General features: G+C 60.5%; 47 protein-coding genes, 1 tRNA gene and 2 rRNA genes (2 of these 50 cut by a window edge). 21 read left to right on the forward strand and 29 right to left on the reverse strand.

What is annotated here, in order from left to right; genetic code table 11:
- On the forward strand, positions 1 to 328 hold the 3' portion of the coding sequence (locus ACTG2G_RS10230) for a gamma carbonic anhydrase family protein (protein ID WP_227272562.1). The gene continues 212 nt to the left of window position 1, outside the view; the window shows 328 of its 540 coding nt (coding positions 213-540); its start codon lies beyond the left edge, outside the window; the stop codon is at positions 326 to 328.
- Between the two features lie 88 nt (positions 329 to 416).
- On the opposite strand, the gene polA is transcribed toward ACTG2G_RS10230, so the two are convergent.
- Complete coding sequence (gene polA, locus ACTG2G_RS10235; RefSeq protein WP_421387939.1) at positions 417 to 3,182, reverse strand: DNA polymerase I; 2,766 nt, start codon at positions 3,180 to 3,182, stop codon at positions 417 to 419.
- A 400-nt stretch (positions 3,183 to 3,582) separates the two neighbouring features.
- Between polA and elbB the strand changes: the two genes are divergently transcribed.
- A complete protein-coding gene (gene elbB / locus ACTG2G_RS10240; RefSeq protein WP_005356063.1) occupies positions 3,583 to 4,233 on the forward strand; it encodes an isoprenoid biosynthesis glyoxalase ElbB in 651 nt (216 codons plus the stop codon).
- Between the two features lie 72 nt (positions 4,234 to 4,305).
- Here the strand turns inward: elbB and ACTG2G_RS10245 are convergent, their stop codons facing one another.
- The 4 genes from ACTG2G_RS10245 to fieF all read right to left on the reverse strand — a co-directional run bounded on the left by ACTG2G_RS10245 (position 4,306) and on the right by fieF (position 7,762).
- Positions 4,306 to 4,515: a cell division protein ZapB gene (locus ACTG2G_RS10245; RefSeq protein WP_005339554.1), complete on the reverse strand. Its 210-nt coding sequence runs from the start codon at positions 4,513 to 4,515 to the stop codon at positions 4,306 to 4,308.
- Between the two features lie 246 nt (positions 4,516 to 4,761).
- On the reverse strand, positions 4,762 to 6,042 hold the full coding sequence (locus tag ACTG2G_RS10250) for a hypothetical protein (protein WP_439985398.1): 1,281 nt from the start codon (positions 6,040 to 6,042) through the stop codon (positions 4,762 to 4,764).
- Positions 6,043 to 6,062: 20 nt separating this feature from the next.
- A complete protein-coding gene (cysE, locus tag ACTG2G_RS10255) occupies positions 6,063 to 6,842 on the reverse strand; it encodes a serine O-acetyltransferase (RefSeq protein WP_005339552.1) in 780 nt (259 codons plus the stop codon).
- Between the two features lie 8 nt (positions 6,843 to 6,850).
- Positions 6,851 to 7,762 carry a cation efflux pump FieF gene (gene fieF, locus ACTG2G_RS10260; RefSeq protein WP_100647123.1) on the reverse strand — a complete coding sequence of 304 codons (912 nt, stop codon included), beginning with the start codon at positions 7,760 to 7,762 and terminating at the stop codon, positions 6,851 to 6,853.
- An 85-nt stretch (positions 7,763 to 7,847) separates the two neighbouring features.
- Between fieF and ACTG2G_RS10265 the strand changes: the two genes are divergently transcribed.
- The 3 genes from ACTG2G_RS10265 to trmL all read left to right on the forward strand — a co-directional run bounded on the left by ACTG2G_RS10265 (position 7,848) and on the right by trmL (position 10,434).
- Positions 7,848 to 8,543: a response regulator gene (locus ACTG2G_RS10265; RefSeq protein ID WP_005339549.1), complete on the forward strand. Its 696-nt coding sequence runs from the start codon at positions 7,848 to 7,850 to the stop codon at positions 8,541 to 8,543.
- A complete protein-coding gene (locus tag ACTG2G_RS10270; protein WP_005356054.1) occupies positions 8,525 to 9,895 on the forward strand; it encodes an ATP-binding protein in 1,371 nt (456 codons plus the stop codon). Before ACTG2G_RS10265 ends, ACTG2G_RS10270 begins: the two co-directional genes overlap by 19 nt.
- Before the next feature lie 74 nt (positions 9,896 to 9,969).
- Positions 9,970 to 10,434 (forward strand): tRNA (uridine(34)/cytosine(34)/5-carboxymethylaminomethyluridine(34)-2'-O)-methyltransferase TrmL, encoded by a 465-nt coding sequence (gene trmL / locus ACTG2G_RS10275; RefSeq protein WP_005339545.1) that lies wholly within the window; start codon positions 9,970 to 9,972, stop codon positions 10,432 to 10,434.
- Between the two features lie 13 nt (positions 10,435 to 10,447).
- Here the strand turns inward: trmL and dinF are convergent, their stop codons facing one another.
- From dinF to lexA, 4 genes are all read right to left on the reverse strand, one after another.
- Positions 10,448 to 11,809 (reverse strand): MATE family efflux transporter DinF, encoded by a 1,362-nt coding sequence (gene dinF / locus ACTG2G_RS10280; protein ID WP_204382340.1) that lies wholly within the window; start codon positions 11,807 to 11,809, stop codon positions 10,448 to 10,450.
- Between the two features lie 2 nt (positions 11,810 to 11,811).
- Positions 11,812 to 12,438, reverse strand: coding sequence for an SCO family protein (locus ACTG2G_RS10285; protein WP_064335099.1), 627 nt, complete (start codon positions 12,436 to 12,438; stop codon positions 11,812 to 11,814).
- 209 nt (positions 12,439 to 12,647) lie between these two features.
- Entirely contained in the window at positions 12,648 to 12,947 is a 300-nt protein-coding gene (locus tag ACTG2G_RS10290) for a hypothetical protein (RefSeq protein ID WP_106844583.1), read from the reverse strand.
- 399 nt (positions 12,948 to 13,346) lie between these two features.
- Positions 13,347 to 13,970 (reverse strand): transcriptional repressor LexA, encoded by a 624-nt coding sequence (gene lexA / locus ACTG2G_RS10295; protein WP_005339540.1) that lies wholly within the window; start codon positions 13,968 to 13,970, stop codon positions 13,347 to 13,349.
- Positions 13,971 to 14,174: 204 nt separating this feature from the next.
- On the opposite strand from lexA, the gene plsB reads away from it, so the two are divergent.
- Positions 14,175 to 16,598 carry a glycerol-3-phosphate 1-O-acyltransferase PlsB gene (gene plsB, locus ACTG2G_RS10300; protein WP_106844582.1) on the forward strand — a complete coding sequence of 808 codons (2,424 nt, stop codon included), beginning with the start codon at positions 14,175 to 14,177 and terminating at the stop codon, positions 16,596 to 16,598.
- A 69-nt stretch (positions 16,599 to 16,667) separates the two neighbouring features.
- Here the strand turns inward: plsB and ubiA are convergent, their stop codons facing one another.
- Complete coding sequence (ubiA, locus tag ACTG2G_RS10305) at positions 16,668 to 17,537, reverse strand: 4-hydroxybenzoate octaprenyltransferase (protein ID WP_421387945.1); 870 nt, start codon at positions 17,535 to 17,537, stop codon at positions 16,668 to 16,670.
- The gene (locus ACTG2G_RS10310) at positions 17,534 to 18,070 is read right to left on the reverse strand and encodes a chorismate--pyruvate lyase family protein (protein WP_005339534.1); all 537 of its coding nucleotides are present in this window, start codon (positions 18,068 to 18,070) and stop codon (positions 17,534 to 17,536) included. The genes ubiA and ACTG2G_RS10310 overlap by 4 nt, the downstream gene beginning before the upstream one ends.
- A gap of 145 nt (positions 18,071 to 18,215) precedes the next feature.
- Here ACTG2G_RS10310 and ACTG2G_RS10315 point away from each other — a divergent pair, with 145 nt between their 5' ends.
- Both ACTG2G_RS10315 and ACTG2G_RS10320 read left to right on the forward strand, forming a co-directional pair.
- Positions 18,216 to 18,650, forward strand: a complete 435-nt coding sequence (locus ACTG2G_RS10315; RefSeq protein ID WP_005339527.1) for a flagellar basal body-associated protein FliL — start codon at positions 18,216 to 18,218, stop codon at positions 18,648 to 18,650.
- Between the two features lie 112 nt (positions 18,651 to 18,762).
- Positions 18,763 to 18,927, forward strand: a complete 165-nt coding sequence (locus ACTG2G_RS10320) for a hypothetical protein (RefSeq protein WP_005339525.1) — start codon at positions 18,763 to 18,765, stop codon at positions 18,925 to 18,927.
- A 20-nt stretch (positions 18,928 to 18,947) separates the two neighbouring features.
- On the opposite strand, the gene ACTG2G_RS10325 is transcribed toward ACTG2G_RS10320, so the two are convergent.
- The 4 genes from ACTG2G_RS10325 to ACTG2G_RS10340 all read right to left on the reverse strand — a co-directional run bounded on the left by ACTG2G_RS10325 (position 18,948) and on the right by ACTG2G_RS10340 (position 21,655).
- The gene (locus ACTG2G_RS10325) at positions 18,948 to 19,280 is read right to left on the reverse strand and encodes a DUF2799 domain-containing protein (protein ID WP_005339523.1); all 333 of its coding nucleotides are present in this window, start codon (positions 19,278 to 19,280) and stop codon (positions 18,948 to 18,950) included.
- A gap of 137 nt (positions 19,281 to 19,417) precedes the next feature.
- Positions 19,418 to 19,543, reverse strand: coding sequence for a hypothetical protein (locus ACTG2G_RS10330; RefSeq protein ID WP_005339521.1), 126 nt, complete (start codon positions 19,541 to 19,543; stop codon positions 19,418 to 19,420).
- Positions 19,544 to 19,617: 74 nt separating this feature from the next.
- Complete coding sequence (gene acuI / locus ACTG2G_RS10335; RefSeq protein ID WP_439985399.1) at positions 19,618 to 20,598, reverse strand: acrylyl-CoA reductase (NADPH); 981 nt, start codon at positions 20,596 to 20,598, stop codon at positions 19,618 to 19,620.
- A 34-nt stretch (positions 20,599 to 20,632) separates the two neighbouring features.
- The gene (locus ACTG2G_RS10340) at positions 20,633 to 21,655 is read right to left on the reverse strand and encodes a LacI family DNA-binding transcriptional regulator (RefSeq protein ID WP_421387949.1); all 1,023 of its coding nucleotides are present in this window, start codon (positions 21,653 to 21,655) and stop codon (positions 20,633 to 20,635) included.
- 251 nt (positions 21,656 to 21,906) lie between these two features.
- Here ACTG2G_RS10340 and ACTG2G_RS10345 point away from each other — a divergent pair, with 251 nt between their 5' ends.
- The 3 genes from ACTG2G_RS10345 to ACTG2G_RS10355 are packed head-to-tail and all read left to right on the forward strand — an operon-like array spanning position 21,907 to position 23,984.
- Positions 21,907 to 22,350, forward strand: a complete 444-nt coding sequence (locus ACTG2G_RS10345) for a PTS sugar transporter subunit IIA (protein ID WP_421387952.1) — start codon at positions 21,907 to 21,909, stop codon at positions 22,348 to 22,350.
- 35 nt (positions 22,351 to 22,385) lie between these two features.
- The gene (locus ACTG2G_RS10350; RefSeq protein ID WP_005356014.1) at positions 22,386 to 22,673 is read left to right on the forward strand and encodes a PTS sugar transporter subunit IIB; all 288 of its coding nucleotides are present in this window, start codon (positions 22,386 to 22,388) and stop codon (positions 22,671 to 22,673) included.
- A gap of 51 nt (positions 22,674 to 22,724) precedes the next feature.
- Positions 22,725 to 23,984, forward strand: a complete 1,260-nt coding sequence (locus ACTG2G_RS10355; RefSeq protein WP_042030406.1) for a PTS ascorbate transporter subunit IIC — start codon at positions 22,725 to 22,727, stop codon at positions 23,982 to 23,984.
- Between the two features lie 78 nt (positions 23,985 to 24,062).
- Here ACTG2G_RS10355 and waaA read toward each other — a convergent pair whose 3' ends face one another.
- Both waaA and waaF read right to left on the reverse strand, forming a co-directional pair.
- Positions 24,063 to 25,328: a lipid IV(A) 3-deoxy-D-manno-octulosonic acid transferase gene (waaA, locus tag ACTG2G_RS10360; protein ID WP_439985400.1), complete on the reverse strand. Its 1,266-nt coding sequence runs from the start codon at positions 25,326 to 25,328 to the stop codon at positions 24,063 to 24,065.
- Position 25,329: 1 nt separating this feature from the next.
- Complete coding sequence (gene waaF, locus ACTG2G_RS10365) at positions 25,330 to 26,364, reverse strand: lipopolysaccharide heptosyltransferase II (RefSeq protein WP_439985893.1); 1,035 nt, start codon at positions 26,362 to 26,364, stop codon at positions 25,330 to 25,332.
- Positions 26,365 to 26,583: 219 nt separating this feature from the next.
- Here waaF and ACTG2G_RS10370 point away from each other — a divergent pair, with 219 nt between their 5' ends.
- Positions 26,584 to 27,360: a glycosyltransferase family 2 protein gene (locus tag ACTG2G_RS10370; RefSeq protein WP_439985401.1), complete on the forward strand. Its 777-nt coding sequence runs from the start codon at positions 26,584 to 26,586 to the stop codon at positions 27,358 to 27,360.
- A gap of 51 nt (positions 27,361 to 27,411) precedes the next feature.
- Here the strand turns inward: ACTG2G_RS10370 and ACTG2G_RS10375 are convergent, their stop codons facing one another.
- Positions 27,412 to 28,449 carry a glycosyltransferase family 9 protein gene (locus tag ACTG2G_RS10375; protein ID WP_064335092.1) on the reverse strand — a complete coding sequence of 346 codons (1,038 nt, stop codon included), beginning with the start codon at positions 28,447 to 28,449 and terminating at the stop codon, positions 27,412 to 27,414.
- A gap of 134 nt (positions 28,450 to 28,583) precedes the next feature.
- Between ACTG2G_RS10375 and coaD the strand changes: the two genes are divergently transcribed.
- Positions 28,584 to 29,066, forward strand: a complete 483-nt coding sequence (coaD, locus tag ACTG2G_RS10380; protein ID WP_184237655.1) for a pantetheine-phosphate adenylyltransferase — start codon at positions 28,584 to 28,586, stop codon at positions 29,064 to 29,066.
- A 105-nt stretch (positions 29,067 to 29,171) separates the two neighbouring features.
- Here the strand turns inward: coaD and ACTG2G_RS10385 are convergent, their stop codons facing one another.
- From ACTG2G_RS10385 to radC, 6 genes are all read right to left on the reverse strand, one after another.
- Positions 29,172 to 30,044: a VirK/YbjX family protein gene (locus tag ACTG2G_RS10385; protein WP_043826402.1), complete on the reverse strand. Its 873-nt coding sequence runs from the start codon at positions 30,042 to 30,044 to the stop codon at positions 29,172 to 29,174.
- Between the two features lie 177 nt (positions 30,045 to 30,221).
- Positions 30,222 to 31,034: a bifunctional DNA-formamidopyrimidine glycosylase/DNA-(apurinic or apyrimidinic site) lyase gene (mutM, locus tag ACTG2G_RS10390; RefSeq protein WP_021231536.1), complete on the reverse strand. Its 813-nt coding sequence runs from the start codon at positions 31,032 to 31,034 to the stop codon at positions 30,222 to 30,224.
- Between the two features lie 24 nt (positions 31,035 to 31,058).
- Complete coding sequence (locus tag ACTG2G_RS10395; protein WP_150997296.1) at positions 31,059 to 31,514, reverse strand: hypothetical protein; 456 nt, start codon at positions 31,512 to 31,514, stop codon at positions 31,059 to 31,061.
- Between the two features lie 93 nt (positions 31,515 to 31,607).
- Positions 31,608 to 31,775, reverse strand: coding sequence for a 50S ribosomal protein L33 (rpmG, locus tag ACTG2G_RS10400; RefSeq protein WP_005307500.1), 168 nt, complete (start codon positions 31,773 to 31,775; stop codon positions 31,608 to 31,610).
- Positions 31,776 to 31,786: 11 nt separating this feature from the next.
- On the reverse strand, positions 31,787 to 32,023 hold the full coding sequence (rpmB, locus tag ACTG2G_RS10405) for a 50S ribosomal protein L28 (RefSeq protein ID WP_005307492.1): 237 nt from the start codon (positions 32,021 to 32,023) through the stop codon (positions 31,787 to 31,789).
- A 136-nt stretch (positions 32,024 to 32,159) separates the two neighbouring features.
- Entirely contained in the window at positions 32,160 to 32,834 is a 675-nt protein-coding gene (gene radC, locus ACTG2G_RS10410; protein ID WP_139477813.1) for a RadC family protein, read from the reverse strand.
- A 147-nt stretch (positions 32,835 to 32,981) separates the two neighbouring features.
- On the opposite strand from radC, the gene coaBC reads away from it, so the two are divergent.
- The 5 genes from coaBC to pgi all read left to right on the forward strand — a co-directional run bounded on the left by coaBC (position 32,982) and on the right by pgi (position 38,388).
- Positions 32,982 to 34,184 (forward strand): bifunctional phosphopantothenoylcysteine decarboxylase/phosphopantothenate--cysteine ligase CoaBC, encoded by a 1,203-nt coding sequence (coaBC, locus tag ACTG2G_RS10415; protein WP_421325998.1) that lies wholly within the window; start codon positions 32,982 to 32,984, stop codon positions 34,182 to 34,184.
- Positions 34,185 to 34,265: 81 nt separating this feature from the next.
- A complete protein-coding gene (gene dut / locus ACTG2G_RS10420) occupies positions 34,266 to 34,724 on the forward strand; it encodes a dUTP diphosphatase (protein WP_005339498.1) in 459 nt (152 codons plus the stop codon).
- 68 nt (positions 34,725 to 34,792) lie between these two features.
- On the forward strand, positions 34,793 to 35,389 hold the full coding sequence (slmA, locus tag ACTG2G_RS10425) for a nucleoid occlusion factor SlmA (protein ID WP_005339495.1): 597 nt from the start codon (positions 34,793 to 34,795) through the stop codon (positions 35,387 to 35,389).
- Positions 35,390 to 35,554: 165 nt separating this feature from the next.
- Positions 35,555 to 36,391 (forward strand): mechanosensitive ion channel domain-containing protein, encoded by an 837-nt coding sequence (locus ACTG2G_RS10430; RefSeq protein WP_019446533.1) that lies wholly within the window; start codon positions 35,555 to 35,557, stop codon positions 36,389 to 36,391.
- 347 nt (positions 36,392 to 36,738) lie between these two features.
- Positions 36,739 to 38,388 (forward strand): glucose-6-phosphate isomerase, encoded by a 1,650-nt coding sequence (pgi, locus tag ACTG2G_RS10435; RefSeq protein WP_421387962.1) that lies wholly within the window; start codon positions 36,739 to 36,741, stop codon positions 38,386 to 38,388.
- Positions 38,389 to 38,544: 156 nt separating this feature from the next.
- On the opposite strand, the gene ilvC is transcribed toward pgi, so the two are convergent.
- On the reverse strand, positions 38,545 to 40,026 hold the full coding sequence (ilvC, locus tag ACTG2G_RS10440) for a ketol-acid reductoisomerase (RefSeq protein WP_005355979.1): 1,482 nt from the start codon (positions 40,024 to 40,026) through the stop codon (positions 38,545 to 38,547).
- Positions 40,027 to 40,247: 221 nt separating this feature from the next.
- Between ilvC and ilvY the strand changes: the two genes are divergently transcribed.
- Positions 40,248 to 41,141: an HTH-type transcriptional activator IlvY gene (gene ilvY, locus ACTG2G_RS10445; RefSeq protein ID WP_421387967.1), complete on the forward strand. Its 894-nt coding sequence runs from the start codon at positions 40,248 to 40,250 to the stop codon at positions 41,139 to 41,141.
- Here ilvY and ACTG2G_RS10450 read toward each other — a convergent pair.
- Positions 41,130 to 41,990 carry a hypothetical protein gene (locus tag ACTG2G_RS10450; RefSeq protein WP_421387968.1) on the reverse strand — a complete coding sequence of 287 codons (861 nt, stop codon included), beginning with the start codon at positions 41,988 to 41,990 and terminating at the stop codon, positions 41,130 to 41,132. The two genes, ilvY and ACTG2G_RS10450, sit on opposite strands and share 12 nt — an antisense overlap.
- A 192-nt stretch (positions 41,991 to 42,182) precedes the next feature.
- Between ACTG2G_RS10450 and ACTG2G_RS10455 the strand changes: the two genes are divergently transcribed.
- Both ACTG2G_RS10455 and ACTG2G_RS10460 read left to right on the forward strand, forming a co-directional pair.
- Complete coding sequence (locus ACTG2G_RS10455) at positions 42,183 to 42,374, forward strand: hypothetical protein (RefSeq protein ID WP_005339486.1); 192 nt, start codon at positions 42,183 to 42,185, stop codon at positions 42,372 to 42,374.
- A gap of 73 nt (positions 42,375 to 42,447) precedes the next feature.
- A complete protein-coding gene (locus tag ACTG2G_RS10460; protein WP_421387970.1) occupies positions 42,448 to 45,024 on the forward strand; it encodes a bifunctional acetate--CoA ligase family protein/GNAT family N-acetyltransferase in 2,577 nt (858 codons plus the stop codon).
- 270 nt (positions 45,025 to 45,294) lie between these two features.
- On the opposite strand, the gene ACTG2G_RS10465 is transcribed toward ACTG2G_RS10460, so the two are convergent.
- The 3 genes from ACTG2G_RS10465 to ACTG2G_RS10475 form a co-directional block, all read right to left on the reverse strand.
- A tRNA-Asp gene (locus ACTG2G_RS10465) sits at positions 45,295 to 45,371 on the reverse strand.
- A gap of 97 nt (positions 45,372 to 45,468) precedes the next feature.
- A 5S ribosomal RNA gene (gene rrf, locus ACTG2G_RS10470) occupies positions 45,469 to 45,583 on the reverse strand.
- 78 nt (positions 45,584 to 45,661) lie between these two features.
- Positions 45,662 to 47,500 (reverse strand): 23S ribosomal RNA (locus ACTG2G_RS10475); it runs 1,051 nt beyond the window's last position.

A 47,500-nucleotide genomic window follows, 5' to 3' on the forward strand; every position in this document is an offset into this window, starting at 1 on the left:
GAGCGCCAGCAATCCAATCGGCTATCCACTGCTGATCGGTGAAGATGTCACGGTCGGTCACAAGGCGATGCTGCACGGCTGCACCATAGGCAACCGGGTGCTGGTCGGCATGGGTGCCATTCTGCTTGATGGCGTCGTGGTTGAAGATGATGTGATGATCGGCGCAGGTTCACTGGTGCCACCGGGCAAGCGACTCGAATCGGGCTTTCTATATATAGGGAATCCCGTCAAACAGGCTCGTCCGCTCAAACCCGCCGAGATCGCCTTCCTCAAGACCTCGGCCGACAACTATGTCCTGCTCAAGGATGAGTATCTGCAAGAGACCTGATAGGGCTGGCAAAAACAGGGAGCCCGGCATAATGCCGGGCTTCGCTTCTTATATAGCTATATAGCCGTGCAGAACGGCTGACCAGAAATCAGTGGGCCTGATCCCAGTTGTCACCGGTACCCGCTTCAACCAGCAGCGGCACATGCAGTTCGGCAGCGGCAGACATCTTCTCCTTGATGATGGCGGTGTACTCCTCCAGCTTCTCTTCGCGGATCTCGAACACCAGTTCATCGTGTACCTGCATCAGCATGCGGATCGACTCATCTTCAATCCCGCGGATCCAGCTGTCCACGTTGATCATGGCGCGCTTGATGATGTCGGCAGCCGTACCCTGCATGGGCGCGTTGATGGCGGCCCGTTCGGCTGCCTTGCGCAGACCAGCGTTGCGGGACTTGATATCCGGCAGATATAAACGACGGCCAAACAGGGTCTCGACATAACCCTGGGCTTCCGCCTGCTGGCGGGTACGCTCCATATACTCCAGCACGCCCGGGTAGCGTTCGAAGTAGAGATCCATGTACTTCTGCGCCTCGGCACGGCCGATACCCAACTGCTTGGCCAGACCAAAGGCACTCATGCCATAGATGAGGCCGAAGTTGATCGCCTTGGCACTGCGGCGCATATCGGTGGTGACCGCATCGAGCGCCACGCCGAACACCTCGGCGGCAGTCGCCTTGTGGATGTCCTTGCCCTCGGCAAAGGCGGTCAGCAGCCCCTTGTCACCGGAAAGGTGCGCCATGATGCGCAGCTCGATCTGGGAGTAGTCCGCCGCCACCAGCTTGTAACCGGCGCTCGGGATGAAGGCCTGACGGATCCGGCGCCCCTGCTCGTTGCGCACTGGGATGTTCTGCAGGTTGGGATCAGATGATGACAAACGGCCCGTAGCCGCTACCGCCTGATGATAGGAGGTGTGTACCCGCCCGGTCTGCGGCTTGATCATCAGCGGCAGCTTGTCGGTGTAGGTGGACTTGAGCTTGGCCAGCCCACGATGCTCCATCAGCAGTTGCGGCAGCTCGTAGGTCTCCGCCAGCTCGGCCAGCACCTCTTCTGCGGTGGACGGTGCCCCCTTCGGAGTCTTTTTGATGATCGGCAGGCCCAGCTTGGTGAAGAGGATCTCCCCCAACTGCTTGGGCGAGGAGAGGTTGAACTCCTGTCCGGCCAGCTCATGGGCCTGCTTCTCCAACGCCCCCAACCGCAGCTCGATCTCCTGACTCTGCTGGTGCAGCAACTTGGGATCGATAGTGGTGCCAAGCAACTCCATCCGCGCCAGCACTGGCAGCAGGGGCAGTTCGATCTCGCTGAATACCTTGGCGAGACCCGGCACGGCCTCCAGCTGACCCCACAGGGTCTGGTGCAGACGCAGGGTGATATCGGCATCTTCCGCCGCATAGGGGGCGGCCTGCTCCAGCTCGATCTGGTTAAAGGTGAGCTGTTTCACCCCTTTGCCCGCGATATCTTCAAAGGAGGTGGTCTCGACTCCGAGATAACGCTTGGCCAGCGAATCCATATCGTGACGACTGGCGGTGGAGTTGAGCACGTAGGATTCCAGCATGGTGTCGTAGGCGATGCCCTGCAGGTCGATGTCGTGGTTGAGCAGCACGTTGCGATCGTACTTGAGATTCTGCCCCACCTTGAGGCGGGTCGGATCTTCCAGCAGCGGTTTGAGCTTGCCCAACACCACGGCCTCGCTCAGCTGTACCGGTGCCCCCAGATAGTCGTGGCCAAACGGCACATAAGCAGCCTTGCCCGGTTCGACGGCGAAGGAGACCCCGACGATCCGCGCCTCCATATAGTCGAGACTGGTGGTTTCGGTATCGAAGGCAAACAGCGGTGCCGCTTTCAACTGTTCCAGCCAACCGTCAAACTCGGCTTCGTCCAGAATGCAGCGGTAGTCGGTTTCGATGGCGGCAACCGGAGCGGCGCTCTCATCGCCAGCGTCGCCCTGTCCGGCGCTCTCGCTGCCCTCTTCACCACCGGATTCCAGCTCCTTGATCAGGTTGCGCAGCTCGTATTCGCGATAGACCGCCAGCAGGGACTCCTTGTCGACCGGCTTGAGCAACAGCTCTTCCAGACTCTGTTCCAGCTCGACATCGGTCTTGATGGTCGCCAGTCGATAGGAGAGACGAACCTGCTCCTCCTGCTCGCGGAACTTGTCGGCGAACGCCTTGGAGCCACGGAAGCCGAGCGCGGCGACCTTGTCGAGGTTGGCGGCAATCTCGTCGATACTGCCAATCCCCTGCAGCAGGGCCAGTGCAGTCTTCTCGCCGACACCGGTCATGCCGGGAATGTTGTCGACCTTGTCACCCATCAGGGCCAGATAGTCGATGATGAGCTCGGGCGGTACGCCGAACTTTTCGATCACCCCTTCCCGATCGGTCTTCACATCTTTCATGGTGTCGATCAGGGTGACATGATCGGAGACCAGCTGCGCCATATCCTTGTCACCGGTGCTGATCAGTACCGGCAGCTGCTTCTCGGTCGCCTGGCGGGCCAGGGTGCCGATCACGTCGTCGGCCTCCACCCCTTCCACCATCAGGAAGGGGAAGCCCATCGCCTTGATCATCTGGTGGATAGGCGCGACCTGGCTGCGCAGATCGTCCGGCATGCTGGCACGGGTCGCCTTGTACTCGGGATAGATGTCGTCGCGGAAGGTCTTGCCCTTGGCATCAAACACCACGGCCACATGACAGTCAGGATATTGCTTGCGCAGGCTGCGCATCATGTTGGCCATGACACGGACGGCGCCGCTCGGCAAACCGGTCGATGTGCGCAGATCAGCCTGCTGGGAGGCGAAGAAGGCGCGGTAAAGATAAGAGGAGCCGTCGACCAGAATAAGGGGGTTGCTAGGGGCCATGAAATCGTCCTGCCAGAGATAAACAGCCGCTAGGATGCCACAGGGCCCCCCTCACACCAAGGGGCGCAACAACAGCACACAGCGCCTGATAAAGGGACTCAGTCTGTGGATAACTCTGTGTTCAAAAATGGGGCGCATCAGGGCGCACAGTGATAAAACTGTGCATAAGAATATAAAAACACATTAAAAACAATGCCTTGAGATCGTAAAAGCCTATCGCAAGACAGTTGGAATGATCTCGATCAATGTGGAAAAAGATTTAAGGGAGTAGGTACGGCAGGATCCAAAACGAAACAATCCTAGCACAGCAAGATGACTTGACCAGCGGAGGGCGAGCGATAACCATACAAAAGTACAACAATCCATCCTGGCTCACATTTTCAACAACGAGGAGTTTGCCATGAAAAAAGTGGCCGTGATTTTGAGTGGCTGCGGTGTCTTTGACGGGGCCGAAATCCACGAGGCCGTCATCAGCCTGCTGGCGTTGGCCCGTCAGGGAGCCGCCGTCCAGTGCTTCGCCCCGAACGTGGCGCAGCTCCATGTCATCAACCACCTGACCGGTGAAGTGAGCGAGGGAGAGAGCCGCAATGTGCTGGTCGAAGCGGCTCGCATCTGCCGTGGCCAGATAAAGGATGTGGCCGAGCTGGATGCGGCCGATTACGACGCGCTGCTGGTGCCCGGCGGCTTTGGCGCGGCCAAAAACCTGTGTAACTTTGCTATCAAAGGAGCCGAATGCCAGATCCAGCCCGATGTGCTGAAAGCGTGCCAGAGCTTTGCCAAAGCCAACAAACCGGCCGCCTATATCTGCATCGCACCCGCCATGATCCCGCTGATCTATGGTGCCGGGACGCTGGCGACCATCGGCCATGACGAGGGTACCGCCAACGCCATCGAGGCGATGGGTGGCAGCCATCTCAACTGCCCGGTCAACGAATTCGTGGTGGATCAGGAGCGCAAGGTGATCTCCACCCCCGCCTACATGCTGGCCAACAACATAGTCGAAGCGGCAGACGGGATCGAGAAGACGGTCAAGCAACTGCTGGCGCTGTAATTCCCATCCCGCCAAAAACAGACGGGCCGCTCATGGAGCGGCCCGTTTTCAATTCTGCCTGAAGGCGATGAATTAGATGGTTTCGCCCATCTGATCCATCTTGCCCAGCAGGGCACGCAGACGCTCCTGCCATGCAGTGTGCTCGTTGCGCAGCTGATGGTTCTCGTCTTGCAGCTTGCTGTTCTGCTCTTTCAGCTCGTCCAGCTCCATCTTCAGCAGGGAGATGTTGTCGACGGCGGATTGTACTTTGGATTCGAGTTGCTCAAGGACTTCTAGTGACATATGCATACCTGTTTGTTCAATTGCGATGCCCCACAGAGGGCGATTCAAGCGCGTGAAGCCAGCATACCCCGAGCGCATCGGCACAAACAAGCCAGTGCGCTGTAAAATGCGCCTTCCATAGATGTATTGTCTAAATATGCGTCTATTTTTCTCGCATCCTGCGCCCGAGCCGCGACAACACACTGAACCGTGCGTAAAAGGCCCCGCCACCCGCGCATCATTTGCCCCCTCCTGACGGCGCCGCCGTTATCCATGCAAGGCGATATAAGCCCCCAGCAACAGACAGGCGACCACATACATCAGCAGGCCGTAGAGCAGGTTCCAGCGCAGGATCAGCCCGGCACTGAGGTTGTAGCGGGAGGCCAGCGCCAGATTGGATCCGGAGAGCGGACTGGTGCCGGTGGCAAGCCCCCATCCCAGCAGGAAACACATGCCGAGCAGGCTGGGATCCGGCGCCAGCGGCCAGAGCAGTGGCGCCAGCCCGGAGATACTGATGAGCGGATGTACCCCGACGATGGCCACCAGCAGGATCAGCAGCAGAGTGAGGGATGCTTCGAGCCAGCCAAAGTGATTGAACAGCGGCAGGCCGTGACCGGAGCCGAAATCGATGACCGACAGCGCACTGTTGATGCCTGCCGCCAGCAAACCGGCCCCCAGAAACAGCACCAGCTGACCGCCGATGGCGGGGAAGCGCTCCACCACCTGCCGCTTGAGGGCCGCCTTGCGCCCGGCCCTCGGCATAAAGAGCAGCGCCAGCAGCGGGGCCACCAGCGCGATCACCGCCAGAATGCCGAGCTGGGGCCAGATCTGCTTGATGAGCAGTACCAGCAGCGCCAGCGTAACCGGCAACCCCAGGGTCTGCAGCCGCAGCGGATAACCGGCAAAGTCGGCCACCCCGATCTGCTCCAGCTGCCAGGCGGTCAGCCCCATCGCCAGCAAGGCGGCGAGGATTCCGAACGGCAGAATATGGGAGAGCTGCAAGCCCGGCGCATAGGTAAGCGCCACCGCCATGGCGACAAAGAAGGGTGACCAGAAGGCAGCGGCACAGAAGATCCGGCTCAGCACCATCACCTGACGCCGCTCCAGGGTGCCATTGCGCTCCAGTCGATCGCCGATGATAAACAACACCGAGAGGTTGATGACCGCCCCCAGCAGATTGAGGCTGGCCATGGTGCTCCACAGGCCTTTACGCCCGGTCCAGGAGGTGGTGCCGGTCAGCAAGCCGGAGGTGGCAAGGTTGAGGGTGCTCACCGCGGCAAACATGGTGAGCATATTGATGTTGGGCAGCAGCCAGTCACCGGCAATGAGGGTCGCGCCCTGCCACCAGGAGAAGATCAACAGCAGCAGGGCGGCACTATACAGGGCCAGCGCCTGCCGCCTGGCGGCCCCTACCAGCCAGGGCCAGGTGAGCAGTGACGCCCCCCAGGCTGCAATGGCCGCGGGCCAGGGGGAGAGACCCAGATAGAGATGAAGCAGGTTGAGCAGCCACATCCCCAAAATCAGATAACCCGACCAGCGTTTGGCCATCGACGCCTCCGGTCAGGAGATCAGAGACACTGATCCATATCCAGTGAAGGCTTGTCGCACTCCGGACGGCCGACGATCTTGGCGGGTACGCCAGCAACCGTGGTATGAGGTGGCACCGGGTTGATCACCACGCTGCCCGCGCCAATTTTGGCACCCACGCCCACTTCGATATTGCCGAGCACCTTGGCGCCCGCCCCTATCATCACCCCTTCGCGGATCTTGGGGTGGCGATCGCCGCTCTCCTTGCCGGTACCACCGAGGGTCACGCTCTGCAGGATGGAGACATCATCTTCAATCACCGCCGTCTCGCCCACCACTATGCCGGTGGCATGGTCAAACATGATCCCCTTGCCGATGCGGGCAGCCGGGTGCACATCCACCCCAAACACCACCGAGATCTGGTTTTGCAGATAAAGGGCCAGCGAGCGGCGCCCCTGACGCCACAGCCAGTTGGCGACCCGATAGCCCTGCAGGGCATGGAACCCCTTGAGGTAAAGCAGCGGGGTGGAGAAGAGATCGACCGCAGGATCGCGCTCCTGCACGGCGCAGATGTCGGCCGCCACTACCGTCAGCAACTCGGGCTCGCTGCGCAGGGCCAGCTCGATCACCTCGCGCAGAGCGATGGCGGGCATGGTGGCGCTGTCGAGTTTGTTGGCCAGCTGGAAGCTGAGGGCCGAACGCAGATTCTTGTGATTTAGAATGGTGGAGTGGAAGAAGCTGGCCAGCATCGGCTCCTGGGCCGCCATGCACTCCGCTTCTTGCTGAATTTTGTGCCAGGTTTTGGCAACCAGTTCATCCATGTTGCAGCCTACTGTTGTTCTGGGTGAGGGCTCTGTTGTTCTTTTGTCAGCACCGAGATGGGGTCCATGTGGATGATGACATCCATCCGCTCGAATGCCTGGCGTACCGCCAGCTCGGCTTCATCGGCGATCTGATGGGCCTTGACCAGGGGGATCTGATCATCCAGTTCAAGATGCAACTGTACGAATCGGGTCGGCCCGGATTGACGGGTGCGCAGGTCATGTACGCCGTGTACACCTTCTACGGCACAGCAGAGCGCCATTATTCTCGCTTGTTCTTCCGCTGGCAACTGACGATCGAGCAGGGCCTGCACCGACTCGTAGCCGATGTGTCCCGCCCCCCACAACAGGAACAGTCCGATCAGGATGGCAAACAGGCCGTCGGCCCAGTACCACCCCTGCCCCGCCAGCACCAGCGCCAGCAAGACACCGGCATTGAGCAGCAGATCGGAACGGTAGTGCAGCATGTCGGCCTTGATGGCCACACTGTTGGTCTTGCGAATGACAAAGCTCTGGAAGCTGACCAGCAGCAGGGTCAGCACGATGGAGCCACCGCTGACCCAGAGACCCGCCTCCAGCCGCAGAATAGGCGCCTGATTGAGCAGGGATGAAATGCCGTGCATCACCAGCAGCAGGGCGGAGCCGGAGATAAAGGCCGACTGGATGAGGCCCGCCAGCGACTCCGCCTTGCCGTGACCGAAGCGGTGCTCGTCATCGGCGGGGGCCAGCGCATAGCGAATGGCCAGCAGGTTGATGATGGAGGCACTCACATCCATGAAGGAGTCGGTGAGCGACGCCAGCAGGGTCGACGAGTCGGTCATCAGCCAGGCGATCAGCTTGCCGATGATGAGCAGGGTAGCGGTGGTGACGGCCGCCATGCTGGCAAAGGTCACCCAACGGGAATATTGTTGATGGCTCAAAACCGGCTTTCCTCTGGCGATGAAAAACTTATTATACCCTGACCCCGGCGTCAGTTTGGCGCGAAAATCTGCGGAATAACACCAGATGAACAGAATACTCCTGGTCGACGACGATCTTGAATTGACCCAACTGCTCACCGAAATTCTGACCCTGGAGGGATTTCAGGTCACGGTCGCCGAGGATGGTGAAGAGGGGCTGCAACGGCTGGCGGAGCAGAGCTTCGATCTGGTGTTGCTGGATGTGATGATGCCCAAGCTCAACGGCTTTGCCATGCTGACCAAGCTGCGCAAGACCCACGACACCCCGGTCCTGATGCTGACCGCCCGCGGTGACAGCCAGGATCGGGTCAACGGTCTGGAAGCGGGTGCCGACGACTATCTGGCCAAGCCATTCGATGACAGGGAGCTGCTGGCCCGGGTACGCGCCATCCTGCGCCGAACCCAGAGCGCCCCGCCCCAGCGCGGCAACTCCTCCGACGAAGTTCACTTCATGGATATAGTGCTGCAACCCGGCCTGCAGCAGGCCCGCTGCGGCGAACAACTGCTGGAGCTGACCGCCACCGAGTTTGGCCTGCTGGAGTGTCTGCTGCGTAATCCCGGCCAGATCGTCAGCAAGAGCCACCTCTCCGAACAGGTGCTGGGCAAGAAGCTGGAACCCTTCGATCGGGCCATCGACATGCACCTGAGCAACCTGCGCAAGAAGCTGCCGGACCGCACCGATGGCCAGCCCCGCTTCAAAACCGTACGGGGGCGCGGTTACCTGTGGCTAGAGCAAGAATAGAGCGCATCAACTCCCTCAACGGGATCTCGACCCACATCTTCCTCTGGTTCTGGTTCATGCTGCTGGTGATGCTGGCCGCCGTGATCAGCCTGCCGACCCTGGATCCCCGCAACCAGATCCCGCTGCCGACCCACGAAGTGGCGCGGATGCAGAACAACGTGCAGGCCCTGCTCAACGCCGCCGAGCCGGATCAGGATTTCGATCTGGCCAAGGCGATGGACAAGATCGCCATGCTGCCGGTGGACAACGTCTACCTGCGCGACGAGAAGGGGCAGATCCAGTCCACCACCCATCCGCGCAAGTTCGTGGTGCGCTTTATGGTGGATGCCGATGACCCGGCCAATCCCATGCTGGGCAACGAGGATCGCAAGGCGATCGCCGGCCCCTTCCTGATGGAGCACCACGGCCATCGCTATCACGTCTATTTCGGCCTCAATGCCGAGAACCCCTACCTGTTCCTGTTCATACAGGTGCTGGATCACCCGATCCGCATTCTGGGCATCTCGATGCTGGTCAGCACCCCGCTCTGCCTGCTGCTCGCCTGGCGGCTGACCCGCCCCATCCTGCAGTTGCAGAAATCGGTCTCCCAACTGGCGGCCGGCAATCTGGAGGTACAGATCCCCAACCTGGGACGGGGCGACGAGATTGGCCAGCTGGCGGATAACGTCAGCCGCATGGTGGAGACGCTCAAGAGCATGATCCAGAAGCAGAAACAGCTGCTTTCCGATATCTCCCACGAGCTGCGCAGCCCCCTCACCCGGATGCAACTGGCGCAGGCGCTGATCCGCCGCAAACAGGGTGACAGCGCCGAGCTGGCGCGGATCGAATCGGAGATCGGACGGCTGGACAAGCTGATCGGCGATCTGCTGGATCTGTCGCGAGTGCAGCAGCATGTGGAGGCGCCGGTGGTACACCCGCTGGCCGACCTGCTGGAACCCATCCTCGAAGATGCCATGTTCGAGGCAAACCAGAGCGGCAAACAGCTCAGACTGCCGCCACTGCCTGCCGAGTCGATCCAGATGTGGCCCGAGCTGTTGGCCCGGGCGGTGGAGAACCCCCTGCGCAACGCCCTCAAATATGCCCGTGAGTTCATCAAGGTGGACTGGTATCGGGAGGGACTGGAGTGGGTGATGACCATTCGGGATGATGGCCCCGGGGTGCCTGACGAGCAGCAAGCTCTGCTGTTCCAGCCCTTCTTCCGGGTCGATGATGCCCGCAACGCCAAGACTGGCGGCACCGGGCTGGGGCTGGCCATCGCCTCGGAGGCGATCCAGCGCCACGGCGGCACCATTGCGGCCAGCAACAATCATCCCACCGGGCTGACCATCACCATCCGCTTGCCCATCGCCTGATCCTTTTCATCCGGACGGGCGCTGGGTATGCTGGCGCCCCTTCTTGGCTTTACATCTCTTTGCAGGAGCTCGTCATGCTCGATATCGTCCTCTACCAGCCGGAAATTCCGCCCAATACCGGCAATATCATCCGGCTTTGCGCCAATACCGGTTACCGGCTCCATCTGATCGAGCCGCTGGGGTTTGAGTGGGATGACAAGCGGGTAAAGCGGGCGGGACTCGACTATCACGAATTTGCCGAGGTGAAGCGCTGGCCGAGCTATGAGGCTTTTCTGGCCGCCGTGGCGCCCAAGCGGGTGTTTGCCTGCACCACCAAGGGCCGCACCGCGCACTCGGCAGCTCAATATGCCCTTGGCGACGCCCTGCTGTTTGGCCCGGAGAGTCGCGGCCTGCCCATCGAGATCATCGAGAGCCTGCCATTCGAGCAGCGGCTGCGCATCCCTATGGTGCCCCAGAGCCGCAGCATGAACCTCTCGAACGCGGTGTCTGTCTTTGTCTACGAGAGCTGGCGCCAGCTCGGCTACGACGGTGCCATGTAAGCGCCACCGATGATCAGTGGCGGGCGTCGAGCAGATGCCCGCTGCGCTCCAGCCGCCAGCAAGTAACCCCCAGCGACAGACCTCGCCCCACCATCAGCGCCGCCATCGCCGCCCATAACGCGGCCACGCCCCAAGACTGACAGAGCCACCAGATCGGGAAGAAGCCGCCAAACGCGGCCAGCAACATGCTGTTGCGCATCTCCCGCGCCCGGGTCGCCCCGATAAATACGCCATCCAGCAGGAAACACCAGACCGCCAGCAAGGGCATGGCGATCAGCCAGGGAAGCTGACGATGTGCCTCCGCCACCACGGCCTGAATGTCGGTGATATAGCCGATAAGGTGGGCACCAAAGAGGGCAAACACCAGGGTAAAACCACTGGCGATGAGGGCGGCCCAGCCCAGATTGAGCACGATGGCCTCCCGCAGTTTCTGCCGATCCCGCTGACCGATGGCTCGTCCTACCATGGCCTCCACCGCATAGGCAAAACCATCGAGCCCATAGGAGATGAGCATCAGGAAGTTGAGCAGCACCGCATTGGCGGCCACCGCCACATCCCCCAGTCGTGCCCCTTGCAGAGTCATGAAGGCGAAGCAGAGCTGCAAACAGAGGGAGCGCAGGAAGATATCGCGGTTGAGGCCGAGCAGCCGCACCATGGGCGCGAGCTGTCGCCAGCGCTGCCAGCCATCCTGCCACACCGTCGGCGCCAGTTGCCCCAGCTGACGGCGTACCAGCCAGATGCCGACGGCCAGCGCGCAGTAGTCCGCCATGACCGAGGCCGCCGCCACACCCCGTACCTGCCAGCCAAGCCCCAGCACAAAAAGGGCATCGAGCGCCATATTGACCAGATTGGTGAGGATCAACATCACCATCGGGCTGCGGGCATCCTGCATCCCCAACAGCCAGCCCATGATCACCAGATTGCAGAGCGCCGCCGGAGCGCTCCAGATCCGCACCGCCACGTATTGGCCCGCATAGAGCTGCACCTCGGGCGAGCCGCCACTCAGGGCGATCAATCTCGGCAACAGGGGGAAGAGCAACAGAAGCAGCATCAACCCCAAGGCGATAGCCAGCCCCAGTGCCCGCAGCAGGGTATCAAGCTGGGCACGACCGTCGGCGGCGCCGTGCGCCTGCGCCGTCAGCCCGGTGGTCGACATCCGCAAAAAGCCGAGCAGCCAGAAGATGAGGTTGATCAGGGTTGCACCGACCGAAACGCCCCCCAGAAACCAGGCCTGACCGAGATGACCGATCACCCAGGTGTCCACCAGCCCCAGCAAGGGGGTGGTGATATTGGAAAAAACCATGGGCAGAGCGAGCGCAAAGACGGCGCGGTGGCGAGAGGGATCTCGCCACCAGGGGGCAACAGCTGGGGTCACGCTCAGTTGCCTGTCAGCTTCAGGATACGGGAAAAGTCAGAGAGCATGGTGGCCATCTGCACCCGTGGTACCTGACCCGGCGCCACCTGCGGGCGGAATACCGCCTGCAGCTTGCCCTTGGGATTGATGAGCACGATGGAGGCGGAGTGATCGATCAGATAATCCTTCTCCCCCTGATTGGCGATGGAGTAGATCAGCCCCAGATTGCGCACAAACGGGAACAGCTTGTCGTGGGGGGCAGTGGCCGCCTTGAACTCGGGATTGAAGAAGGCGGTATAGGTCTTGAGGCGTGGAATATCGTCACGCTGGGGATCCGCCGAGATAAACACTACCTGACTGTCGGGCGCCATCTTCTTCAGCTGGTCATAGACGGAGCGCATATCTGCCAGGGTGGTGGGGCAGATATCGGGGCAGAAGGTGTAGCCGACGAACAGGAAAGTCCAGTGCCCCTTCAGGTTGGCAGGAGTGAACGGCTGGTTGTCCGCATCGGTAAAGGCAAAATCGTTGATGTCCCGCCCCGCCGGATAGTAGTCGGCCTGTTCCGGCTGCTCTGGCTGCGTGGCGTAGAACACCAGGATCAGGCAGGCTGTCAGCAGCAGAAAGAGCAGGGGATAGCGGAGCTTCATCATAACAAGAGACCCTTTCAGTTCGAGGCAGATGGCCAGCAGTGACCGGACAAGAGGGGGCATTGTACCCCAGCGAGCCGCCAAGGTGGTTCAACCTTGTGCAACGCCCTGTCAGGAGTCGACCATTTGGCATAATTAATCGCCAGTTGCGGCCATAAAAAAACCGGCCCCCTTGGGTGCCGGTTATGGATGGATTTGTTGGTCTCTTCTGCTCAGGGGCGAGCGTTACGCCCCTGCTGCAACATCTTGCCGATGGCCCGCACGCCGATCGGAATCACGGGGGCCAGCCAGCCCTCTTCCCCCTGGCGATCGCCATGACCACGTTTGAACAGCAGCACCAGACGCACCACCTTCTCTTTCGGGCATCCCAGCCAGAGCGTCCAGTGCGAACCACGATGGTGCAGCCAGAGACCGTAAAACCAGGTAATCCGGCTACCTTTGACGAAACGGGTGATTGACGATTCCGCTGGCGCAGCCCCAGCCTCTGAATCCCATGGCGATCTTGATGCCATACCAGTCCTCCTTGACCGACAGGTCATGTTGCTTCGTCGGCCTGAACTGGGAACAGGCCCGTCACGACTATCTGCAACCATTACGAGTGGTCCCCTTTGCCCGACAAGGCTCGGGATCTCCCCACTCCCCCTTCATATCCCGTGAAGGTGTACTGCCCGATTCTCGTTGTTACCGGCCCTCCCGTCCTGCGCATTGCGATGGTCAGAGGGAGGCGCCAAGCCCAGTCTCGGCGACAGGGCACTGATCTGAGCATATATCTGAAATGGATGATTGGTAGCCGGTCGCGCAGGACAAAAATGCCGCCACCGATGATCTGTTTGATATGACAAGGAAAGTGCGCCAGAAACAGCACGGCCTCCCGAAGGAGGCCGTGTGGCAAAAGCAGTTGGCGGGGATGATTACATCCAGTCGGCGTTGCGGATCACCCCGACCGCCAGCCCTTCGATGGTGAGCTGCTGGCAGGATAGATCTACCTCGATGGGAGAGAGCTCTTCATTCTCCGGCAGCAGCCATACCTGACTACCCTTGCGCTGGAAGCGCTTGACGGTGACATCCTCATCGAGACGGGCAACCACCACCTGACCGTTGCGCACCTCCTGGGTCTTGTGTACCGCCAGCAGATCGCCATCCAGAATGCCGATATTCTTCATGCTCATCCCCTGCACCCGCAGCAGAAAATCTGCGCGCGGGTGGAACAGGGCGGGATCAACCTGATAGTGGCTCTCGATATGCTCCTGAGCCAGAATGGGTTCACCGGCAGCCACCTTGCCGATGAGCGGCAGGCCGCTCTCTTCCAGCACCTCTTCCTCTTCGAGCAACAGGCGAATGCCGCGGGACGTGCCCGGCATGATCTCGATGACCCCTTTTTTGGCCAGGGCCTTCAGATGTTCTTCGGCCGCATTGGCCGACTTGAAACCAAGCTTCTGGGCAATCTCGGCACGAGTCGGCGGCATGCCGGTCTCGCTCATGTTCACCTTGATCAGCTCCAGCACTTCGGCCTGGCGGGGGGTAAGGGGTTTCATAGAATTGGCACCTGTCTTTTTATACAGCACACTGGCAGTATATACAGTGCAGTGGCCAAGGCAAGGCGCAGCTGACATTTGTCGCAACCAACCCCTCATTTACTGCTGTTTTGATCCTGCGCAGCCGACTCATCGTACCTCTCGGCGACAAGGGGCTGTCGATTTGCTATGCTCACGCCGCATTTTTTTGGAGAGCAGACGCACATGTCCCTAGGACAGAAGATTTCCAGAGCCATCTTGCAATGGCCGGTCAGCGGCTTGGTCAATCACAAGAGCCTGCCGGAAAATCCCATCACAGAACTCAATCTGGATCCGGCCAGACCCATCGTCTATGCCCTGAAAACCAGTTCGATCACCGACCTGATGACCCTGCAGCAGTGCTGCGAGGATCTCGGTCTGCCCGGCCCCTTCACGCCGCTGGAACTGAACGGCCAGCTGCTGCCGCGCTATGTCTGTCTGGACCGTCCGCCTCCCCTGTTTGGCAAACGCAGCAAACCGCTCCCCTTCCTGCAGGAGTTCCACCAGCTGCTGGATCTGCACAAGCAGGATCCCGAGCTGGATATCCAGGTGGTGCCCGTCACCCTGTTCTGGGGCCGCGCTCCGGGTCGGGAAGGGGAAGAAGCCTCCGGCCTCAACATCATCAGCAGCCTGGCGCCGAACCGGCTGAAGAAAGCGCTCATCGTGATCCTCAAGGGTCGCGAGAATCTGGTGCGCTTTTCGCCGCCGCTTTCCCTGCGCTATATGGCGGACAAACACGGCACCGACGAGGCGATCGCCCACAAGCTGGCGCGAGTGGCCCGTACCCACTTCAGCCGCCAGCAGCTGGCCGCCACCGGCCCGAAACTGCCGAACCGCAACCTGCTGTTCAAGCAGCTGCTCGACTCCGCGGTGATCCAGCAGGCGATTGAAGAGGAGGCCCAGCGCGAAGGGATCAGTCTCGAGAAGGCGCAGAAGCGTGCCCATGGCTACATGGACGAGATCGCCTCCAACTTCTCCTACCGGCTGATCCGCTTGGGCGAGAGCTTCCTCGGCTGGCTGTGGAACAAGCTCTACCGCGGTTTGTCGGTCAATGGCGCCGAGAAGGTACGCCAGTTGGCGCAGGAAGGGCACGAGATCGTCTACGTTCCCTGCCACCGCAGCCACATGGACTACCTGCTGCTCTCCTACGTCATCTACCACCAGGGGATGGTGCCGCCCCATATCGCGGCAGGCATCAACCTCAATTTCTGGCCGGCGGGCCCCATCTTCCGCCACGGCGGCGCCTTCTTCATTCGCCGCACCTTCAAGGGCAACCCGCTCTACAGCACGGTATTCCGGGAATACCTCAACCTGCTGTTTGCCAAGGGTTACTCGGTAGAGTTCTTCACCGAAGGCGGTCGCTCCCGTACCGGCCGTCTGCTACCGCCCAAGACCGGCATGCTGGCGATGACCCTGCAGGCAATGATGCGCGGGCTGGACAGGCCGGTCACTCTGGTGCCGGTCTATCTGGGTTACGAGCACGTGATGGAGGTGAACACCTACCACAACGAGCTCAAGGGGAGTCGCAAGGAGAAAGAGAGCTTCCTGCAGGTGCTCGGCATCCTGCGCAAGCTGCGCAACTACGGCCGTGGTTTCGTCAACTTCGGCGAGCCGCTGACCCTCAACAGCTACCTGAGCGAACATATTCCCGACTGGAAAAAGCACATCGGGGAAGAGGAGCGTCCGGAGTGGATGGCGGGCACTGTCAACAATCTGGCCGAACTGCTGATGACCCGCATCAACGGCGCTGCCGCGGTCAACGGCCTGACCCTGAGCGCACTGGCGCTGCTGGCCGCCGAGCGCCACGCCCTGACCCGCGACGAATTGCAGGCCCAGCTCAACACCTATCTGGATCTGCTCAAGGCGGTGCCCTACAGCCCGCAGAGCACCATTCCTGATGAGGATGCCAAGACCCTGCTGGATCAGGCGATGGAGCTCAACAAGTTCGAGGTGAGCGAGGACAAACTGGGGCAGATCATCAGTCTCGACCGCTATCAGGCGATCCTGCTGACCTACTACCGCAACAACATCCTCCACCTGTTTGCCATGCCCTCTCTGGTGGCGGCACTAATCGAACGCTGCGAGGGGATCTCCCGCAGCGAGATCATGGCTCGTTGCATCGACATCTATCCGCTGCTCAAGACCGAGCTGTTCCTGCGTTATGAAGAGGATGAGCTACCGGCGCTGGTTGACAGCCTGCTCGACACGCTGCAGACCCAGCAACTGATCGAGACCCGCGATGACGGCTACTGGGTCAATCCGGCCAACCAGATGCGCCTGCTGCTGCTGGCTGAGAGCATTCAGGAGACCCTGCAACGCTACGCCATCGTGCTTACCCGGGTGCTGGCACAGCCTCATATCGAGGCGGAGCAGCTGGAGGCGGACGGCCTGATGATGGCAGAGCGCCTCGGCACCCTGCACGGCATCAACGCCCCCGAGTTCTTCGACCAGAAGCTGTTCAGCACCCTGATCCACACGCTGCGCAAAGAGGGTTACCTCTCTCCCGAGTGCAAGCCGGATCTCGGCCGCTTCCAGGCGCTGGCCGACAACATAGTGCCGCTGCTGAGCAACAAGATCCGCCGCACCATTCAGGCAGGCAATCAGCTCTGACCTGCAACGCAAACAAAGAAGGCCGCATGATGCGGCCTTCTTTTTTATCGGAGTCTGCGCGGGAACATGTCACGCCAGCAGGTAATCGAGCACCAGACCGGCAAACACCAGCGCCCCCACATAGTTGTTGTTGAGAAACGCCTGGAAGCAGGCTTCCCGCTGCCGCTCACGAATAAGCCGCTGCTGATAGACAAACAGCACCGCCGCCCCCAGCAATCCCCAGTAATACCAGCCCCCCAGCGTCATCAGCTGCCCGACCGCCAACAGCAGCAGCAAAGTCGAGAGTTGCAATGTGCCGATGATCCGTTTGTCGTAACGACCAAACAGGATAGCGCTGGATTTGAGGCCGATCTTGAGGTCGTCATCCCGATCCACCATGGCGTACTGGGTGTCGTAAGCCACCGTCCAGAGCAGATTGGCAAAGAAGAGCAACCAGGCCACCAGCGGCAGGGCATCCGCCTGCGCAGCATAGGCCATCGGGATCGACCAGGAGAAGGCCATCCCGAGCACCAGCTGGGGATTCGAGATAAAGCGCTTCATGAAGGGGTAACTCACCGCCAGCAGCAGGGCGACAAACGACAGACCGATGGTGAGCGGATTCATGGTCAGCACCAGACCAAACGAGATAAGCGCCAGCACGAAGAAGAGCGCCAGCACCTCCCACGGTTTGACTCTGCCCGTGGGCAAGGGGCGACCAGCGGTGCGTTTGACATGGCCGTCGAAGTTGCGATCCGCATAGTCGTTGATCACGCACCCTGCCGAGCGCATCAGAAAGACGCCGACCACAAACACGGTCAGCACCCAGAGATTGGGCAGGCCACCAGCGGCCAGCCAGAGCGCCCACAGGGTTGGCCACAGCAGCAGCAGAGTGCCTATGGGTTTGTCGACGCGGGCCAACTGCATATAGGCAAGTCCCCGCTCCTTGGTTAACAGATTCACTCCAGCTCCTTGTCACAGACGAGAGAGGGCAGAAACAGCTCGTGCACCAGCAGTGGCCACTGCCCCAGAAACAGACGGGAACGACGCCCCCAGACAGTGGCGGCCGGGCAACGGGGATTAGCGGCAATATCGAAACGGGCCAGTTGCAGATGATCGCGGCGGGCAGGCTCATGGCCAAATACCCGCTCACCCAGCGGCTGCTCGCCAAGCTCGGCAATGCCGCTCCCTTGCAATGCGTCATCGGCAAACAGGGTCCAGCCCAGCACGGCGGGCCCACGATCCCCGTGCAGGATCACCTCGCGGCAGGTGCCGGCCGGCGAGGCCGAATCCACCAGCCACTGCTCATCGGCAGTAAGGGCGACCGGGTGATTGCCCAGCCACTCCACCGAAAAATGGCGATTGTGCTGACGCAGCCGCCGGGTCATGGAGCCGGGCTCCAGCAGCCAGGGGCGCAAGCTGGCGGGCAATTCGCAACATTCGGGGGCCAGCCACCCGCTTAACGGCGTGAGGGGAACAGTCAACTCGGACTTCACAGCTTCACCATCCAGAGATTTCCGTGTTCAGGTTAAAATCCGGTTTATTATCCGTAAATCAATAGCGAAATGTAAGAACATCCGTGCTTGACGGCCCCGATGGCAACATCAAAAATGGGTTATCTCTTGCTGATGAGCCATCTATATGAAGATCTTCAAAATTCTGCTGGTGTTGTTACTGAGCTGTGGCGCCCTGCAGCAGCAAGCTCTTGCTGAAGATGAGCCGCCCGCCGAGGGCGCAGAGGGGGCTGCCAAGCCTGGTTTCTCCTACCACGCGCTCGATCCCGACATCATCACCAACTACCTGAGTGATAGCAAAACCCTCGGTTATATCCGGGTCACGGTAGAGCTGATGGCGGAAAACGAGGCCGACCTTAAGCTGCTGGAGCAGCATGACCCGCTGATCCGTGATGCCATCATCCGTCTGATTGGCAGCAAAAATGCCGATCAAGTGAAGTCCCTGACCAACCGAGAAGAGCTGCGCAAGGAGTGCGAGACAACCGTCAACGAACTGCTGGTGAAAGAGACCGGCAAGAAAGCGGTGCGCGAGCTCATCTTCACCAAGTTCCTCTACCAGTAATCCCTCCCGAAACAATCGCTTATTGACATATCGGCCAATAAGCGAGCTTTGCCGGTTTATTCGAAATGAAAATCGATTACAATACGGCCGTCAAGTCGTAGAGGTAGTCGTTATGGGCAGCAAAACCCTGTGTGAATGGCGCCGTCACGAGATCCCCACCGATCTCAAGGCGTTGCGCAAGATAGTCCGCAAACCCAAGTTTGTCTGCAGCAAGTGCGCCCGCAGTGCCAATGACAAGGGTTACCTCTGCCAGCCGCTGCGTTTGAAAGAGGAGTAACGCCCCTCCCTGTCAGGGCGTTATTGATCGGTCCACCCCTGACGCCCCTGTTCGAACAATCTGCGTGCCTGGGTATCATTCGGGCAAACGCCGCGATACTCCTCGCCTGAGCGGCCAGCCAGATAGAGGTGCTCGGGGCGGCAATACCATGCCAATCCCTTCTGATGTCCCTGCTTCCACAGTTCGGCATCCACCTTCTTGCCACACTGGCCCTGATGGAACTCGATCCGCTCGGTGGTGAAGCCCAGCTTGCCATCCGCCTCCCCAACCTCACTCCATACCTTCTCGCAGGGATCATCGTTGGAGACACAGCCACCCAGCAGGGCAGCCAACAATATGATGGTGAGTCGCATAGTCATCCTTGAGCGTCATTTGGGCAGTTCATTCTACCCAGCGCCCCGCCCCTGACCAAGGACGAACACTCAGCCATGTGAGCGCGGCAAAAAAATCAGGCGGGCCCAAAGCCCGCCTGTTCGTTCAATGCCGTGGTTCACTGGTCATCGAAAGTGTCATCATCCTGCCAGCTTTCATCTTCCCACTGATCCAGCTCTTCTTCCCAGGAATCCGGCTCCCAGTCATCATCAGAGGAGTCGTAATCCGGCTTGTGTCCACCCATCTTCACTCTCCTTGGATAGTTCACCCGCACTCCAATTTTATCCGGAATTATCGGGCTCGCCAGTCAGAGAGAGTTCAAAGTTTGACCAGAGTGCGACCGGCGATCTGGCCCTGCGTGATGGCCTCGGCGGCCTCCACTACCTGCTCCAGCCCAATCTCGGTGACCGCCTGAGCGAAGAAGCAGGCAGGAAGATCCCGTGCCAGTCGCTGCCACGCCAGTTGACGACGTTCAAACGGGCACATCACCGAATCGACCCCCTGCAGCCGCACAGTGCGCAGGATGAAGGGCATCACACTGGTAGGCAGATCAAAGCCACCCGCTAACCCACAGGCCGCCACGGCGCCGCCATAGTTCATCTGAGCCAGCAGCTTGGCCAGCACCTGACTGCCGACGGTATCGATGGCAGCGGCCCACAGCTGCTTCTCCAGCGGTTTGGCAGGCACCAGCAGCTCGCTGCGCGGCACGATGCGGCTGGCACCCAACGCAGTGAGCATGGCGCCCTGCTCTTCGGGACGACCGGTCAGCGCCGCCACCTGATAGCCCAGGGCCGCCAGCAGGGCGACCGAGGTGGCCCCCACACCGCCTGCCGCACCGGTGACCAGCACCTCGCCACTTGCGGGAGTAATACCCGCCTCTTCCAGTGCCAGCACGCAGAGCATGGCGGTAAGGCCGGCGGTGCCGATGCACATGGCCTGCCGCTCATCGAGCCCGGCGGGCAGCGGCACCAGCCAGTCGCCGTTGACCCGCGCCTGTTCGGCCATGCCGCCCCAGTGCCCTTCACCCACGCCCCAACCGGTCAGCACCACCTTGTCTCCCGGCTGATAGCGGCTGTCGGCGGATTCGAGCACGGTGCCGGCGAAGTCGATGCCGGGCACCAGCGGCCACTGGCGCACAATCTTGCCCTTGCCGGTGATGGCCAGCCCGTCCTTGTAGTTGATGGAGCTGTAACTTACCGCTACCCGCACCTCTCCCTCCGGCAACTGGCTCTCGGTCAGTCGGGTCAGGGTCGGAATGGTCTTGCCGTCTTGGTTTTCCAGTAACAGAGCCTTGAACATGGTTGCCTCTTTGATGGGGATTGAAACGGAACAGTTAGCTGCTTTGGCGCTTTTGCAGCTGAAAATCGAGAGCCAGTGCCGTACCGGTTACCAGCTCTCCGGCCAGTTGGCGCAGGATCAGCCCGGCGGCCTCCTGCCCCATTTTGCGATAGGGGATCCGAACCGAGGTCAGGGTCGGATAACAGGCGCGCGCCACATCCAGATCATCAAATCCGGCGATGGCGAGTTTGCCCGGCACATTCAAATGGCGACGCTGGCACTCGAACAGCACGCCGGCCGCCAGCTCGTCGTTGACGCAGATAAGTGCATCGAGCTCGGGCCAGCGCAGCAGGAATTCACCCAGCATGGTCGCCCCCGTGCTGAAGTTGGGGCGCTCCGAGGTGTTGATGATGGCATCGGGGGAGAGGTAGTTGTCGAGCAGCGCCTTGTGCCAGCCCTGCATCCGCTGTTGCAGCATCCACTGCTCCTGACGGGCACAGAGAAAACCGATATTGCGATAGCCACGTTCGATCAGGTGGCGGGTCAACTCATAACCGGCATCGAAGTTGGAGACTCCCACATTCATGTCGATGGGGCTGCGGGCCATTGCACCCACCTCCACCACCGGCAAACGGGCAGCTTTCAGGCGGGCACGGATCGTCTCGCCGGGATCGCCACCAAACAGCACCACCGCCGCCGGATTGTGCTGCAAGAAGCTGGTCAGCAAGCTCTCTTCCTGCTGTTTCAGATGCTGGGCATCCCCCAGCATGATCTGATAACCCTCGTCGAGCAGGGCCCGTTGCAGGCCCGCAATCATCTCGCCACAACCGGCATCCGCCAGACTGGGCACTATGACCACTATGGTCTGGGAGATACCCGACGCCAGCGCACCGGCGGCACGATTGGGGATATAGCCGAGCTCTTCCACCGCGGCTTCGATACGCTCGCGCATCTTGTCGGAGACCAGTTCGGGAGTGCGCAGGGCACGGGAGACCGTCATGGCCCCCACTCCGGCCAGCTGGGCCACATCGTTGAGGGTCACCCGACCCGTGCTACGGCGCTTTTTCGCTTCTGACATCCATCCCTTCCTCGGCTTGCGGCTGCTCACTTTAAGGCAAAAGAGCGCCACTGACTATTTGCTCAGGGCCGATTCTACTCTCTTTCCCCTACCGCAGGGGCAGGATGGCTCCCGTTAATGGGTGAAGTGATAGCGCTATCACAGTTTCATGTTAGCGCTATCTGATAGCGCTAACTTTCGCGATCACCCTCACAGTTTCACCACCGCAAGATCGATAGATTGGCGCCATCTTAACTAGCCGGATCACCACCATGCTGACTCAACTGCTGACCGAGGATGTCATCCGCATCGAACCCGCAGCCCGCGACTGGCGCCACGCCATCGAGCTGGCGACGGCGCCCCTGCTGGCCAATGGCACCATCGACCCCTCCTACGTGGCGGCGCTGTTTCGCTCTCATGAGGAGCTCGGCCCCTACTACGTGCTGGGCCCCGGTCTGGCGATGCCCCACGCTCGTCCCGAAGACGGCGTCAACCGGCTGGGTCTGGGTCTGACCGTCATCAAGCAGGGGGTCAACTTTGATTCCGAGGGCAACGACCCGATCCGGCTGCTGATCACCCTGGCCGCCAGCGACAGCAACTCCCACGTGGAGACCATCGCCCAGCTGGCCGAGCTGTTTATGAATGAAGAGGACGTGGCGGCCATCATTGCGGCCGACACCAAAGACGACATCCTGCGCATTCTGGCGCGCTACTGATCTGCGCCACGGCGCACCTGACAGAGGAAGAGACAATGAAAATTCTGGTTGTATGCGGTCACGGTCTGGGCACCAGCCTGATGATGGAGATGAGCATCAAGAGCATCCTGAAAGAGCTGGCTGTCACCGCCGAGGTGGATCACCGCGATCTGGCCTCCGCCGGCAGCGAAACCGCCGAGATCTTTGTCGCCACCCGCGACATCGCCGAGCAGCTGCAATCCATGGGCGTCAACGGCCGTCTGGTGGCCCTCGACAACATGGTCGACAAGGCCGCGATGAAAGAGAAGCTCGCCACCGCACTGCGCGAACTGGGCGCCCTCTAAGGATCCTCCATGCGGCCTGCGGGCCGCATCTTCCATTGCCAGGAGCTGACCATGGAATTTTTCAACTTTCTGATGTTTGACGTGCTGTCCGAGCCCGCCGTACTGGTCGGCCTGATCGCGCTTATCGGCCTGATTGCCCAGAAGAAACCGGTGACCGAGTGCATCAAGGGCACGGTCAAGACCATCATGGGTTTCGTCATTCTGGGAGCCGGTGCCACCCTGGTGATCAACTCGCTGGGTGACTTTGCCGTCATCTTCCAGCACGCCTTCGGCATCAAGGGGGTCGTCCCCAACAACGAAGCCATCGTCTCCATCGCCCAGACCTCGTTTGGCAAGGAGATGGCGATGATCATGTTCTTCGCCATGCTGGTGAATATCCTGATCGCCCGTCTGACTCCGTGGAAATTTATCTTCCTGACCGGTCACCACACCCTGTTCATGTCGATGATGGTGGCGGTAATCCTCTCTGCCGGCGGCATGAGCGGTGTGCCGCTGATCGCGGTGGGCAGTCTGGTGGTCGGTGTCGCCATGGTCTTCTTCCCGGCCATCGCCCACCCCTTCATGAAGCAGATCACCGGCTCCGACGACGTAGCGCTGGGCCACTTCTCCACCTGTTCCTACGTGCTCTCCGCCCTGATCGGCGCCAAGTTCGGCAACAAGGCCCACAGCTGCGAAGATGTGCAGGTACCCAAGAGCCTGCTGTTCCTGCGCGATACTCCGGTGGCCATCTCCTTCACCATGGGCATCATCTTCCTGGTGACCTCCGCCTTCGCCGGCCCCGAGTTTGTCTCCAGTGTCGCCAAGGGCAAGCACTGGTTCATGTTCTCCCTGATGCAGTCCATCACCTTCGCCGCCGGTGTCTACGTCATCCTGCAGGGTGTGCGGATGGTCATCGCCGAGATCGTACCGGCCTTCAAGGGGATCTCCGACAAGCTGGTACCGAACGCCAAGCCGGCACTCGACTGCCCCATCGTCTTCCCCTATGCCCCCAACGCCGTGCTGATCGGCTTCCTGTCGAGCTTTGCCGCCGGTCTGGTGGGGATGGCGCTGCTCTACGCCATGGGCCTGACCGTCATCATCCCGGGCGTGGTACCGCACTTCTTCGTCGGCGCCGCTGCCGGGGTCTTCGGCAACGCCACCGGTGGTCGTCGTGGCGCCATTCTGGGTGCCTTCGCCAACGGCCTGCTGCTGCTCACCATTCTGCCGGTGTTCCTGCTGCCGGTGCTGGGCGACCTCGGCTTCGCCAACACCACCTTCAGCGACTCCGACTTCGGTGTGGTCGGCATCCTGCTGGGGCTGATCGTTCGCTAATCCCAGCCACCGCCAAAAACAAAACGGAGCGCATCGCGCTCCGTTTTTTTATGGCCGGGCTGTATGAAAGGCTGATACTCAGTCGTTCTCCAGCACAGTGAGGCAGTGCGAGAGAGTACGCGCCAGCGCTCCCTGATTGCGCAGCACCACGGCGCGGGCCTGCTCGCCCATCTCGCGGCGGGTGCTCTCGTCGGCAAACAGCTGGCTCACCTGCTCGCCCAGCTCGGCGGCATCGGCCACGATGGCGGCGCCCCCCTGAGCCACCAGCTGGCGAGTGATATCGCTGAAGTTGAAGTAAGCGGGCCCCGTCAGGCAGGGCTTGCCGAGGGCTGCCGGCTCCAGCAGGTTGTGACCGCCGATCTTCACCAGACTACCGCCAACAAAGGCCACATCGGCCGCCGCCAGCATCAGCGGCAGCTCGCCCATGGTATCGCCGAGATAGATCTTATCCTCCGCACGCACCACAGTACCATCAGTGCGCCGCACACAGCCGTAAGGGGCACACAGCTCGGCCACCCGGTCGAACCGCTCGGGGTGGCGCGGTACCAGAATGAGCAGCGCGTCGGGATGGCGTTTGAGCAGCAGATCGAAGGCGGCCAGCACTTGCTCATCCTCACCCAGATGGGTGCTGGCGGCGATCCAGACCGGCCGATCCGCCCCCAGTTGCTGGCGCAGGGCACGCCCTTTTGCCTGCACCTCGTCACCAAACTGGATATCGAACTTGATGGAGCCGGTCACCGCCAGCCGCGAACGATCGATGCCGAGGTGGGCGAAGCGGTCGGCGTCATCCTGATGCTGACAGAGCAGATGGGTCAGCGGCCGGCTCAGGGCGTCGAAGGCGCCGTGGAAGCGGGCATAACGCTGGCAGGATCGCTCGGAGAGGCGGGCGTTGATGATGGTCACCGGCAGGTGGCGCGCCTCGCAGGCGGCCAGCCAGTTCGGCCACAGCTCGGTCTCCATCACCCAGAGCGCGCGCGGCTTGAAGGTGTCGAGAAAGGCGGCAATGGCCCAGGGGTAGTCGAGCGGCGCGTAGCGATGGATCACCAGATCCCCCAGCTTGGCAGCCTGATCGGCGCCGGTGCGGGTGGTGGTAGTGAGCAGGATCGGCAGATCGGGCCGCTCCGCCTTGAGGGCGCGAATAAGCGGCGTGATGGCCAGCGTCTCCCCCACGCTCACCGCATGGATCCAGAGCGGCGCATCCTGTCCGGTGGCGGGCAACCGCCCGAGATGCTCGGCCCAGCGCTCGCCAAAACCGGGCTTACCCCTCTTCGGCTTGTAGAGGGCCAGCAGCGCCAGCGGCAATCCCAGATGGATCAGCAGGTTGTAGAGCAGACGGTAGGGCATCTTACTGGCTCTGCTCCAGCTTCTTGCAGGCATCGACCACCTGCTCCGGCGCCAGATCGATCAGGCACTTGAGATGGCCAAACTTGCAGGTGCGCTTGAAGCAGGGGCGACACTCGATGTCGGTGTGGACGATCTCGACCCGATCCGCCAGCGGCGGGGTGTAGAGCGGCGAGGTGGAGCCATAGACGCCCACCAGTGGCCGGTTGAGGGCGGCGGCAATGTGCATCAGGCCGGAGTCGTTGGAGATGACCCGGCTGGCCAGCGCCATCAGATCGATCGCCTCGTGCAGGCTGGTCTTGCCCGCCAGCACGTGGCAGTTGGGGCGAGTCAGCAGGTTGACCCGATCCCGGATGGTATTGGCTACCGGTACATCCTTGTTGGAGCCGAAGATCCACACCTGCCACCCCTCGTCCAGATGCTGCTGGGCCACCACGGCGTAGTGCCCCTCCGGCCAGCGCTTGGCCGGGCCAAACTCGGCACCGGGACAGAGCACCAGCACCGGACGGGCGCGATCCAGCCCCAGTCGCTCCAGCGCCTTGCTCTGATTGACCAGATCGACGTGCAGAGAGGGGTGGGGAATGGTCGGAATATCGGCCCGGCTCTTCATCTGCTCCTTGGGATAAGCGAGCGCCAGATAGCCCTCCACCATCAGCGGGAAGGCAGACTTGTTGCTGCGCATATCGTTGAGCAGACCGTAGCGGTGCTCCCCTTTCCAGCCTGTACGCACCGGAATGCGGGCAAACCAGGGGATCAGCGCCGACTTCATGGAGTTGGGCTGGACGATGGCCTGATCGTACTTCTCGGCCGCCAGCTGCTTGCCGAGGCGGCGGCGTGCCACCAGCTTGAAGTCACCGTGGCCGAGGGGCATGGTGATCGCCTTGTCCACCTCCGGCATCCGCTCCAGCAGGGCGCAGCACCAGGCGGGGGCCATCACGTGCAGTTCGCACTCCGGATGGTTGGCCTTGATCGCCTTGTAGAGGCTCTGGGACATCACCATATCGCCGACCCAGGAGGGGCCGATCACCAATATTTTCATCACGCGTCTTCTCTCGGGACTGGCCCGGCTGTTAATCATCACTGGGCGAGATTATGCCCCAAGAATGGTCGGATAAATAACAGAAGATCCTTGGTAGTCGCCTCTGCTTTGCCTCGGCCAGCCACCACCCAAGCCATGCCCCGGCCACGCTTTTAGGCTAGAATGGGCGCCAATTCGAGCATGTCCCGCCAGACGGGCAACAACCGAGAGCCCCATTTCGTGAAAAAACCGACTCTGGCTGCCGTTCTGATCGTCAAGAATGAAGCCGACAACCTGCGCAAGTGCCTCGCCTCCCTCGACGGACTGGTGGACGAGATCGTCATTCTGGACTCCGGCAGTCAGGACGAGACCCCGGTCATCGCCGCCGAATTTGGCGCCCGCTTCTTCGTCAACGCCAAGTGGCCGGGCTTTGGCAAGCAGCGCCGGCTGGCCCAGTCCCATGTGCAGTCCGACTGGGTACTGTGGCTGGATGCCGACGAGCGACTCACCCCCGAGCTGAAAACCGCCATCGCCAACGTGATGGCCAATCCGGCCAGCGACACCATCTACTCGCTGCCGCGCCTCTCCTGGGTCTTTGGCCGCTTTATCCGCCACAGTGGCTGGTATCCGGATCGGGTGCTGCGCCTCTATCCCAAGGCACTCACCAGCTACAACGAGGCGCTGGTGCACGAGAAGGTGGAAGTGCGCGCCAACATGAAGATCGTCAACCTCTACGGCGACCTGCACCACTTTACCTATCGGGATCTGGAGCACTATCTGGTCAAATCCGCCGGTTATGCCCGCGCCTGGGCCGATCAGCGCACCGCTCGCGGCAAGAAGGGCTCCCTCAGTCAGGGGCTGATGCATGCCGTCGGCTGCTTCATCAAGATGTATCTGCTCAAGGCAGGCTTCCTCGATGGCAAGCAGGGGTTGCTGCTGGCGATCCTCTCCGCCCACTCCACCTTCGTCAAATACGCCGACCTCTGGGTGCGCCAGCAACCGCAGCAGCCGGAATAACCGTCATACGAAACAGGGCCCCGCGGGGCCCTGTTTGCATTGCTGCATACGTTATTTGCGCCAGAAAGGCGCCGCCCAGCGGGCCATCACCGGCACCATGGCCTTGGGATCGAGTTGACTCATATCCTCAGGATGGTCGCTATCCTCCGGCGGGCTGAAGGCGAGGTGGCGTCCTTCGCTGTTGAGGGGCTTCCAGCGCAGCGGAGTGGCGGAGCGGCGCATCGGGAAGAAGCCGATGGTCGGCACGTCGAGCGCGCCAGCGATATGGAGCGGGCCAGTACTGCCTGCAACGAACAGGGCGGCGTTGGCCAGCACCTGACAGAACATCGGCAGACCATCGCTGGAGCGGTAGATCCAGCCGTTGCCACCGTGGGCCAGCAACTCGGCCGCCAGCTGTTCGGCTATCTTCTCCTCGCCCGGGCCGGCGGTCAGCACGCACTGCAGCTCGGGGCAGGCCTGGTTCAGTTTGATGATGATGCGGGCGTACTGCTCGATGGAGAGGTTGTTGGCCGAGCCACCGCTGCCGGCGTGTACCATCAGCCAGGGGCGGCTGGCATCGAGCTTGAGCTTGAGTGCCAGCTGCTCACGCACCTGCCGCAGAGTCTCGTCATCGAACCGCAGGAAGGGGGTCTTGGGCTCCACCACGGCCACCTGTTGATCGGCCAGGAAGCGGCGGATCAGCTCCAGGTTGTACTCGGACTCCGGTTTCTGGGAGCGGGAGCGACGCTGCACCAGTCGCTGGTTGTAGAGCACCTGCGCCAGCTTGGTCGCCGGGGCCAGCCGGTAAGGGATGTGTGCCTTCCACACCAGCATGGCGTTGCGGGAGTTGGAGAAGAGGCAGATGGACGCGTCGAACGCCGCCGCCTTGATCCGGGCCAGCAGTGCCCGCTGTTGCTCCTTGTCGGCCCGCACGCCCGGATCGATGATCACCTCGTCAATCCAGGGGCAGAGCCGGGCCAGCGGCGCCGTGTAGGCCGGAACCAGGGCAGTCACATGACACTCCATGGAGCCTTTGAGCATGGCGAAGCTCGGCCACGCCAGCATGAAGTCACCAATCTTGTCATTGCGAACGACCAGAATACGTTTCATAAAAAATCCCTTTGCTCCCTGTCACCAATGCAAGGAGGCTTGATGCGCGATGGCGTATTCTTGCCTGATGCACTGCTATTCTCAAGCGACGACCTTATAATGCGACCAAATTTCCAGGTTGCAGGACCGCAAAGATGACTACCAGGGTAATTTATCCCGGGACTTTTGATCCCGTTACCAATGGCCACGCCGATCTCATCGGCCGCGCCGCCAAGCTGTTTGACGAGGTGGTGGTCGGTGTCGCCAACAGCCCGAGCAAGCGCCCGCTGTTCGATCTGGCAGAACGTGTCCAGCTTGTCCAGCAAGTGACCAGCCAGCTTCCCAACGTCAAGGTGGTGGGCTTCTCCGGTCTGCTGGTCGATTTCGCCAAAGAACATCAGGCCAACGTGCTGATCCGCGGTCTGCGCGCCGTCTCCGACTTCGAGTACGAGTTCCAGCTGGCCAACATGAACCGCCGCCTGATGCCCACGCTTGAGAGCGTATTCCTCACCCCGGCGGAGGAGAACTCCTTTATCTCCTCCACTCTGGTGAAAGAGGTGGCGCTGCACGGTGGCGACATCCGCCAGTTTGTCGATCCCGTCGTGGCCCAGGCCATCGCAGCCAAACAGAAAGGGTGATCCCCTTCCACACTCGCCATTCCCAACGGCAACTACGAACAAGGGCTACCCACGGGTAGCCCTTGTCGTATCTCTATCGCATGGAGAGGTCAGCCTGCTTGCCGGTTACTGACGGGCAAACCGCTCATTCATCTCCTGCACCAGCAGATCGAGCCACTCGTAGCGGCGCCGATACATGGCCCGCTTCTTGGAGGCGATCTCCTCCAGCGGCTTGCGCGGCTGGGCTTGCAGGGCGACGAAGTTGGCATCCACATCCCGGGCGTCGAACTCCTGCCACAACTCGTCGTAATCGGCCTGCAGGTTGGCTTTCTGCTTGCTGCTGTAGCGCTTGGCCTGAAACACATGGGCCCGCTTGCGAACCGCCAGCACCTCTGCCGCCCCCATGGCCTGCGCCAGTTGCAGCACCAGTTGCACCAGCAGGGATTTGGGCCGCAGGCCATGTCCCTCTTTGGTCAGCTCGCGCACCCGATCCTGGGCATTGTCGACCGCAGGCTCCGGCCCCTGCATGGAGCCGATCATCAGAATCAAACGATCCACGCTACCCGCCAGCGAAAAGGCGCAGCTGTAGAGGCGCTGTCCCTCGCCATTGACGATGGAGAGCGCCAGCTCGGCCTCGCGGCGGAAGGTGCCATCGTGACGCAACAGAATGCGGCAGCCGCTCTGGGGATAGTGCCCAAGTTCGATCCCCTCGCCCAGATAGAGGGGGTCGATCAGCTGCGGGTAGCACTCCAGCAGCAAACGGTAGTGATTTTCCAGCATCTCGGCCCGCTCGCGGGCGCTGGCACAGGCGAAGCGATAGGGTCGCATCGGCTTGTCGAGCAGCTCGGGATAGACCGCCGGTAGCGCCTTGAGCGAGTCGCACTGAAACAGACTGAAGACCCGGCTCAGCGACTTGCGATAGAGCAGGCTGCGCAGCACGAACTTGCCGCGATTGAAGGTTTTCCGGTCACATCCCTCGGGGTAGAGGAAGCGGGCCATGGATTTTGCGCAATAGCGCTCCTGCCGGGATAAATATTCCCAGTCTATTGATTTAACTGTCATTTTTATATTCTCAAACCGCCTGAACGGTCGGGATACTAGTGACAGCTGTGCAAATCTTCAACAGAGTGGAAATACGCTGTTACAACTTCCCCCGGATCGGGGCAAAAAGTGCGCTCAGCGCTGGCAATGACTGCAAAAAACCGTGGTGCGCTGGCCCATTCTTGTCTCGGTCAGCAGGGTGTGACAGTGGAAACAGGGCTGACCGCCACGGCCATAAACCTGCAACTGCTGCACGAAATAGCCCGGCTTGCCATCGGCACTGGTGAAATCCTTGAGAGTGGTTCCGCCCTGGCGAATTGCCTCGGCCAACACGCGCTTGATCTCGGCCACCAGGGTTCCCAGCCGCTCGGCACTGATATTGCCCGCCGCCCGTTTGGGGTGAATGCCGGCGGCATAGAGCGCCTCGTTTGCGTAGATGTTGCCCACCCCGACCACCACCTGATTGTCCATCAGGAACTGTTTGATGGCGGTGCTGCGTCCCTTGGCGCGCTCACGCAGGTAATCAGCACTGAAGGCATCGGTGAGCGGCTCTGGCCCCAGCTTGGCGAGCAGCGCATGGGCTTCGGCCGGTTCCCGGGTCCAAAGCAGGGCGCCAAAGCGGCGCGGATCGTTGAGCCGCAGCAGCTTGCCATTCTCCAGCTCGATATCCACGTGGTCGTGCTTCTCGGCTGGCGTGCCGATATCCAGCACCCGCAGGCTGCCGGACATCCCCAGATGAAGGATGGCGGTGCCGAAATCGGTCTCCAGCAGCAGGTATTTGGCACGGCGACGCACCCGATGGATGGTGAGATCCACCAGCTCCTGAATTTCACCGGGGATTGGCCAGCGCAGGCGGCCATCCCGCACCACTACACGCGTCACCTTGATACCGGTGAGCCAGGGGGAGATCCCCTGACGACTGACTTCAACTTCTGGCAATTCGGGCATTGGCACCTCGCAAGGAAAAGAAACTCAGGGAGCAGGACGCAGCAGATCGCGATACTGCTCGGCAGTGAGGGCGAGCCAGAGACCGGAGGGCAGCTGAGCGCCATATTGGCCGCTGTTCTGATAGAGGCCGATCTCGACCGGATCGTTCTGGCCGGCAATCCACACCTTGATGGTCACCGGGGTGCCGCGCACCACCTCGCCGGGGGGCAGCAACCAGCTCTGCCAGCGCGCCAGACGGGCATCCAGCTGCGCTGTGTCGAGCCCCAAATCCGGCACGCTGCGCCAGCCCTGACCGATCCGCTCAATCTGCCAGCTCGGCCCCTGCCAGGTGAGCACCACGGCCGCATCCGGCAGCAAGGGGCGAGCGCGCTTGGCGCTGTTCTCCTGCTGGGCAGTCTCCATACGATGCAACAGGGTGATCACGATCAGCACCACCACGATGATCACGTTATTCCAGCCTTTGCGGCTCAATTTGAACATGGCAAGCCTCCCTTTGAACCGGCAGTGTACTGAATTCGGCGCATAAAAAAACCCGGCACGAAGCCGGGTTTTTGGGAATGCAGCATCAAGTAATTACTTGATTTTGCCTTCCTTGTAGATCACATGCTGACGAACAACGGGATCAAACTTTTTGATCTCCATTTTTTCGGGCATGGTGCGCTTGTTTTTGGTAGTGGTATAGAAGTGACCAGTACCGGCGCTGGAGTTCAGGCGAATTTTCTCGCGAATACCTTTAGCCATGATCTAATTCCTTATACCTTAACACCGCTGGCGCGCAGTTCAGCCAGAACCACTTCAACGCCACGCTTGTCGATGATACGCATGCCTTTTGCGGATACGCGCAGGCTTACGAAGCGTTTTTCACTCTCAACCCAGAAACGGTGAGTGTGCAGGTTCGGCAGGAAACGACGCTTGGTGGCGTTGTTAGCGTGCGAACGGTTGTTACCAACTGCCGGGCGCTTGCCGGTTACTTGGCATACTCTAGACATGTCAGTCTCTCCAAATCTTACTTCATTGCTCGAGCAAATATCTGCCCCGCTGGCCTTCGATTGCGGGGCAAACAGAAGGCGGCATTTTATACAGCATCCGTGATCAAAGATCAACTAATACGGTGCCAGAGCACAGTTATAGCCAACCGCGCTCGGCAAAAGAAACCGTGATGCCATCACCGATCACCAAGTGATCCAGCACTCTGATATCGATCAGGGCCAAAGCGGCCGTGATCCGATCCGTGATCTGGCGGTCGGCCCTGCTGGGCTCGGCGACGCCGGACGGGTGATTATGCGCCAGAATCACCGCGGCTGCATTATGTTTGAGCGCGATCTGCACGATTTCTCTTGGCCAGACGCTCGCCGAATCGATTGTGCCGAAAAAAAGCTCAACAAATTGAATGACTCTGTGCTGATTGTCGAGCAGCAGCAGGGCAAACACCTCGCGCGGCCGATCCCGCAGCTGGGCCTGCAGATAGTCGCGGGTCAGCTGGGGCGAGGTGAGGGCATCGCCCCGTTGCAGCTGCTCGGCCAGATGGCGTCTGGCCATCTCCAGCACCGCCTGCAACTGGGCATATTTGGCCGGGCCAAGGCCGTGCGCCTCGCAGAATGCCCGTTGATCCGCCCCCAGCAAACTGCGTAAAGAGCCGAATTGATTCAATAGATTACGTGAAAGATCCACTGCACTCAGGCCATTGACGCCGGTGCGCAGAAAGATGGCGAGCAGCTCGGCATCGGAGAGCGCCGAGGGCCCCTGACGCAGCAACTTCTCTCTGGGGCGTTCATCTTCCGGCCACTCTTTGATGCTCATTTGTCTCTCCCTCATCCCTGTTGAGAAAAAACATAGCAAAAAATTGCGCGCACCCGACCACACCCCTTGATGCCAACCCCTGTCGTCATCCATTGCCTGTGGTATCTTAGCCGACCAGTGAGAATGAGCCGGATAGAGAAACAGCAGATGAGATTGGCCGATAAACGCATCCTGTTGGGTGTCAGCGGCGGGATCGCCGCCTACAAGAGTGCCGAGCTGGTACGCCGCCTGAAAGATCAGGGCGCCGAAGTGCGGGTGGTGATGACCCGCTCCGCCAAGGAGTTCATCACCCCGCTGACCCTGCAGGCGGTCTCCGGTCATCCGGTGGCCTACAGCCTGCTGGATCCCTCCGCCGAAGCGGGCATGGGCCATATCGAGCTGGCCAAGTGGGCCGATCTGGTGCTGATCGCCCCCGCCAGCGCCAACCTGATGGCGCGGATGGCAGCAGGCATGGCCGACGAACTGCTGACCACCCTCTGTCTGGCCACTCCGGCGCCCATCGCGCTGGCACCTGCCATGAACCAGCAGATGTATCTCAACGCCGCGACCCAGGCCAACCTCAAGACCCTGACCAGCCGCGGCATTCTGCTGTGGGGGCCGGATGCCGGCAGCCAGGCCTGTGGCGATGTGGGCCCGGGCCGGATGCTGGACCCCCTCGAACTGGTGGATCGCTGCTGCCAGCAGCTGGCCGCCGAGCCCTTGCTGGCGGGCGTCAAGCTGCTGCTCACCGCAGGTCCGACCCGCGAGGCACTGGATCCGGTGCGCTACATCAGCAACCACAGCTCCGGCAAGATGGGCTTTGCTATCGCTCGCGCTGCCCGTGAAGCGGGCGCCGAAGTGACGCTGGTGAGCGGCCCGGTGACGCTGGCTACACCTGCGGGCGTTACCCGCATCGATGTCGAGAGCGCCGAGCAGATGCATCAGGCGGTGATGAGCCGGGTGGGCGAGTGCGACCTCTTCATCGGTTGCGCGGCAGTGGCCGACTACCGCCCCGAACAGGTCGCCAGCCAGAAGATCAAGAAGACCGGCGACAACGACCAGATGGTGGTGAAGCTGGTGAAAAACCCCGACATCATCGCGGCCGTCGGTGCCCTTTCAGACAAACCCTTCACCGTCGGATTTGCCGCCGAAACCGTGGATGTGGAACAATACGCCCTCGACAAGTTGCAGCGTAAGCGGCTAGACATGATCGCCGCCAACGATGTGTCCCGCGAGGGGCAAGGCTTCAACGCCGATGACAACGCCCTGACCGTGTTCTGGCAAGGGGGCCAGGCCCCGCTGCCGCTGGCCGACAAGCTGACGCTGGCCCGTCACCTGATCGCCCTGATTGCGCGCCACTACCGGCACTGAGTGTCCCGAAAGAACAAGACTCACGGCGCCCCGCCTTGCCAAGAGGGGCGCCAATACAAGATCCAACTGAAAAAGCGATTCATGACTACACAAATTGAACTGAAGATTCTGGATGCCCGTATCGGTACCGAGTACCCGCTGCCCGCCTACGCCACTCCCGGCTCTGCCGGCATGGATCTGCGCGCACTGCTGGATGCGCCGCTGACTCTGGCTCCGGGTGATACCACCCTGGTGCCGACCGGTCTGGCCATCCACATCCAGGATCCGGGTCTGTGTGCCACCATCCTGCCCCGCTCCGGCCTCGGCCATAAGCACGGCATCGTGCTGGGCAACCTGGTCGGTCTCATCGATTCCGACTATCAGGGTCAGCTGATGGTCTCGGTCTGGAACCGCGGCAAGGATGAGTTCACCATGCAACCCGGCGAGCGCATCGCCCAGCTGGTGATCATGCCGGTAGTTCAGGCCAGCTTCCAACTGGTCGATGAGTTCAACCAGAGCGAACGGGGTGAAGGCGGTTTTGGTTCTTCTGGTCGCCAATAACAGACCACACCAGCCCGATAGGCGGTGCCTAATAACAGAATCAAGCCATTGTTTTTTTAGGGGAATCCATGGCAAGCAGTAATCAGAAACAGAGTCGGCGCGATCAGATCCTGCAGGCGCTCGCCCATATGCTGGAAACCAGTCCGGGTCAGCGCATCACCACGGCCCGTCTGGCGGCCGAGGTCGGCGTCTCTGAAGCAGCCCTCTATCGACACTTTCCAAGCAAGGCGCGGATGTTCGAGGGGCTGATCGACTTTATCGAGGATTCCCTGCTGTCACGGGTCAATCTGATCATGGCGGAAGAGAAGGACACCATGGCGCGCTGCCACCATATCCTGCAGCTGCTGCTGGTGTTCGCCGAGCGCAATCCCGGCATCACCCGCATCCTCAACGGCGATGCCCTGCTGGGTGAGCACGATCGGCTGCGGGATCGCATCAGCATCCTGTTCGACAAGCTGGAGACCCAGATCAAACAGGTGCTGCGCGAGAAGCGGCTGCGTGAAGGTCAGGGCTTCCAGCTCGACGAGACCATGCTGGCCAATCTGCTGCTGGCCTACACCGAAGGCCGCATCAGCCAGTTCGTGCGCTCCGAGTTCAAGCTCAAGCCGACCGCCGGTTTCGAAGATCAGTGGCAATTTATCCGCAGCCAACTGCTGCAGAGCTGATGGTTTTTTCGCGTCATTCAGCAAAAAGAAGGGAGGCTTTGGCCTCCCTTCTTTTTTGTGTCAGGTTTTTATGGCAGAAAAGAAGTACCAGATGCGACCCGTACTGTCGCGCTGCGGTGTTAGATTTATCCACCATAAACCTTTTAGAACCTGACAGGACATCCTATGGAACCCGAAATCATTACCGAAGCGCAGACCTGGCTGGTCAATAATCAGGGACTGCTGATCGAATACGGCGTCAATATCGCCGCCGCCCTGTTGACCCTGCTGGTCGGCTATATCGCTGCCAACCTCATCAGCGGTGGTGTGTTCAAGGTGATGCAAGCCCGCAAGCTCGATACCACGATTACCCACTTCGTCGGCAGCATCCTCAAGTACGCCATTCTGGTGTTCGTAGTGATCGCCGCACTGGGCCGGGTCGGGGTACAGACCGCCTCCTTCGTCGCCATTATCGGTGCCGCCGGTCTGGCCATCGGTTTCGCGCTGCGAGATTCACTCTCCAACTTCGCTGCCGGCTTCCTGCTGATCATCTTCCGCCCCATCAAGGCGGGCGAGTTTATCGAAGTGGCGGGCACTGCGGGTGTGGTGCAGTCCGTTCAGCTCTTTACCACCACCCTCACCTCCGGTGACAACAAGATGGTGGTAGTACCGAACTCCGCCATCCTCAACGGCACCATCGTCAACTACTCGCGCATGGATACTCGCCGCGTCGATATGACCTTTGGCATCGGCTACGGCTCCGACCTGCGCAAGGCCAAACAGATCCTCGAGCGTCTGGTGAGCGAAGAGCCGCGCATCCTGAAAGATCCGGCAGCCACCATCGCCGTTGCCGCGCTGGCCGACTCCTCGGTCAATATCGTAGTGCGCCCCTGGGTGAAAACCGCTGACTACTGGGGTGTCTGGTTCGACTTCCATGAGAAGGTAAAACTGACCTTTGATGCCGAAGGCATCGAGATCCCCTTCCCGCAGATGGTGATGCACATGCAAAAACCGCAGGCGTGATCGCGGTTCTGCTGCAACAGACAATGCCAGCCTTCGGGCTGGCATTGTCGTTTCTGGCCCCAGCCCATGGCAATGTCGATGCATAACCACGCCAACCGGATGAAAACAATTTCAGGCTATCGGGGTGGACCCAATCATGAGCAAGCGCAAGATCCACCTTGCTTTCGTGACACATAATCCCAATGTTCTGGTTGTATGCTCCCGACAGTGACCCATTGCGGTAAAAGACAATCGGTAAAAATCTGTTACACGGGCCGCCCGATCGGCTCGCTATAATGCTCGGATAATAAGGTTTGGCGGGACCTTGCCTGCAAGGTTCAAACACAACTTGGCATTTCAGGAATCCTATGAAAAATATCAATCCAACCCAAACCCAGGCCTGGCAGGCACTGGAAGCCCACTTTGCAGCAAACAAAGAGACCCGACTCAAGGATCTGTTCGCGCAGGACCCGAAGCGCTTTGACAAGTTTTCCCTTACCTTCGGCGGCGACATCCTGGTTGATTACTCGAAGAACCTGATCACCGAAGAAACCCTCAAGTTGCTGGTTGATCTGGCCAAAGAGACCGATCTTCGCAGCGCGATCGATGCCATGTTCAATGGCGACAAGATCAACATGACCGAAGGCCGCTCCGTACTGCACGTGGCCCTGCGCAACCGCTCCGACCGCCCCATCGAGTGCGATGGCAAGGACGTGATGCCGGAAGTGAACGCCGTACTGGCCAAGATGAAAGGCTTCTGCGAGAAGATCATCTCCGGCGAGTGGAAAGGCTACACCGGCAAAGCGATCCAGTATGTGGTGAACATCGGTATCGGTGGCTCCGATCTGGGTCCGGTGATGATCACCGAGGCACTGCGCCCCTACAAAAACCATCTGCAGATGCACTTCGTCTCCAACGTCGATGGCACTCACATCGCCGAGACCCTGAAGAAGATCGATCCGGAAACCACCCTGTTCCTGGTGGCCTCCAAGACCTTCACTACCCAGGAGACCATGACCAACGCCCTGACCGCCCGCGACTGGTTCATCAAGATCGCCGGTGACAAGGCCCACGTTGCCAAGCACTTCGCCGCGCTCTCCACCAACGGCAAGGCCGTGGCTGAGTTCGGTATCGACACCAACAACATGTTCGAGTTCTGGGACTGGGTTGGCGGCCGCTACTCCTCCTGGTCAGCCATCGGCATGCCCATCGCCCTGTCCGTCGGTTTCGAGAACTTCGAAGCCCTGCTGCAAGGCGCCTTCGAGATGGACATGCACTTCGCCACTGCCTCCTACGAGCAGAACGTGCCGGTACTGCTGGCGCTGATCGGCCTGTGGTACAACAACTTCTACGGTGCCGAGTCCGAAGCTATTCTGCCGTATGATCAGTACATGCACCGCTTCCCTGCCTACTTCCAGCAGGGCAACATGGAGTCCAACGGCAAGTACGTGGATCGCAATGGCAAGCCGGTTGACTACCAAACCGGCCCCATCATCTGGGGTGAGCCGGGCACCAACGGCCAGCACGCCTTCTACCAGCTGATCCATCAGGGCACCAAGCTGATCCCCTGCGACTTCCTGGCGCCAGCCATCAGCCACAACCCGATCGGTGACCACCATCCGAAACTGCTGGCCAACTTCTTCGCCCAGACCGAGGCACTGGCCTTCGGCAAGAGCAAGGAAGAGGTTGAAGCCGAGTTCCTGGCAGCTGGCAAAACCCTGGAGCAGGTCAAGGATCTGGTGCCGTTCAAGGTGTTCGAAGGCAACCGCCCGACCAACTCCATCCTGTTCAAGAGCCTGACCCCGAAAACCCTGGGTGCCCTGATCGCCATGTACGAGCACAAGATCTTCGTACAGGGCGCAATCTGGAACATCTTCAGCTTCGACCAGTGGGGCGTGGAGCTGGGCAAACAGCTGGCCAACAAGATTCTACCGGAGCTGGGCAACAACGAGGCTGTCACCAGCCACGACTGCTCCACCAACGGTCTGATCAACACCTGGAAAGCGTGGAAAGCCTGATTTATCGGGCCTTTCTGAATGCAAAAGCCCCGCTCGATGAGCGGGGCTTTTTTATGACTGTCGGGCTGATTTTTCTGGCTGGCCGGTCGGGTGTCCAGTCCGACCGGCGACGGGGATCGTCATCCCCGCCCCTTCATCATCCAGCCCGATGCGGGCTTAACCGCCAACGGCGATGCGTTTCATGTCCTTCATGTAACCGCGCAGTACCTGGCCGATTTTTTCGATCGGGTGGTTGCGGGTCGCCTCATTTGCCGCCAGCAGCGCCAGGTTATCCACGCTCTGCCCTTCCGCCTTGCTGGCACCCAGATCGCCCGCTTTCAGGGTCGGCATGAAGTGCTCGCGCAGCAACGGCACGGCTGCGTTGGCGAACAGGTAGTTACCGTACTCGGCGGTATCGGAGATGACCACGTTCATCTCGTACAGACGCTTGCGGGCAACGGTGTTGGCGATCAGCGGCAACTCGTGCAGGGATTCGTAGTAGGCGGACTCCTCGTAGATACCGGAAGCCACCATGGTCTCGAACGCCAGCTCGACACCCGCCTTGACCATGGCCACCATCACCACGCCATTGTCGAAGTACTCCTGCTCGGCAATCTTGCCTGCAAACGCCGGGGCGTTTTCGAAGGCCGATTTGCCGGTCTCTTCACGCCAGGTGAACAGTTTGACGTCATCTTCGGCCCAGTCGGCCATCATGCCGCGGGAGAACTCACCGGCGATAATGTCGTCCATGTGCTTCTCGAACAGCGGGCGCATCAGGGTCTTGAGCTGCTCGGAGAGCTCGAAGGCGCGCAGCTTGGCAGGGTTGGAGAGGCGGTCCATCATCAGGCTGATACCACCCTGTTTCAGGGCTTCGGTGATGGTCTCCCAGCCGAACTGGATCAGCTTGCCGGCGTAGGCCGGGTCTGTGCCTTCGGCAACCAGCTTGTCGTAGCAGAGCAGGGAACCGGCCTGCAGCATGCCGCAGAGGATGGTCTGCTCGCCCATCAGGTCAGATTTCACTTCCGCCACGAAGGAGGACTCCAGCACCCCGGCACGGTCGCCGCCGGTAGCAGAGGCCCACGCCTTGGCGATGGCCATGCCTTCGCCTTTCGGGTCATTTTCAGGGTGAACGGCGATCAGGGTCGGCACACCAAAGCCACGCTTGTACTCTTCACGCACTTCGGTACCCGGGCACTTCGGCGCCACCATAACAACTGTGATGTCGGAGCGGATCTGCTGACCCTCTTCCACCACGTTGAAGCCGTGGGAGTAGCCCAGCGCAGCGCCCTGCTTCATCAGCGGCATCACGGTTTTCACGACGTCGGAGTGCTGCTTGTCCGGAGTCAGGTTCAGCACCAGATCGGCGGTCGGGATCAGCTCTTCATAGGTACCGACCGCGAAGCCGTTGTCGGTGGCTTTCTGCCAGGAGGCGCGCTTCTCGGTGATGGCGGCCTTGCGCAGGGCGTAGGAGATATCCAGCCCGGAGTCACGCATGTTCAGACCCTGGTTCAGACCCTGGGCACCACAGCCCACAATCACCACCTTCTTGCCCTTCAGCACGTTGCAGCCGTCCGCGAACTCTTCGCGCTGCATGAAACGACACTTGCCCAGTTGGGCCAACTGCTGACGCAGGTTCAAGGTGTTGAAATAGTTAGCCATGGTGATTGCTCCGTTCGATTGATTCCATGCCGGATGGCGGCGTTGTCTGAACCACTATAGCGCGGGACACTTATTGCCTGAACTGATATATTCGAAACAGTACGTTGCAATAATTGAAACGTTAATCCTTCATAATTGCCTGCTGCATGTACCACGAGATGGCAGAAACAAGCCGCCAACCGCTGGATATCGGGCACACAAGCCGCGCCAGGAGCTGAAAGATGGACCTTCGCAATCTCGAGCTGTTTCTCCACCTCGCCGACTCCCTCCACTTCGGCAAGAGCGCCGATGCCATGGCGGTCAGCCCCTCCACCCTGAGTCGCGCCATCCAGCGGCTGGAGCAGGAGACCGGCTGTGTGCTGTTCGAGCGGGACAACCGCTCGGTGCGGCTCACCCCCGCCGGCGAGAAGCTGCGGGAGTTTGGCGGCGGCCTGTTGCAGGAGTGGCGTCAGCTCAAGCAGGAGCTCAAACGCAGCGATGAACCGCTGCAGGGGCGGCTGCGGGTGTTCTGCTCGGTCACTGCCAGCTACTTTCTGCTGCCCGAGGTACTGGAGCGCTTTCGCCGCCGCTACCCCCAGCTGGAGATCAAGCTGGAGACCGGTGACCCGGCGCTGGCGGTGGACAAGATCCTGGCCGACGAGGCCGATCTCGCCATCGCTGCCCGCCCCGATGCCCTGCCCGCCAAGCTGGAGTTCGCCAGCCTGCAGCAGGTGCCGCTGGTCTTTATCGCGCCGCGCAACTCCCCGCAACTGAACCAGTGGTTCCGTCAGGGAGAACCTGATTGGGAGCAGCTGCCTGTCATTCTCTCCGAGCAGGGGCTGGCCCGCAAACGCAGCGATCAGTGGTTTCGCAACAAGGGGATAGCGCCCAACATCTATGCCGAAGTGGCGGGTAACGAGGGGATTGTCGCCATGGTGGCGCTCGGCTGTGGCGTAGGATTGGTACCGGCGGCGGTGATCGACCACAGCCCGCTCGGCGACAAGGTGCGGATCATCGACCTCAAGCCAGCCTTCAAGCCATTTGATGTGGGGATCGGGGTGCTCAAGAAGCGGCTGGAAGAGCCGCTGATCCGCGCCTTCTGGGATACTGCGCAGAATCAGGGCTCACTGCGCTGACACCGGATTATAGATAAGGGCCGGATCGGCCATCATGACGCGACTGGGCTGCGGCAAGTCGGGGTTGTGCAGCTCGAGGCGCACCCGCTCATCCAGTTTCAGCCGCCGAATGGTGCGGCCAAATCCCTCTTCAAAGACCCGGTCAAAAGCGCCGGATTGCCGCGCCCGCAGCATGCCGAGCTCGATGCGCTGCGCCAGCTCCGGATAGTTGGGCGAGACGAAAAACAGCAGCGCCAGCGGATAGCGAAACACCAGACGGGGCTCGATGGCGAGATCCGGATGTTGCCTGAGCTCATCCTCGACCTCGATGACCGAGCGCAGGAAGCAGTCAAAGCGCTTCTTGCGCAGCATGTTGAAGAGCGCCTCATAAAGATTGCCCACCGTCACCTTGAGGCCGTTAGCCCGCAGCAACTGGGTGTCTGGCCAGGATCTGTGCTGGCCGATGGAGAGCCCGGCGTGATGCCAGTCCGCCAACGACTCGATCGCGGCAAAACGCCCCTCATCCCCCTGCCGAACCAGACACACCCGCCAGCCGAGCAGCCCCTTGGCCAGCGGAATGTGGATTGCCAGCAACTCCCGCTCTCGCTCACCATCCGGGGCAAAGACACCGATCTGAACCAGCTCACCGCTGCGCAGCTCCTTCACCGCCCGCCCCTGCTCCATCTGCGGGCTGGATACCAGCTGATAGGGGCCATATTCGGGCACCGTGAGATCGAGGGAGAGGCGCAGCAACTGGACGACGGCGGGGTTGGGATGATCCAGCAGCAGATTCCAGACGCGGATAGGCTGCTCGGTTGCCGATACGCCAACCGTCCACAGTGCCATGCACCACCACCAGACTCTGATCATCCTGCGCACCATCCGTGCCTCATGCTCCTCGCCATACTATAACGCCAGCCAGCACCTCAACGGCGCCCTCTCTGAAAGATGTGTGAGCGCTCTCGTGTCAAATCTCGTGTCAAAAGTGACAATAGGCAAACCCGGCAGGTCATCGCAGACTGGGCGTTCATCAGCAAACGCCAAGGCGCAGGGAGGAGAGCCATGAAACAGCATCTGGTAGAGATCAAGGGTTCAACCCTGTTTGACGAGTACCTGCAAAGCATGGGCGTGCCCAGCACGGCGCTCGACCGGGAGCAGGATATCTATCTGCAGGAACGCCACCTGGGTGCCATTCGCCGGGTGCAAGGCGAACTGCGCTTTTATCTGCGTGCCAATGCACTGAACAAACGGTGATCAGGAGCCGGTCACAGAACCCGCAGCAAAGGCATATTAGACTGGTATCTTCCCCCTTTTGTCGGGAGTGCCCATGAAAGCAAGCGGTCTGGATCGGCTGTTCAAACCCCAATCAATCGCCGTGATCGGCGCCTCGACCGACCCGCTCAAAGCGGGTCATGTGATCGTGCGCCACCTGCTGGCGGGCCAGTTCAAAGGGCCCATCCTCCCCGTCACCCCGCGCAACAAGTCCATCGCCGGCGTGCTGGCCTATCCCGACATCGCCAGCCTGCCGCTGACCCCGGATCTCGCCATCATCTGCACCAGGCGGGAGCGGGTCTTGCCGTTGCTGGAAGCGCTCGGCCAAAAGGGCGCGGGGGCTGCCATCATACTGGCCGCCGACTTTTCCCCCGAGGAGCGACTGGAGCTGAAACGGGTCTGCCAGCAATATGACATTCGCCTGCTCGGCCCCAACAGCATGGGGATGCTGCTGCCCGGCCAGGGGATCAACGCCAGCTTTTCCCCCATTGCTGCCAAGCCGGGGCAGGTCGCCTTTCTCTCGCAATCCGCCGCCGTCAGCACCACCATTCTGGATTGGGCCAAGCAGCATGAACTGGGCTTTTCCGCCTTCATCTCCCTAGGTGATCACTGCGACATCGACTTCGGCCAGCTGCTGGATCAGCTCTCCCGCGACAGCGTCACCCGCGCCATTTTGATCTACATGGACAAGTTGCACGACGCCCGCCACTTTCTCTCGGCAGCGCGGGCAGCCTCGCGCAACAAGCCGATCCTGGTGCTGAAAAGCGGGCGCCACGATCCGGCCCACGGCCTCGACAATGTCTATGATGCCGCCATCCGCCGCGCCGGCATGCTGCGGGTACGGGATACCCACGAACTATTCGCCGCGGTAGAAACCTTGAGCCACTCCATGACCCTCAAGGGAGAGCGGCTTGCCATCATCTCCAACGGTCGCGGGCTGGCCAATATGGCAGTGGATGTACTGCTGGAGCGGGGCGGCAAGCTGGCTCGCCCGCCGCTCGATATCGGCAGCGATGCCACCATCACCACCTATCAGGAGGCGCTGGACAACGTGTTGCAGGAGGATGGCATCGACGCCATCCTGATCATCCACGCCCCCTCGCTCACGGCGCCAAGCGCGCCGCTGGCCAGCCATCTAATCGTCCATCTGAAACAGCATCCCAGAGCGCGCCGTTTCAACATCCTCACCAACTGGGCGGGTGAATACTCGGCGCAGGAGGGGCGCAAACTCTTTACCGAGGCGGGCTTCCCGACCTACCGCACACCGGAAAGCGCCATGGCCGCCTTCATGCACATGGTGGAATACCGCCGCAACCAGAAGCAGTTGATGGAGACACCGGCGTCACTACATGGCAACCAGCTCAATGTCGAGCTGTGCCAGCAGCTGATCCGCCAGGCGCAGGAGCGCAAACAGCTGAGACTGGATACCCATCTCGCCCACCCCATCTTGCAGGCAGCCGGGCTCGCCACCCTGCCCACCTGGATTGTCACCGACGCCATCGAGGCGACCCTGACTGCCGAGCAGATAGGTTATCCAGTGGCAGTCAAACTCCGTTCGCCCGATATCCTGCACAAATCTGCCGTGCACGGAGTGGTGCTCAATCTGCGTACCTCGGCCGAAGTAGCGCAAGCTGCCGATGCCATTCTGGACAGGGTGAAACAGCACGATCCCGGCGCCCGTATTGAAGGGCTGCTGGTACAGCGCATGGCGCGGCGCAGCGGTGGCCTTGAGCTGCGGGTTCGTATCCAGCAAGATGCCATCTTTGGCCCTGTCATCCTGCTCGGTGAATCGGGCGCGGAGCCACAGGAGATGGTTGCGGCACTACCTCCACTCAATCAGGCGCTGGCCCGTTACCAGATCATCGGTGCGCTCAAGAGTCGCAAGATCCGTGAACATGCCACTCCGGATCGGCTGGATATCGATGCCCTCGGTCAAGTGCTCTGCCAGCTATCCGAACTGCTGCTCGCCTTCCCGCAAATACAGGAGCTGGATCTTCATCCGCTGCAAGCCTGTGGCACCGAGATGGTAGTGCTGGATGCCAGCGTCACGCTGGCCGACCCGGCACTTCCACCCGCCAGTCGGCTGGCTATCCGCCCCTACCCGACCGAGCTGGAGGAAGGGGCCTGGCTCAAGGATCAGAGTCATGTTCTGCTGCGCCCCATTCGCCCGGAAGATGAACCGGCTCACAAACAGTTCGTGCTGCAGGTTTCCGATGAAGACAGATACAAACGCTTCTTCGCCGACGTGGGTGAGCTGGGTCACGAAGAGTTGGCCCGCATGACCCAGATCGATTACGACCGCGAAATGGCCTTTGTCGCCGTAGGGCAGGATGGGGAACGCAAAGATCAGATTCTCGGGGTGGTGCGCGCCATCTCGACGCCGGATCTCAGCGATGCCGAATTTGCCATTCTGGTTCGTTCCGACCTGAAAGGACTGGGGCTCGGCAAACTGATGATGGAGAAGATCATCCGCTACGCCTGCGAACAGGGGATTGGTCAGCTCTCCGGCATGACCATGCCGAGCAATCGCGGCATGGTGACCCTCGCCAAACGACTCGGCTTTACCATTGATGTCCAGATGGAGGAAGGAGTAGTCAATATGGCCCTTCCCTGCGGGACTGTAGTTCGGTGATGGGGATGGGTGGCTGCGAGTAATCCAGTACCAATGGTTGCGAATCATCCAAAAATGACTGTGATTACATACCAAAAGGAGGGAATAGCGGGCCTGCCAGCGCCATCCCGCAGGCAAGAGCTACTGTTTAGTGGCTTCTGGATGCTGAAAATGCCAAAGCCCGGTCTGATAACCGGGCTTTGATGTCTATTCAGGCGTGCAACGCTGTGGCCAACGGGCAAATCGCCCATAGCAAAAAGGCCTTCCCAATCGGGAAGGCCTTCTATTTTGTGGCGGAGCGGACGGGACTCGAACCCGCGACCCCCGGCGTGACAGGCCGGTATTCTAACCGACTGAACTACCGCTCCGCATTCGGTTAGCTTGCGCTAAATTGGTTGCCGCTTCTTATGAGGTGTCATCCTCGCAGCCAGTGACGTGATTCTTCACATCACCGTTTAATTGGGTGCCTGGCAGTGTCCTACTCTCGCATGGCGAATGCCACACTACCATCGGCGCTACCGCGTTTCACTTCTGAGTTCGGCATGGGATCAGGTGGTTCCACGGCGCTATGGCCGCCAGGCAAATTCTTCAATCTGAGAAAGCTGATGTAAGTAGTTTCGTATTCGTTACAAGGCTCGAAACACTTCTTGGGTGTTGTATGGTTAAGCCTCACGGGTAATTAGTATGGGTTAGCTCAACACGTCGCCGCGCTTACACACCCCACCTATCAACGTTGTGGTCTCCAACGGCCCTTTAGGACCCTCAAGGGGTCAGGGATGACTCATCTCAGGGCTCGCTTCCCGCTTAGATGCTTTCAGCGGTTATCGATTCCGAACTTAGCTACCGGGCAGTGCCACTGGCGTGACAACCCGAACACCAGAGGTTCGTTCACTCCGGTCCTCTCGTACTAGGAGCAACTCCCTTCAATCATCCAACGCCCACGGCAGATAGGGACCGAACTGTCTCACGACGTTCTGAACCCAGCTCGCGTACCACTTTAAATGGCGAACAGCCATACCCTTGGGACCGACTTCAGCCCCAGGATGTGATGAGCCGACATCGAGGTGCCAAACACCGCCGTCGATATGAACTCTTGGGCGGTATCAGCCTGTTATCCCCGGAGTACCTTTTATCCGTTGAGCGATGGCCCTTCCATTCAGAACCACCGGATCACTATGACCTACTTTCGTACCTGCTCGACCTGTCCGTCTCGCAGTTAAGCTGGCTTATGCCATTGCACTAACCTCCTGATGTCCGACCAGGATTAGCCAACCTTCGTGCTCCTCCGTTACTCTTTGGGAGGAGACCGCCCCAGTCAAACTACCCACCAGGCACTGTCCGCGAGCCCGATTCAGGGCCCTGCGTTAGAACATCAAACATACAAGGGTGGTATTTCAAGGACGGCTCCAGCGCAACTGGCGTCACGCCTTCAAAGCCTCCCACCTATCCTACACATGTAGGTTCAATGTTCAGTGCCAAGCTGTAGTAAAGGTTCACGGGGTCTTTCCGTCTAGCCGCGGGTACACCGCATCTTCACGGCGAATTCGATTTCACTGAGTCTCGGGTGGAGACAGCATGGCCATGGTTACACCATTCGTGCAGGTCGGAACTTACCCGACAAGGAATTTCGCTACCTTAGGACCGTTATAGTTACGGCCGCCGTTTACCGGGGCTTCGATCAAGAGCTTCGCTTGCGCTAACCCCATCAATTAACCTTCCGGCACCGGGCAGGTGTCACACCCTATACGTCCACTTTCGTGTTTGCAGAGTGCTGTGTTTTTGATAAACAGTCCCAGCCATCTGGTCACTGCGACTCCCAACTGCTCCATCCGCAAGGGACTTCACTGTCAAGAGCGAACCTTCTCCCGAAGTTACGGTTCTATTTTGCCTAGTTCCTTCACCCGAGTTCTCTCAAGCGCCTTGGTATTCTCTACCCGACCACCTGTGTCGGTTTGGGGTACGATGACTTGTAATCTGAAGCTTAGAGGCTTTTCCTGGAAGCAGGGCATCAATGGCTTCCACACCGTAGTGTGTTCGTCTCGTGTCTCAGTGTTGTGTCTGCGGATTTGCCTACAAACACCACCTACGCACTTTCACCAGGACAACCGTCGCCTGGCCCACCTAGCCTTCTCCGTCCCCCCATCGCAATTACAAGTCGTGCAGGAATATTAACCTGCTTCCCATCGACTACGCCTTTCGGCCTCGCCTTAGGGGTCGACTCACCCTGCCCCGATTAACGTTGGACAGGAACCCTTGGTCTTCCGGCGAGGAGGCTTTTCACCCCCTTTATCGTTACTTACGTCAGCATTCGCACTTCTGATATCTCCAGCATACCTCTCGATACACCTTCGCAGACTTACAGAACGCTCCCCTACCACTCACACATAAGTGTGAATCCGCGGCTTCGGTGCCTGGTTTGAGCCCCGTTACATCTTCCGCGCAGGCCGACTCGACTAGTGAGCTATTACGCTTTCTTTAAATGATGGCTGCTTCTAAG

The organism is Aeromonas sp. 55A (genome assembly GCF_051919665.1).
GTDB lineage: Bacteria > Pseudomonadota > Gammaproteobacteria > Enterobacterales > Aeromonadaceae > Aeromonas > Aeromonas veronii.

Coding starts and splice junctions, on each gene's coding strand:
- ACTG2G_RS10330 (WP_005339521.1), bottom strand. CDS start 19,543: ATGGGTGGACACAAGCCGGATTACGACTCCTCTGATGATGACTGGGAG.
- slmA (WP_005339495.1), top strand. CDS start 34,793: ATGGCAAGCAGTAATCAGAAACAGAGTCGGCGCGATCAGATCCTGCAG.
- ACTG2G_RS10395 (WP_150997296.1), bottom strand. CDS start 31,514: ATGTTCAAATTGAGCCGCAAAGGCTGGAATAACGTGATCATCGTGGTG.
- dut (WP_005339498.1), top strand. CDS start 34,266: ATGACTACACAAATTGAACTGAAGATTCTGGATGCCCGTATCGGTACC.
- ACTG2G_RS10345 (WP_421387952.1), top strand. CDS start 21,907: ATGCTGACTCAACTGCTGACCGAGGATGTCATCCGCATCGAACCCGCA.
- ACTG2G_RS10245 (WP_005339554.1), bottom strand. CDS start 4,515: ATGTCACTAGAAGTCCTTGAGCAACTCGAATCCAAAGTACAATCCGCC.
- mutM (WP_021231536.1), bottom strand. CDS start 31,034: ATGCCCGAATTGCCAGAAGTTGAAGTCAGTCGTCAGGGGATCTCCCCC.
- ilvC (WP_005355979.1), bottom strand. CDS start 40,026: ATGGCTAACTATTTCAACACCTTGAACCTGCGTCAGCAGTTGGCCCAA.
- radC (WP_139477813.1), bottom strand. CDS start 32,834: ATGAGCATCAAAGAGTGGCCGGAAGATGAACGCCCCAGAGAGAAGTTG.
- polA (WP_421387939.1), bottom strand. CDS start 3,182: ATGGCCCCTAGCAACCCCCTTATTCTGGTCGACGGCTCCTCTTATCTT.
- ACTG2G_RS10460 (WP_421387970.1), top strand. CDS start 42,448: ATGAAAGCAAGCGGTCTGGATCGGCTGTTCAAACCCCAATCAATCGCC.
- ACTG2G_RS10265 (WP_005339549.1), top strand. CDS start 7,848: ATGAACAGAATACTCCTGGTCGACGACGATCTTGAATTGACCCAACTG.
- ACTG2G_RS10320 (WP_005339525.1), top strand. CDS start 18,763: ATGGGCAGCAAAACCCTGTGTGAATGGCGCCGTCACGAGATCCCCACC.
- ACTG2G_RS10290 (WP_106844583.1), bottom strand. CDS start 12,947: ATGGCATCAAGATCGCCATGGGATTCAGAGGCTGGGGCTGCGCCAGCG.
- rpmB (WP_005307492.1), bottom strand. CDS start 32,023: ATGTCTAGAGTATGCCAAGTAACCGGCAAGCGCCCGGCAGTTGGTAAC.
- ACTG2G_RS10285 (WP_064335099.1), bottom strand. CDS start 12,438: ATGATGAAGCTCCGCTATCCCCTGCTCTTTCTGCTGCTGACAGCCTGC.
- ACTG2G_RS10355 (WP_042030406.1), top strand. CDS start 22,725: ATGGAATTTTTCAACTTTCTGATGTTTGACGTGCTGTCCGAGCCCGCC.
- ACTG2G_RS10340 (WP_421387949.1), bottom strand. CDS start 21,655: ATGTCAGAAGCGAAAAAGCGCCGTAGCACGGGTCGGGTGACCCTCAAC.
- ACTG2G_RS10375 (WP_064335092.1), bottom strand. CDS start 28,449: ATGAAACGTATTCTGGTCGTTCGCAATGACAAGATTGGTGACTTCATG.
- ilvY (WP_421387967.1), top strand. CDS start 40,248: ATGGACCTTCGCAATCTCGAGCTGTTTCTCCACCTCGCCGACTCCCTC.
- trmL (WP_005339545.1), top strand. CDS start 9,970: ATGCTCGATATCGTCCTCTACCAGCCGGAAATTCCGCCCAATACCGGC.
- pgi (WP_421387962.1), top strand. CDS start 36,739: ATGAAAAATATCAATCCAACCCAAACCCAGGCCTGGCAGGCACTGGAA.
- ACTG2G_RS10450 (WP_421387968.1), bottom strand. CDS start 41,990: ATGATCAGAGTCTGGTGGTGGTGCATGGCACTGTGGACGGTTGGCGTA.
- waaF (WP_439985893.1), bottom strand. CDS start 26,364: ATGAAAATATTGGTGATCGGCCCCTCCTGGGTCGGCGATATGGTGATG.
- ACTG2G_RS10385 (WP_043826402.1), bottom strand. CDS start 30,044: ATGGCCCGCTTCCTCTACCCCGAGGGATGTGACCGGAAAACCTTCAAT.
- elbB (WP_005356063.1), top strand. CDS start 3,583: ATGAAAAAAGTGGCCGTGATTTTGAGTGGCTGCGGTGTCTTTGACGGG.
- coaD (WP_184237655.1), top strand. CDS start 28,584: ATGACTACCAGGGTAATTTATCCCGGGACTTTTGATCCCGTTACCAAT.
- lexA (WP_005339540.1), bottom strand. CDS start 13,970: ATGAAACCCCTTACCCCCCGCCAGGCCGAAGTGCTGGAGCTGATCAAG.
- ACTG2G_RS10325 (WP_005339523.1), bottom strand. CDS start 19,280: ATGCGACTCACCATCATATTGTTGGCTGCCCTGCTGGGTGGCTGTGTC.
- ACTG2G_RS10430 (WP_019446533.1), top strand. CDS start 35,555: ATGGAACCCGAAATCATTACCGAAGCGCAGACCTGGCTGGTCAATAAT.
- rpmG (WP_005307500.1), bottom strand. CDS start 31,775: ATGGCTAAAGGTATTCGCGAGAAAATTCGCCTGAACTCCAGCGCCGGT.
- cysE (WP_005339552.1), bottom strand. CDS start 6,842: ATGGATGAACTGGTTGCCAAAACCTGGCACAAAATTCAGCAAGAAGCG.
- waaA (WP_439985400.1), bottom strand. CDS start 25,328: ATGCCCTACCGTCTGCTCTACAACCTGCTGATCCATCTGGGATTGCCG.
- ACTG2G_RS10315 (WP_005339527.1), top strand. CDS start 18,216: ATGAAGATCTTCAAAATTCTGCTGGTGTTGTTACTGAGCTGTGGCGCC.
- coaBC (WP_421325998.1), top strand. CDS start 32,982: ATGAGATTGGCCGATAAACGCATCCTGTTGGGTGTCAGCGGCGGGATC.
- ACTG2G_RS10250 (WP_439985398.1), bottom strand. CDS start 6,042: ATGGCCAAACGCTGGTCGGGTTATCTGATTTTGGGGATGTGGCTGCTC.
- ACTG2G_RS10455 (WP_005339486.1), top strand. CDS start 42,183: ATGAAACAGCATCTGGTAGAGATCAAGGGTTCAACCCTGTTTGACGAG.
- ACTG2G_RS10350 (WP_005356014.1), top strand. CDS start 22,386: ATGAAAATTCTGGTTGTATGCGGTCACGGTCTGGGCACCAGCCTGATG.
- plsB (WP_106844582.1), top strand. CDS start 14,175: ATGTCCCTAGGACAGAAGATTTCCAGAGCCATCTTGCAATGGCCGGTC.
- acuI (WP_439985399.1), bottom strand. CDS start 20,598: ATGTTCAAGGCTCTGTTACTGGAAAACCAAGACGGCAAGACCATTCCG.